Source organism: Alicyclobacillus contaminans DSM 17975 (assembly GCF_000429525.1).
Lineage (GTDB): Bacteria > Bacillota > Bacilli > Alicyclobacillales > Alicyclobacillaceae > Alicyclobacillus_A > Alicyclobacillus_A contaminans.
Map to the genome: position 1 here is coordinate 57,672 of NZ_AUCA01000004.1, position 56,770 is coordinate 114,441.

The following is a 56,770-nucleotide window of genomic DNA, read 5'->3' on the forward strand; positions in this document are numbered from 1 at the left end:
TGGATTCGTGACGCGCAAGTCATTCGGCGGCTGGATTTCGATATGGCGCAGGCGGCGGCGCGGACGCTGTTTCGCAGAGGCACCACGCATGCGTAGCGCGGGATGCACGACGGTGGACAAACGGGCCTGCAGACCAGCTTGATAATGACATGGGGATCGGATCATACTGATGAGGAATGAAAGAGGCGGCAGGCCTCTGGCTTCATGCGTTGTGCAGAACGGCGCAAAGCGCACATGACGCCCGGCATCGGGCGAGATTGGGGTGCCAGACTTGGGGACATTCATCACGCAAACTGACGGACGCTTTGCCGTCCATCTTCTGTCCACCGACAAATTTCGCACGCGGTACCTCGCATTGAAAGTGGCCCGGCCGCTCCATCGTCAACACGTCACCGCGTTGGCGATGTTGCCTTACCTCTGGATGCAGGGTACAACCACGCTTCCTTCGGCCAGGGAGGTGCTCCGTTACGCCGACTCCCTGTTCGGCGCCTCGGTTCGGACGCTCATCCAGCGGCGGGGGCATCAGCAGGTGCTCGAGGTTCAGGCCACCGCGCCGGAAGTTGGGACGTTCAACGGCGCAGACGCGGTGCTGGAAGAATTGGAGTCATTGGTAATTCAACTGGCGGTGAACCCGGCCCATACGGGGGACGCGTTCCCAAGCGACCATGTGGAGCGCGAAAAAACGCTGCACGAGCGGCGGATTCAGAGCGTGTTCGACAACAAAATTACATACGCGCTGGAACGGTCCTGGGAGGCGGCGTGCGCCGGACAGCCGGTGGGGCTGCCTCGTTTGGGGTATCGGGAAGACCTCCGGGCGCTGACCGCGGCGTCGCTGTGGTCATTGCAGCAGGAGGTGCTCGCCGAATCGGATGTACACTTTTACGTGGTGGGCAAGCTGCACGATGAGCCATCGGTGGCGGCGAAGATTCTGAACCGGCTGCGGCAAGCGTTCGGAGACCACGGGCGAGGCGCTGCGGGAAGTCCCGTTCATGCGTTGGCGGTCCGTCGCGGCGAGGTTCAACAGGTGGTCGAGAAACAGCGCGTCCAACAGGGAAAATTGAATCTCGTTTTTCGAACCGGTGTGTCCTATGGAGACGACGAGTACGTTCCGCTGCTGTTGGCCAATGGCGTGCTCGGCGGTTTCCCCCACTCGAAGTTGTTCATGAATGTGCGCGAAAAGGCGAGTTTGGCGTACTATGCGTCGAGCATGCTCGACGGACTGACCGGACTTGCCGTGGTCCAGACCGGCATCGAAACGGCCAATCGCGACAAGGCGTACGACATCATTCGCGCGCAGGTCGATGCACTGCAAGCGGGGCAGGTCACCGACGATGAACTGGAATTCACCCGACGAGGATTGACCAATCAATACCGGCAGGTTCTAGATCAACCGGCGTCCCTGGCGGAGATTCACTTCAGTGCGACGCTGGCCGGCGTGGAGCGAGACGTCGAGCGGCTGATTCAGCAAATCGGCGAGGTGGACAAAGCAGCGGTGGTGGACGCGGCCTCCCGCTTCTCACTCGACACCGTGTATTTTCTGACCAGCGATGCGGAGGTGACCACAGGTGCGTGAAATCCACTACGATTCGTTGCAGCTGACCCTGTATCGCGATGTGTTGGACAACGGGCTGGTTGTCTATCTGTTGCCGAAAGCGGGGTTCCAGCAAACGTTCGCCTCGTTCACGACGAAGTACGGATCGATTGACAGTCAATTTCGGCTGGCTCATCAACCGCAGGTGATCACGGTTCCGGATGGCATTGCGCATTTTTTGGAACACAAGATGTTTGAAAAAGAGCGCGGCGACGTGTTTCCGGAGTTTGCGAAACTGGGGGCGTCGGCGAACGCTTTCACCACGTTTGACCAGACCACCTACCTGTTCTCGTCCACCGATCACGTGCTGGAAAACACCGAGGTTCTGCTAAATTTCGTCCAAGAACCTTGGTTCTCCGAGCAAAGCGTGGAGAAGGAGAAGGGGATTATCGGCCAGGAGATCCGCATGTACGACGACAATCCGGATTGGCAGGTCTTCTTCAACCTGCTGCGGGCGCTGTACAAGCATCACCCCGTGCATCTGCCGATTGCGGGGACGGTCGAGTCGATTGCGGGGATTACCCCGGACATTCTCTACACGTGCCATGAGACGTTCTACCATCCGTCCAACATGATGTTTTTCGCGGTGGGAGGGTTTCATCCCGAGGCGTTGCTGGCGCACATTCGAAAGAATCAAGCAGCGAAATCGTTCGGCCCGGCGCCCGCGATTGACCGCGTACTGCCGGAGGAACCAGGGCCGGTGAGTGAGCCGAATCGGACGGTCCATCTCGGGGTGAGTCAACCGCGTTGTCTGATGGGCTGGAAAGACGCCAAAACCGGTCTTTCCGGGCCGGCGCAATTGGCGCAGGAAATGCTGACCGGCGTGGTGTTGGAGGCCCTGTTTGGGAAAAGCAGCGACTTCTACCACCGCCTGATGGATGCCGGACTCATTGACCAAAACTTTTCGTGGGAGTACGAATGCGCGCCCACCTACGGGTATTCGGTGCTCGGAGGAAATACGCCCAACCCGCAAGCGCTGGTGGACACGGTGCAGTCGCTGATTGATGAAGCGATGAAGATCGGCGTGTCCGAGGAGGCGTTTGAACGAAGCCGGAGAAAGGCGATTGGCCGCTTCATCGCCACTCTGGACAGTCCTGGCGCGGTGGCGAGAAGCTTCGTCAGCTACGCATTGCGCGGAGCGGACGTGTTCACCACCATCGACGTCCTTGAACGCCTGACGCTGCAGCAGGTCAATGATCGCTTGCGAGAACATTTTGCGGAAAGTCAGCGGGCCGTGTCCGTCGTTCTGCCCGCTTGACGAATGAGAAGCATGTACAGCGGCCGGATTCGGCCGCTGGTTTCACGCTTCCGGATGGACGCCGGTCAGGTCGTGAATCACGACACTGGCGAGAATCAGTCCCGCGACCGAAGGGACGTAGGCGGTGCTTGCCGGCGGCATCTTCGCCTTGCGGACGGGGGATTGGGCCGCTTCCGGGGAGACAATCTGTCGTCGCACATCCTCCCGCGGTTTGCGCGGACGCTCCGTGGAACAGACGGTCTTTACGCCGCGTGTGATCCCGTATTTTTTCAATTCGCGGCGGAGCACTTTTGCGATGGGATCGATTCGCGTATCGGCCAGATCCATCACGCGAAAACGCGTCGGATCGATTTTGTTGGCCGCTCCCATGCTGGACACAATGGGAATATTGCGCTGGACGCACTCTTTGATGAGCAGGATTTTCGCCGTCACAATGTCGATGGCATCCACGACGTAATCCAACGAATGCGCGAACAGCTGCTCCTTGGTGTCTTCCAGGAAGAACGTCTGCAGCGCAATCACCTCACAGTCGGGATTGATCTGTGCGATGCGCTCCTTCATCACCTCCACCTTGGGCCGTCCGACGGTGGTGACCAGCGCGGGAATCTGCCGGTTCACGTTGGTGATGTCCACGACGTCCTTGTCAATCAAGATCAGACGACCGATGCCTGTGCGCGCCAACGCTTCCATGGCGAACGATCCCACGCCGCCTGCGCCAAGCACAGCGACCGTCTTTCGCTTCAGCGTTTCCACGCCTTCCTTTCCAAAAACCAACTCTGTTCGTGAAAATTGCGTGAGAATGGTCAACACATCCCGTTTTGTCGATTTTGGGTCGGCTCGGTTGGGCATTGGCAATGCCACCCACCCTGCACGACTTGGGTCTATCGACATTATACGGAATTGCCGCGCTGTGTCCACGCAACTACCGGCGGTGCCCGTCAATCCGTTCCCTGCCACGCCACCCAATGCCGGGAGGACGTCAAACAGAACCAACGCCCGGCCATTTTCACCACAAGGCGACGACCGGTGTCATCCTCTACATCGGCCAGCCACTGCACCGGCGCGTCGGGCAGATTTCCGGAGATGTCCCGCCAAGTTTGGCCGCCATCGGTCGTTTCGTACACATGTCCCGGGTGATCCGGCGTGGCGGATGCATACCCGGCGAAGCCGACGGCGATGCCTGTGTCGGTCGAACGGTCCGGGAGCGGTGCCACCTGAACAATGGTTCGATTGGGCAAGCCGTAGGAATGGTTCTGCCAGTGGCCGCCCTGTCCGACCAACAGGTTGCCGGTCAACGTTCCGACGTACCAGGTGCTGCCCTGACGCATAAACGCGGTGATGCCGTCGACACCGTAACCTTCCGTTCCAGGAATGCGCGCTTCGGTCAGGTCGGGCGAGAGGGGTGTCCAACGGCGTCCGGTCGGATCCCAGGCGCTGATTTCGTGTACAGCCCGATAGGTGGTGTTTCCGTCGCTCCAGTATACCGGCGGCGGTCCATTCGGCAGCGGGGCGTCCGAGCTTGCCGCCGCACCCCCGGAGGCCGAAGGTGCGGGGCGCTGCCCATGCGTCCAGCTGACGGCGGTGGGGATGGACAAAGCGGCCAACACGACCGGCACATACGCTTTGATGGAGACGCTTCGCCGCAGCATCCGGATCCCTCCTCAATCATCTGTGCATAAGGATACTCCTAGTGGGGTGGCGATCCGTGTCAAAGGGCGTGTGGTGCGTGGCAAAAATCTTTCAACAGCAATCGCCGTTCATCCTGAATTTTCGAGAGGATATTTCCCGGAACTCCGAATTGCGCTACAGTGTACTCTGGAAACCCGCGGCCACCCATGGGGACGTGGGTTGGGAGAGGAAGATGACGGGTGCGGACGATGGCGTTTCAGATTGCGTTGTTGGCGATGCTGTTGTTCGGCGCGATTGACATCTCGCGCGGATTGGCTGCGCCCATGATGCAGTCGGATTGGAATATCACGTACTGGCAGCTCGGCATTGCGTTTTCGGCCAACTCGTTCGGATATGTGGTGTCCAGCTTCGCGAGCGGGATGATTCTGCATCGCGTGGGCCTGCGGAGGGCCATTGTCACCGGGGCTCTCCTCAGTGCTGCGGGGCTCTTGGGATTGGCGTGGCGCCACGAATTCGCGCTTGTCGTGCTTGGATTTCTGGTGTACGGTGTGGGTTCCGGTGTGTTGGAAATCGGGATCAACGGCGTCGTTCCAGCGTTGGCGGGAGATACTCCGTCGACGTCGTTGTTCAACCTCTTGCACGGTTTGTACGGTGCGGGGGCTTTCGGTTTTCCGGTGGTGGCCGTCTGGTTGATGGGGCGGCTCCACGGATGGCGGCCGCTGTACGCCCTGTTGGCCATGGGGCTGTTGTGCGTCTGGCTGCTCGGCACGCTGACAAAGCATCCCGTCCTGCGCCGAACGGCGACGGATGCGGTGGAGCGCGCGCCGGACGGTGCGGCGCCGCGTGCTCGCCGTGCGGGAAGCCTATACCGCAGTCCGCTGCTGTATGTGCTGTTGGTGGCCATCACCGCTTACGTGATGGCGGAGGCGGCTGTGTGCGGTTGGCTGCCCACGTACCTGGTCCATGCGCGAAACGTGTCGCTGGACAGCAGCTCCCTGTGTCTCTCGGGGTTCTACCTGACGTTTACGGCGGGACGGTTGACCGCCCCTCTGTGGGTCCAGCGGGCGGGAAGATATCGCGCCCTCCTGTTCAGCGTCTGTCTGGCGCTGGTCGCCTTTTGCTGCGCGCTGTGGGTCGGGTGGCCCATCCCGCTGTTCATTGCCGCAGGTGCTGGGTTTGCCATCGTGTTTCCGACCATCGCTGCGGTGGCCAGTGACATGTTTCGAGCGGAAGCGGGCGTGGTCATCGGCGTGTTGTATACGGCGGCGGGGTTCGGATCGATGATGCTGAACGCGCTCATCGGCTGGCTGTCCTCCCGGTTCGGCATCGGCGTCGGTTTTTCCACCACGGCACTGTTTCTGTGCGTGGTACTGGCGTGCACCTGGCTGGCGCAGAAAGTGGCGCCACCGCACCGGGAAGCAGCGGCTCCGATGGTCAGTTGACAGGAGCAGGGCGCGTTCGTCCGCGCCGAAGGTTCCATGCACTGGATGTGTATTGTAATATTTAGTCTTCTTTTCAAAGAAAGCGTATTCAATTATGCGCTGTCTTCTGGTATGCTAGACATAGAGGTATCTATATTTCATATTTACAGAACAATCAATCTCCCGTGTCCCGTCCAACGGCGCGAGGGGATTTGGTGAATGCGAGGAGGAGGAGAGAATGACCACGACCGGCAATTTGGATGCATTGTTGCGCGAGACGCGCGTTTTTCCGCCTTCTGACGAATTTCGGGCACAGGCGAATGTGAACGATGAACGCATCTATGAAAGGGCGGCGCAGGATCCAGAGGCTTACTGGGCGGAGCAGGCGCAGCAGCTGACGTGGTTCCGGCCATTTGAGCAAATTCTCGAATGGAATCCCCCCCATGCCAAATGGTTTCTCGGCGGCACGCTGAATGCGGCGTATAACGCGGTGGACCGCCATCGCGAAAGCCATCGCAAGAACAAAGCGGCCATTCTGTGGGAAGGCGAGCCCGGAGACAGCCGGGTGTACACCTACGATATGCTGGGCCGCGAAGTGGACAGAGCGGCACATATGCTGTCCCGGTTAGGTGTGAAAAAGGGCGACCGGGTGGCCATCTATCTGCCGATGATCCCAGAGTTGGTCATCTCCATGCTGGCGTGCGCCAAAATCGGCGCCATCCATTCGGTGGTGTTCGCGGGCTTCTCGGCCAAGGCGCTGAGAGAACGCGTGGTCGATTGCGACGCGAAAGTCGTCATCACCGCAGACGCCGGCCATCGCCGCGGCGGATTCATTCCGCTTAAGCAGAACACGGATGAAGCGCTGGCGGGAACCGACGTACGGCACGTCCTCGTGGTTCAGCGGATTGGGGAAGCGTCCGGCGCGGAGATGACGGAGGGGCGGGACGTGTACTGGCATGAACTCGCGAAGCAGGTGCCAAATACGCCGTATCCTCCCGCCGAGATGGATGCGGAGGATATCCTGTTTCTCCTGTACACTTCCGGCACCACCGGAAAACCGAAGGGGATTGTGCACAGCACCGCTGGGTATCTCGTCGGCGCGAACACATCCGTGCGCACGGTGTTCGACCTGAAGGACAGTGATGTGTTCTTCTGCACCGCGGACATTGGTTGGATCACCGGGCACACCTACGTGGTGTACGGCCCGCTCAGTGCAGGCGCCACCGTTGTGATGTACGAGGGCGCGCCGGATTGGCCGCACCGGGGACGATTGTGGGAACTGGTGGACAAATACGGAGCGACCATCTTTTATACGGCTCCGACGCTGATCCGCACGCTGATGAAATGGGGCCCGCAGTTCCTGGAGCCGTACAGCCTGGATTCCCTGCGTCTCCTCGCCAGCGTGGGAGAACCCATCAATCCGGAGGCGTGGATGTGGTTCCACTCCCACATCGGGAAAGGGCGGCTGCCCATTGTGGACACCTGGTGGCAGACGGAGACGGGTTGCGCGATGATTGCTCCGCTGCCGGGCCTGACCAGCACCAAGCCGGGGTCCGCCACGCGCCCGGTGCCCGGCATTTCCGCGAAAGTGGTGGACGAGGAAGGCAACGAAGTGGAACCGGGACACGGCGGATATCTCGTCATCACCAAGCCGTGGCCTTCCATGCTGAGAACCGTGTGGGGAGACGACGACCGGTTCCGCAACACGTATTTCGGCAAGTTCCCAGGCATCTATCTGCCCGGAGACGGCGCTCATCTCGACGAAGACGGATATGTTTGGATTCTTGGGCGGATTGACGATGTCATCAACGTGTCCGGTCACCGAATCGGCACGATGGAAGTGGAAAGCGCGCTCGTGGATCATCCAGCCGTGGCGGAGGCGGCGGTCATCGGCCGCACCCACGAGGTGAAGGGGCAGGCCATCACCGCGTTTGTCACCCTCAGAGAAGGGGTGGACGCCAGTCCGGAGCTGGTGACCGAGCTCAAGCAGCATGTGGTTGAAAAGATTGGCGCCATGGCCCGTCCGGAGGAGATTCTGTTCACCGCGGAACTTCCGAAGACGCGCAGCGCGAAGATCATGCGCCGCCTGCTGCGGGACATCGCCGAGGGACGGGTGGTCGGCGACACCACCACCCTGGCCGATCCGTCCGTGATTGAACAGCTGAAAGCCGCGTACAAGGACAGCGAATGACCGATTATTGACGAGTTGTCGGAGACTGCCCGCTCCCAGGGAGGGGCAGTCTCTCTGTCTCCGTCCTTGAGGGTACAGGACCCGGTGGATACAGTGGAGGTCCATCCGGAAGACGGCCATACACGAGAGAGATTTGACTAGGAGTGCTGAGGATGAGACACCTTTCAGAAATCCACGTGCGTTTTGGAGACACCGATATGTTGGGGCACGTGAACAATGCATCGTATTTCACATACATGGAGGAAGCGCGCTGCGACTTTCTGCGCGCCCTCGGTGTGGAGCAAATACCGGTGATTCTGGCGTCAGCGAAGGGGGATTTTCGGGCTCAGACGTTTTATCCCGAAGTGCTCGACGTCGAAACCTGGGTGACGCGCATGGGCAACAGCAGTTTTGAAATCGCCAACCGCATGTTGCGGAAGGGCACCGATGAGGTGGTGTTTGAGGGGACCGCCGTCGTGGTTCATTTCGACTTCGACGCGCAGAAGCCGACACGCGTTCCGGACGCGTTGCGAAGTCTGCTGGAGCCGTATGTCGAATCTGCGCTGGTGAACGGCTGAGCGGTTTTTCTGCAGGTTTGTGTCGGGCCGACGTGGGACATACCGTGGATAGGCGGGCATGTTCACATGTACCCGCCCCGCTGGGCGGCAACAGGTCTGCCGAGCCGCTCCGGCGGTGTTGAGCCCTGCGGAGGACAGAGATGAACCTGTGGCTGTTTGTGACAGTCAGCACGTGTTTGACATTTGCCATACTGCTGGTCCTGGTGCGGTGGATTGGCAGCACGCAACTGACGCAATTGACGTTTTTCAACTGGGTGGCCGGTGCGAGCATGGGAAACATCGCGGCCAACATGATTGCGTCCCAATCGGTGCAGGGTTGGCTCGCCGCCTGTTACACGCTGGTCGTCTTCACGGCCTGCACCATCATCGCGGCCTGGATTGCGTTGAAGAGTCGAACCTTTCGCCGGGTGGCCAACGGTGAGCCGTTGGTCCTGATTCACAAAGGGACGATTCTGCGCGAGAATCTCCGACGGAGCAAAGTGAACCTTGACGTGTTTCTGATGATGCTGCGGGAAAAAGGCTATTTTTCATACAGTGAGATTGAATACGCCATCCTCGAACCCACCGGAAATCTGAGCATCCTGCCCGCGCAGGCGTCTCAGTCCGCGTCCAAGTCCGACCTGGCACACGGGCCGGATCTGTCGGACCGAGGACAGGGGCCGTACATCGAACTGATTGTTGACGGTGAGATTGATGAGGACAAGCTGCGGGAAACCGGAAAAAGCCGCGAGTGGCTGCTGGAGACCATCCGGGAACTCGGCGGACTGTCCGTGGCGGATGTAACCTATCTCGGGGTGAATGCCGAGGGTGAGGTGATTGCCGACCTGCACAGAAAGCAGCGGGAACCTTCCCCGCCTTTGTGACCACGCTTCCCTTTGCCAAAATATCGTCCAAATACTGCCCATCCTTATGGTAGAATATTCAGAAAAAAAGGAGGCGGGTGGACGAAGATGGATTTGGAAGCGGCGAAGCACGTACAGCGGGCGCGGCGCAACACGCTCGGGGATTTGTTGACGCGTACCCGGGCTCGGTATCCGCACAAACTGGCGCTCGTGTACGGGACGGCACGCTGGACCTATCAGCAACTGGATGAAGCGGTCAATCGAACCGCCCACGCGTTTTCTGCAAAGGGCATCGGACACGGTACACCCGTGGCGGTTCTGTCCCGAAACAGCCTTGATTTTGCGGTCATCGCCTTGGCGCTGGCCAGATTGGGTGCGATTTTTGTTCCCATCAACTACATGCTCAACGAGGAAGAAGTGGCCTTTATTGCTGGCCATTCGGATGTTGGCGCCGCGGCCGCCTCGGAGGAGTTCGCCCCGTTGATGGACAGCGCCCTGGCGGCCGTGGGGAAATCCGACGTGCCCAGGTACTTGATGGATTCCGATGCGGCGGCTGCGGTGCCGGCGGGTTGGCTGTCGCTGGACCGTGAGCGGCAGAGCGGTTCATCAGCCGAATTTGAAAGCGCTGTCAGCGATGGTGACGTGGCCCAGATTCTGTACACCAGCGGTACCGAATCCAGGCCGAAGGGCGTGCTGCTGACGCACGCCAATCTGCTGGCTCAGTTTGTCAGCTGCATTGTCGACGGTCGGATGGAAGCGCGGGACGTGGCCATTCACGCGCTGCCCATGTACCACAGCGCGCAATTGAACTGCTTTCTGTGGCCTGGAGTGTACATCGGTGCCACCGGAATCATTCTCAGTCATGCGGATCCCGCGGAGATTCTGTCTGTGGTCGAACGGGAGCGGGCCACCCAGCTGTTCTGTCCGCCGACCGTGTGGATTGCTCTGCTTCGGCATCCAGCGTTCCCGGAGAGGGACCTGTCGTCCCTGGAAAAATGCTATTACGGAGCGGCCATCATGCCGATGGAAGTCTTAAAGGAGCTGTCTGAGCGGTTGCCGCAGGCCCGCTTCTGGAATTTCTATGGCCAAACGGAGGTGGCACCGTTGGCCACCGCGCTGCAGCCGGAAGACCAACTTCACAAACTGGGATCCGCAGGCCGTCCCACCCTGAACGTGGAAACCAAGGTTGTGGATGACGAGGGGCGCGAAGTGCCGCCGGGGACTGTGGGGGAAATCGTGCACCGGACCGCCCACGCGATGTTGGGTTATCTGAAGGAGCCGGAGAAAACACTCGAAGCGTTTCGCGACGGTTGGTTTCACAGCGGTGATCTCGGCGTAATGGATGAAGAAGGGTATCTGACCGTTGTGGATCGGAAAAAGGATATGATCAAGTCCGGCGGCGAGAACGTGTCGAGCCGCGAGGTGGAGGAGGTTATCTACACCTTTCCCGGCATTTCCGAGGTCGCCGTGGTGGGGGTGCCAGACCCTTATTGGATGGAGGCTGTGACGGCTGTGGTCGTTCCCAAACCAGGGGTGACCCTGGACGCGGAGGCACTGAAGGCTCACTGTCGTTCGCGGCTCGCGCATTTCAAGGTGCCGAAGCACGTGGTGGTGGTTCATCAACTGCCGAAGAATCCGAGCGGCAAAGTACTGAAACGGGATCTGAGGGAGCAGTATCGCAATCTCGTCTGAGGTTGTCAAATGGTGAACGTCCGACCGAACGGCGCGGGCGTTTGTGTGCTGCACGGACGAAGGCTGTGCTGCCATCGATGAGTTTTGTATGATGGAGAGCAGACAGACAACCGGGAGGTGTGGAAATTGTTCACTCGACATCTGGTCGTCCGATTTGGGGAGTGCGACGGACTCGGACATGTGAACAACGGCACGTATTACACGTATATGGAAGACGCCAGGATGGACTTGTTTCGATTGTTCAATCCGTCCTTGGACCTGCAACGATGGAACCTGATTGTGGCGTCCACCCGCTGTGATTACCTGCAGCAGGTCACCTATGCGGAACAGTTAACCGTATACACCTGGATTCCTCACATTGGAAACTCCAGTTTTGTCGTTGACCACGTGATTGCCAACGAACGAAAGGAATGGGTCGCCCGCGGACAGGCGACCTTGATTGCGTTCGACTATCAGACCGGCAAGAGCATTCCATTGTGGAATGAGGTCCGAGCGGCCCTGGAGGAACATCGTCAAGGGCCGGCGAACGTACCGCCGCTGCGCACCTGATGCGTTGAAGGTCGTCGGACCACGATGATGCGCGTCAGTCGCTGGATTGCGCCGCGTTGGCCGACGGCCTTGCAATGTCTTTGTGAGGCTCAGCATTCGTTGTTCTATAGAAAAAGAGGACAGCGTGCTGTACCCGCCCGTGGCTGAAGGCGGGACAGCACGCTGTGTTGATGCCGGATGACGACGCTGCTTGCTATCCGCAATTCGTGGACCCGATATTGGTGAAGGGGATACCTGCTGGTTACTTGTGCTGAAGAACGGCGGGGGCCAATTCCATGCGCCGTTCCATGAACGCCTGTCGGGCCGCCTGCTCCATCCGGTCGTCCAACGGACGAAGCGTGCCGGAGATCCCGGCGTAGTCCATCGCCAGTTGCAGGATCATATCTGCCAAAGCGGGGTTTTTCGGCAGCAGGGGGCCGTGAATATAGGTGCCGATGACGTTTTTGTACCGCACACCCTCCTGTCCGTCCTCGCCGTTGTTGCCGTGTCCGGAGATGACGGTCCCAAGCGGCGCGTGGCGATGACGGGTGCGGCCGCCGTGGTTTTCAAAACCGAGAATGATGCCCACCTCCGACTGAATCGCAATATTGCCAATCAATCGAGGCGATCCCGCTTCGGTTCTCAGGTCCAACAGTTCGAGGCCCGGAATCTTGGTTCCGTTCGGCAGTTGATAGTACTCCCCGAGCAGTTGGTATCCGCCGCAAACGGCGAGCAGCGGCAGCCCGTCCTCGACCGCCGCCTTCCACTCCGCCACATTGCGGCGGAGCGTGCGTCCGACCAGCTCCTGCTCCCGATCCGACCCGCCGCCGAGCAGCACCAGATCATACTCGCCCGGCTTGGCATCGTCGGTGTGCTGAACACGGATGATTTCCACGGCATAGCCGCGCCACGCCATGCGCTGTTGCAGCGTCAAGATGTTCCCCTTATCTGCATACAGGTTCAGCAGATCAGGATACAGATGGGCGATACGCAGGGGACGGTTCATGGCTGTGGGCCCTCCTTTGCAGTCGGTCGGCGATGGGGTACAGCGCCGTATACGTGGACAACACATAGACGGTCTTCGCCTCGCAGGCGTCGGCTTGCAGCAATGCTTCATCAAGGGCTGTGGCCAGATCTGGAATCGAAACCACAGCGTCCGTCGGACAGCCTGCGTACTTGAGTCGAAGCGCCATGTCCTCCGCACGCAGCCCGGTCGTGACGTACCGGACGGTTTTCGGGTCTTCGGTCAACAGTTCGAAGTCGGCGTCCCACAGCCACGACACATCTTTGCCATCGGCCGCATTGTCGTTGATGGCGATGCACACCACTTTGGTGTCACCATCGGCGCGGATGGTCTGCAGGACGCTGTCGCAACCGGTCGGGTTCTTGATGAGATTGAGCACCGTCGGCGGCGAGGTCTCAAACGCCTGCATGCGTCCGAGCGGTGGTTCGTAGCGGCGGAAGCCCGCCTGCACACTGGCGATGTCCAGACCCACGACGCGTGCCGCCGCCAGGGCCGCCAGCGCGTTGTACCGGTTGAACAATCCTCGCGCCGCCAGGGCAATCGTCACTTCCGGCAAGGATCCCTCGGACACGGTCAGTCCCTGGGGGTGCGGATGCCCCACAAAGTCGGGGTGCGGGCGGAACATGCCGCACTGCGGGCAGTGGTAGTCCCCCAGCTGACCGTAGAAGAAGCCGTGGTAGACCAGTTCGTGGCCGCACTCGAGGCAGAAGGCGCCGTCGCGCATCTGGTCACGGACCTCGTGCTGCAGTTGGTCCTTCGACATCCCGAAGTAAACCACCTGTTTCCCATAGGCGAGGCCGATGTGGCGAGCGAGCGGATCGTCCGCGTTGAGGACCGCCACGGCATCGGTGCGCCGCAGACCGTCCAGCAGTTTCTCGAGCGTGGTGTCCAGTTCTCCGTATCTGTCCAGTTGATCCCGAAACACGTTGGTGACCACCACGACCTTGATGGGCAGGGCGTGGGCGACCAGCGGCAGGGTGGCTTCGTCGATTTCAAACAGCGCCGTCCTGCAGCGCAATCGGCCGGTCCAAGTGCAGTGTTTCAGCAGCGCGGTGGCCAACCCCTGGGGCAGGTTCGCGCCTTCGCGATTGTGCACGATGGCATCCTCTTCGGCCATGGCCGCCGCCAACAGCCTGGCCGTCGTGGTTTTTCCATTGGTTCCGGTGACCACGATGCACCGCTCCAATTTGGCGCCCAGTTTTTCGAGCAGCCGTGGAGAGATGCGCAGTGCCACTTTGCCGGGTAAGCTGGTGGCTCGTTTACCAAGGATGTTCAGGATCCATAGGACCCATTTGCCAACCCAAATCCCGAACAAACCTTTCCACTTCCTTTCTCAATGCCCGTGGCCGCATAGCCGGGGCGATGTTCAGCGGACAGTCTCGGCGCATGGAACAGAGTATCCGTTCGTCCATCACGGCGCGTTCCGTCCAGCATCCTCGCTGGCTTGCGTTCTTTTCCCGGCTTGCCCCAGCGGGGCTATCGTTTGGATTATACTATACTGAGCGGCCGGTGAGCGGCGGCAGGTGCTTGGGAAAGGAGTCGATGGGCATGTTTACGGTAAACGACCTGCGGGCAGAATCCAAGCAGGAATTCTATCGGTCGCTGGTGGAGCAGGTGCGCCACCTGATGGCCGGAGAAACCAATGAATTGGCGAATCTGAGCAACGTTGCCGCGTTGCTGAACATGCATCTGAAAGAGATCAATTGGGTGGGCTTTTATCTCTGGTACGAGGCGGAGCAAACGTTGATTCTGGGCCCGTTTCAGGGCAAGCCCGCCTGCATTCGCATCACCGAGGGGCGCGGTGTCTGCGGCACCGCCGCGAAGTCTCGGCAGACGCAGGTGGTTCCCGACGTCTTGATGTTTCCGGGACACATTGCGTGCGATCCCGATTCGCGCTCGGAAATCGTGATACCGATGGTCAAGGCCGGTCGGCTGGTGGGCGTCCTCGACATCGACAGTCCGCGCACGCAACGCTTTGACGCGGACGACGCGGCGGGACTGCAGCAGGTGGTGGACGTGCTGTTGGAAGGCACGGAGTTTCTGGACCGCTGACGAGGGTCAAACTGCGGACGGGAGGCATATCAATGGAGTTTTATGGATATCGGAAGTGTTCAACCTGCCGCAATGCGCATAAATACCTGGCGGATCACGGCGTGGATGTCGCGTTTCAGGACTTCGTGGTTCAGCCGCCCTCGCGGGAACAGCTCCAGTCGTGGGTGGACAAGTTGGGACAGGGTATCGGGCCCTTTGTCAACACCAAAGGTACGCGCTACAGGGAGCTGGGACTGAAAGACAAACAGCTCAGCGACGCGGAGTGGATGGAGCTATTGACCATGGACGGCAAGTTGTTGAAGCGGCCTGTGTTGGTGTTGGATGACAGGGTCATTGTCGGGTTTGACAAAGAGCAGTATGACAAGTTGTTCCAGAAAGGTTGAGGGGGATGCCGAGACTGTTCTTTGGCTTGACCCTCACGGACGCATGCCGGGCGGCCGTTGGACGCATCCAAGACCAATTGCGGCAGCGGGGCGTTGAAGCGGGAAATTGGTCGCGCCCCGATCAATTCCATGTGACCGTTTCCTTTCTCGGGGAGTTGCCCGACGCGGAGATTCCCCGATTGGCAGCCGCCGGGAAAGCCGCAGCAAGCCAGGTGTCGACGTTCGAGATCCATCTCTGTACGGTGGGGACGTTCCCGAAGAACCGGGTGCTGTGGCTGGGGGCAAACCGAGACAGGGGTTACGAGCGACTGTTGGCTCTGCACCAGGCGCTGAACCGCCAGTTGTCCGCAGCCGCCATTCCCGGTTTGTCGTTGGAAGCGCGCCCGTACCAGCCGCACCTCACGCTGGCGCGAAAACTGAACCTCGAGCGCTGGCGACAGGCGGCGGCTGCGTGGAACGAACGCTTTGATGTACATCTGCCGGTGGGGGCGCTGTGTCTGTTCGCCTCCACCAGGCAGGCGGAGCGGTTGGTGTATCCGGTGTTGGAGAGGTATCCGCTCCTCGGGAAAGCCGACGAGTGACCTGACGGTGGCCGGTCAGCCGTTTTCGGCGGCGCGCTTCCGCCGCGTGGACTCGTAGTGCATCAACCCGAGCGCATCCACAAACATATCCACCTGCAGGGGGGACAAATCGGCCCCGGGCTGAATCCCGATTCGGCGCACGTGGTCGACCACCCAGTCCTGCAGGGCCCCCATCACCTCCTGGACGGAAACGCCTTCATGGTATACCCGTTCAATCAACGCGGCCATTTCATCGGCGCCGCGCCGCGTCGCGCGAATGGCCTCTTCCTTCGGAGACCGACCGTGGTGCGCGTGGTACACAGTCGAAAACGGAATGGCCTCGAGCATGTCGAGGGTGCGGTGGACCGCCGCTGGATCGAAATCGACCGGAGAGGTGGAAGGGATGACCCACTCCTCATCCCAGCCTGTGAACTCGCGACGGTAGCGGATGCCCACGGCGTCACCGGCGAATAGAGCGTCCGAAACCGGGTCCAGTATGGTGAAGTGGTGTTTCGCGTGACCCGGTGAATCGAAGAAAGTCAGCGTCCGGGAACCAATGGACAGCGTATCCTCGTGATTCCGAACCAAAATCTGCTCCGGACGCACCGGCACCACCGGGCCAAACAGCGCTTCCAACCGCTCCCCGTAGACTTGTCCAGCGCCTTGCCACAATCGCGACGGGTCGGCCATGTGCCGGGCGCCGCGCGGGTGCACCACCAACTGCGCGTTGTCGGCGAGGGCCATCATCTGCCCCGCGCCCCCGGCGTGATCCAGGTGCACGTGGGTCACCACCACGTACGCGAGGTCGCGCGGATGCAGTCCCAATTTTTGCAGACCTGCCACGAGGGTATCGTGGGAGTTTGCGGCTCCGGTCTCAATGAGGGTCGGTTGGTCATCGCGGATCAGGTACGCTGCGGTGCGGTACGGCATCCCCTGCTCGAGCAGGTCAATCAGATACACGTCATGGCCCATGTCTTCAATGAGCGGCTGTACGTTGGTCACCACACTCAGTCCTTTCGAAATTTTGGTTTACGCCGCGGTTTGCCGCGATCCAGTCCACCGCCGGGAGGCAGAGATTGGTTTGTTTCCCGCCAACTTTTCGCGGGCGCTATGGACGTGCGCTGCGGCTGCACCGGATGTTTCTGGCTTCGCCACGACGAGGGCGCGGAATTCGTCCGGCCGCGCCGCGGCAACGGGCGCACCTCGGCCGAACGGGCGTACGCAGTCTGAGACCGCCCAAAGGCGGGTACGGGAGCGCGGGCCGCTGCGGGAGGCCGCTGTTGTCGCCGCTGCTTCGCGTCTTCCACGGGAATCACATCCGCCAGCTGATCTTCCTCAGGCTCCTCTAACAGCGTGGTTCGGGAAATGGACAACAATATCCCCATCGCCGACAGATTCATCAGCAGCGAAGTTCCTCCGTAGCTGATGAACGGGAGCGGAATGCCTGTGACGGGAAGAAGTCCGGTCACGGCGCCGAGGTTGATGATGGTTTTGAACGTGATCATGCCAGTCAACCCCAGTGCCAGCAGGGAACTGAACCGATCCGGGGCTCTGCGCGCGGTGTGAAAGCCGCGCCAGATCAACACGGCAAATGTGGCAATCAGCGCGATGGCGCCGAGAAACCCCCATTCCTCCACGAACACAGGAAAGATGAAGTCAATCTGCGGGACGGGCAGGTATCCCATCTTTTGAATGCTCATGTCAAAACCGCGGCCGAACCAGCCTCCGGCGGCCATCGCCGTGAACCCCTGCAACAATTGGTACGCGTTTGCACTGTGAAATGGGTCGAGCCAAGCCTGAATCCGGGCGGAACGGTACGACTCGAGAAAGCCGAACCCGACAATGATGGGGGCCAGCGCGCCCATCAACAGCAGCAGCGGCTTCATCCGCGCGCCGGACGCGAACAGGAGCACCATGCAGGAGGCGAGCAAGGTCATCGCGGTGCCCATGTCCGGTTCGAAGATGATGAGCAGGAAGGCCAGCCCGGTTACGATGACGGCCGGAAGCATTCCCTTCTTAAAGCTATGTAAGAGTGTCACCTTTTTGGTGAAAAAGAAGGACAGGTACAGGAGCACCGCAATGATGGCCATTTCGGAAGGCTGCAGACGCAGAGAACCCGCACCGAGCCACCGACGGCCGCCTGCGAGAGACTGTCCAACGTGAGGGATGAGCACCAGCACCAGGAGGATGAGGCTGATCCCCGCCAGCAGCGGTGCCATACGATACCACGTCTGCGCGGGAACGAAGCTGAGACCAATCATGAACCCCGTGCCGACGATGCCAAAGAGCAATTGCCGATTGGCGTAATAGGCGGGCGGCATACCATGTTGGATAGCAATCACCGTACTTGCCGAAAAAATGGTGAGCACGCCCACCGCTGTGAGGATAATAACGGTGAAAAACAATACGTAATCGACCTGGTGTCGTTGTCGTTGCAAGCGCGTCACCTCCCCGCCAAAGTGCAACAGGATGTTCTTCGACATCCGAGATCCAATCCCCTGCTTGGCAGGACGTAGGAAGGACGCGCATGCGCTCACCACCAGTGCATGCCGATGGCGGTAATCCCAAGAATGGCAGCCAGTGGAATCGCCAAACCCCAACCGCCTCCCCAGTTTCCGCCGGGGCCTGTGCCGGGCGGATAGCCGGGACCGGCTGGGCCGGGGGGACCGCCGAACCAGGGGCGATGGGGCTCGGGGATGGCATCGGCAGTCCATGGCGAGACCGGATCATCCCGATGGGCCACGCCCAGGATGATGTAGCGTTTCGAACAATGCACAATCACCCCGCGAAAGGTACCAAAGTGGGTGTGACACGCCACGTGCTGTCCCAAGAACCTATGCAGCAGACGGTGTGTGACTGGCATATCTGCCCCTCCTTTACGGCACCAGTCTATGGGGCAATCGCCCGCCCGGAGACGGCGGGTGCCCAAATTCGAGCCATCCCCGCCGAACGCGGCCATTTTGTATTACACTCAGGACGAAACCACCGAGTGGAGGGCGGATATGGTGCAGAGGGTTCACCCCTATTTAGCGGATAGTGCGCCGGTGGTGCTGGCCCATCGAGGGAACAGTGCACAGTGTCCAGCCAACACGCTGTGCGCCTTTGAAGCCGCTTTGGCAGCGGGAGCAGAGATCATCGAAACGGACATGCACTGGACCAAGGACGGGGTGATGGTGCTGTGCCACGACGAAGTCGTGGATCACGTGAGCGACGGCTGCGGCGCCATCCGCACGCTCACCCTCGCCGAACTGAAGTCGCTCGATTTCGGGTACCGGTTTTCACCGGATGGCGGAGTGACCCATCCGTTTCGCGGTCAGGGAATCACCATACCGACGCTGGAGGAGGCGTTGGCGGCCTTTCCAACCGCTCGGTTCAACATCGACGTCAAGCCGAAACAGCCGGGAAGCCTGCGTCAACTGTTGAAAACCATTCATGCACTTGGCGCCGAATCCAGGGTCTTGCTGGCGTCGTTTCACGACAGCATCCTGCGCCAGATTCGGGCCATGAACCGAGGCATTGCGACCAGCGCCTCGGTGCGTGAAACCTTTGCGTTCTGCCGGAGGGTGTGGATGCGGCGCTCCATCCCGGACGGCCTGCCGTACCTCGCGCTGCAGGTTCCGCAGTCGATGCGCGGCGTGCCGGTGGTCACGGCGCGGTTTGTGGATGCGGCGCATCGCGCGGGCGTCAAGGTGCACGTGTGGACCGTGGATGAGCCGGATCGGATGCGTAAATTGTTGGACATGGGCGCGGATGGCCTGGTGACCAATCGCCCAGAGACGGCGGTGGCGGTGCGCGCCGAATGGCTTCGGACAACCATTGCTTGAAAAGACACGCTTCCCCCTGTTCCCATCCGGGCATGGATGGGATGTTCCCCTCACGTTTGCCTTTCCGGCCGTTGGATGGCCAACACATGCTCGCGGTGGAGAAGGAGCGCCAACCAGTCGGGAGGACCACATGCGTGTGGAAGCCGAACTCCGTTTGCTCATTTATGATTGATGTTCATCGAAATTGCGCGCAAAAGGATGCACGAACGTGATGGTCAACGAATCTGCGAAAATACCTTGATTTATTGATCAAGAATTCGCTTACATAACATTGTTGACGCGGAAGAACTCGCATCCTATAATGAGCGTAAGAAATCATAGTCAGTCACATATGATCATTATTTGATTGAAAATGGCGGAAGTCGACGGGGGATGGAAGGGGGTGAAACCATGCTGGCAGATGAGCGCAGGCGGCGAATCTTGGATTGGTTGGAGCGAGCACAGAGCGCGACGGTTTCCGAATTGGCGGTGATGTTTGGAGCCTCGGAATCCACCATTCGTCGGGATCTGCAGGAACTCGACGAACAGGGCCTCCTGAAGCGAACCCACGGCGGGGCCGTGCCGTTGGAAATGGCCGGGTTTGAAGCTACCATTCAGGAGAAACACGCCCAACGTTTGGCGGAGAAAGTGCAGATTGCAAAGCGGGCGCTCGACATGATTCGGCCCGGGGATACGGTGCTGTTGGATTCGGGATCGACCACGCTGCAAATCGCTCGCCTGTTGCCGGACATGGACGTGACGGTGGTGACCAACAGCCTCGCCATCGCACAGGAACTGTCCACCTATCAACGCGTCCAGTTGGTGGTGCTCGGTGGTGAACTGCGCACCACGACGGGGGCCATGGTCGGGCCGTTCACGGAGATGCTGCTCGCTCAACTGCACGTGGATCGGCTGTTTCTGGGCGCGAATGGCGTGGATTTCGTGCACGGTATCACCACGCCGAACGCGGTCGAGGCGGCGACCAAGCGGGCCATGATGCGCGCGGCCCGAGAAGTGGTACTGGTTGCCGACCACAGCAAACTGCGTCAGCGAAGTTTGGTGAAGATCTGCGATATGGGCGATGTGGACACGTTCATTACGGATGCACCGCTTTCAGCCACGGATCTGGAGCGCTTGGCGCACGAAACGGTATGCGTGCAATTCGCGGGAGAAGCTCAACAAGGGGATTGACAGCATGAACAATGTGGAGCAGTTGGGACAGAATCGACGCGTGGTGACGGTGACGCTGACGCCGGCCGTGGACCTGTTCCTGCAGGTGGATACGCTGCAGCCGGGAACTCTGCACCGGGTGCCGGGGCCGCAACAGTTCGTGGGGGGCAAAGGCATCAACGTGGCGAAGGCGCTTCACGCCTTCGGGACCCCTGTGGTGGCGACCGGGTTTGTGGGCGGCGAACGCGGGCGCTGGATTGAATCCCAACTGACAGAGGCCGGTATGGCGGTGCAATTTACACACACCGCTGCGGAAACTCGGTTGAACGTGAAGATTGTGGAGCAGGGTGGCCGCTTGACCGAGTTGAACAGCGCTTCGGCGCCGCCCGCCGACGAGGAGTGGAGCTCGTTTTCGAAGCATCTGCGCGAATTGTCGAAGTCGGCTGCGTGGGTGGCCTTCTGCGGCAAGCTGCCGGATGGCTGCCGGGAGGACTGGTACCAGACGGCGATTGTGGAGGCGCGGAGCCTCGGTGTGAAGACGCTGTTGGATTCCAGTGGCCGCGCATTGCACCAGGGCATACTGGCGGGCCCGGACATCATCAAGCCGAACCATCACGAGCTGGAGGAACTGGTGGGTCGCCCGCTTGCAACGGATGCGGATGTGGTGGACGCGGCGCGCGCAGTGGTCCATGCCGGGGTGCACTTGGTCGTTGTGTCTTTAGGAGCCCGCGGAATGCTCGCTGTGGCTGCTGAACGCGCGTGGCGAATCGAGGTGCCCGCCGTGGAAGTGGTTTCGGCTGTGGGCGCCGGCGACACCGCGGTGGCAGGTTTGTTGCACGCGCTGGTGAGCGGACGGGACGTGGAACAGGCGCTTCGCTTCGCGGCGGCCGCTGCGACGGCGGCCGTGCAAACATCCGGCACCATGCGGCCCGACAACGCGGCGGTGATGCAAATGATGGAGCGGATTCGGATTTCGGAATGGAGGGGAGTATTGTGACGACGAAACTGGTTGCTGTCACCGCCTGTCCAACGGGCATTGCGCACACCTACATGGCGCAGGAGTCGCTGTTGCGAGCGGCGGAAAAGATGGGCGTGGAGATAAAGGTGGAGACGCAGGGAGCATCCGGCGTGGAGCAGGCGCTGACGGAAGAGGACATCCGCGCCGCCGATGCCGTCATCATCGCCGCGGACAAAGCGGTCGATTTGGATCGATTTCATGGAAAGCGCTTGCTGCAAACGTCGGTCACCAGCGCCATTAAAGCGCCGCAGCAACTCATAGAGGACGCTTTGAAGCAGCCGGTGTGCGGCGCCGAGCGCGGGAGCGACTACCTGAGTCAGGTCGCGGAAGGCAAGGCGCAAAAGAAAGCGAGTATGCCGGCGGGGTATCGTCATCTGATGAACGGCGTGTCGCACATGCTGCCGTTGGTGGTGGCGGGCGGCATTTTTATCGCGCTGTCGTTCGCGGTGGACATCGACAATCAATCACCGCTGGCGCAGGCATTCATGAATATTGGTAGTAAATCAGCGTTCGCATTGTTCGTGCCGATTCTCGCCGCGTTCATCGCGCAGTCCATCGGTGACCGGCCCGCGTTCGCGGCTGGGTTGATTGGCGGCTGGATTGGCACGCAGGGGTGGATGTTCGGCGACGACAATGCCAGCGCGGGTTATCTCGGCGGCATTTTGGCTGGATTCTTGGCAGGCTACGTCACGAAGTGGTTGAAGCAGTGGATCCGGCTGCCGCGGGCGCTCGAAGGGCTGATGCCGGTGCTGATCTTGCCTGTGCTGTCGGTCGGAATTGTCGGATTGCTGATGATTTTCGTGCTCGGTTCGCCCATTGCCGCAGTCATGCAGTGGATGAAGAACGGCCTGGACAGCATCGGCGCCACAGGCTCCGTGGGGATTGGCCTGTTGCTCGGTGCCATGATGGCGTTCGACATGGGCGGTCCCGTGAACAAGGTGGCGTATCTCTTCGCGGTGGGACTGCTCGGCAGTCATACGCACGAGTCCGAGGTGATTATGGCGGCTGTGATGGGCGCTGGAATGGTACCGCCGTTGGCGGTGTCGTTTGCAACCTTCATCAACAAGCGCAAATTCCTGCCGGAGGAACGGGAGGCGGGGAAAGTGGCTCTGGTGCTCGGCGCCTGCTTCATCACCGAGGGGGCCATTCCCTTCGCCACCAACGATCCGTTCCGCGTGATTCCATCCATCATGGTGGGTTCGGCGGTCACAGGGGCTCTGAGCATGCTGTTCCAGGTCACTCTGCCCGCGCCGCACGGAGGAATTTTCGTCTTCCCGCTGATCGGGAACGTGGTTCAGTACATCCTCGCCATCTTGATTGGCGCGGTCGTCAGCGCCGGATTGATTCTTGTGCTGAAGAAACCCGTGATGCAACAGGACACGAGCGTGGCCGCGTAAAGGTGCCGGTGGTTCCGCATCGGCCGCGGATTCCAGGTGATGCTCAGATCGGACTTAGATCTCTGTCCCTTGACGTGTATCTGTTGGCGAAAGCAGGAATGCTGCTGACCGCCGCTGGCTGCGCGGAGCCGAATCCGTCCAGCCGGCGGCTTCTTTGTGCCCCTCGCTGGCACGTTCGCGTTGGACGATCTCGTTGCGCGCACAGCACTTCCCGTGCGACAATGGGACAAGAGTGAAGCGAAGAGGTGAACGGACATGCGGTATCCAACATCCCAACGAATGCAACAGTTGCCCAAACAGTTTTTTGCCGGTCTTGTGGCGCAGGTGAACGCACGCATGCAGGCGGGTCACGACGTCATCAACCTCGGACAGGGAAATCCGGATCAACCAACGCCTTCCCACATCGTGGAGGCCCTGCGAGAGGCCGCGCTCGATCCATCGACGCACCGCTATCCTCCGTTCACCGGACTGCCGGAGTTGAAAGCGGCGGTTGCAGCATTTTACGCCCGGGAATACGGGGTTTCTCTCAATCCGGACACAGAAGTGGCGGTCTTGTTTGGCGGCAAAACCGGACTGGTGGAGTTGAGTGAGATCTATCTGAATCCGGGGGATGTCGCGCTGGTGCCGAGCCCAGGGTATCCAGATTACTGGAGCGGCATTGCGCTCGCCGGGGGGCGTATGGAAAAGATGCCGCTGTTGCCGGACAACGCATACTTGCCGGATTTGTCGGCTATTCCAGCGTCCGTGCGCGGCGCCGCCAAGCTGATGTTTCTCAATTATCCGAATAATCCCACCGGCGCCACCGCAACCTCGACGTTTTTCGAGGACGTGGTGCGGTTTGCGGATCAACACGGCGTACTGGTGATTCACGACTTTGCGTACGGGGCCATTGGCTTTGATGGCGTGAAACCGCCGTCGTTCCTGCAGACGCCGGGCGCCAAAGCCATTGGCGTCGAAATTTACACCATGAGCAAGACCTTCAACATGGCGGGCTGGCGGATTGCATTCCTGGTTGGGAATGAAGAGGTGGTAAGGGCTGTGAACCAGTTTCAGGACCACTACTACGTGTCTCTGTTCGCCGCGGTCCAACGCGCGGCCATCGCTGCGCTGACCGGGCCTCAACAGTGCGTGACAGATTTGGTTCGGATGTACGAACGCCGTCGCGACGCGTTCGTCGGCGCGCTGCGCGAACACGGGGTGGTGTGTCCGAGCCCTGGCGGATCGTTTTTCGTCTGGATGCCGGTGCCGCAGGGCTTTTCCGCCACCACCTTCGCGGAGTTTCTGCTCACGGAGGCGAATGTGGCGGTGGCACCGGGCGTCGGATTTGGCGAACACGGCGAGGGATACGTTCGCGTGGGACTGCTCACCACCGAAGATAGACTTCGCGAGGCGGCGCTGCGGATTGCCGGGGCGGTGCGCGTTCATTCGTAACGGTCCCCTCTGCGAGCGGGGGAAGCGAACAAAAAACGTGGCGAGGACACGCGTCCTCACCACGTCCATCAGGGGCGTTCCGGTCCTTCGCCGGGCTGGGTTTTGCTGCGAAACTTGTCCGCCAACTGAATCAGCCACAGGCGGTGGTAAGGGACCTGGTACAACACCGGCTCGACGCGGCTGTCCCCAGGTCCCAGGCGGTACATCCAGATGGTCGTTTCGTTGCGGATGCCCTCGTGCATTCGAATACCGAGGTGGATGGAATCCCGATAACCATTTTTGTACGCGATGGCACCGAGTTGGCCGTGCAGCTCGGCCACCATCGGCCGAAACCTCGGATCGCGCAGAACGGGGGCGTCCGCCCAGGGCGTGAGCCCGTCCGCCCCTGTGTGCAGCCGCTGTTCGGTCTCCAGAATCACCACCTCCGCTCCCTGGATGGGCTGCTGGCTCCGCCCATCGATGACGCGGATCCGCAGCTGAGATCTGGGAATCGGCACATACGGGGAGAATTTGTTGGTGGGCTCGGTCGGATTGGCCGGTCTCGGCGTCGGCTGCGGTGCTGGTGACGCATTCTGACCCGGCTGCGGTCTCGCATCGTTCGCAGGCGAGGTTTGTCCCGCCCGAGGTTGTGCGGGATGCTGCAGCTGCGTTCGCTGCGGATGCGCTGGCGTTGGTGCGGTTGTCTGCGTCCCTTCCGCAGGTGCCGCGACGGTGGGGACGGCGGTCCCGCCGCACGTCCCTGGAACGTTGGGCAGTGACCACAGCCCCAGGCCTGCGGCCACCAGGCACAGGCCAACGGTCTTACCAGTTGGAAACCTCTTGAACACTGTTCACACCTCCTGCACACCGCCGTCAGGGAACGCGGCGCAGCGCTCTGTCCATGTAGTAAAACTGCAGAATCTGTACGTAGTTGCGGCCGCGTTCGGCCCAATACTGACTGCCCCATTGAGCCATTTTCTGGGCATTGCGATACTGCCAGTTCGGGTCGTTCTCATACCCGGCGCGGTAGTTTAATTCGATGATTTCACCGTTCGGCTTGACATACACATACCGCCGCAGCGATTCGACGGCGCGGTTTGTATCCTCCTGTCTCGACCAAGCCCGATAGGTCTGGAAATTGACGGTATTGTCCACGTCGAACGTGAAACCGTCAATCGTCACCGGATGCAAGTGGTGGTACCAGGCGAACATCTTGACCGCCATCGCACCCGCCCGCAGCGAGTCCGGATGCCACGACGGCATCCACTCATTGGGCAGGACGTCTTCCACATATTGTTCAAAGGGCACCGTTTGCACCCAGGCGATGCGCCCGCGCGGATCCGATTCTCCGCTGACATTCTGTTGACGAATGGCGACGCGAATCACGCTCGGCGGCGCGGTGTTGTAGATGGTATTCACCTGTGCGCTGGCTTGCGGTGGAACCAGCGCGCCGACGAAGTAAACCAAGGCACAGGCAAACCCGGACATCCATCGTTTCTTCATAGGCCTCCCCCTGCTGTGCGAGATTCAGAGATACCGTTACCTTTCCCAGGCCCTGCGGGAGCTATGCACGGACGGCGCCTGAGAAGCGCCTGCGCATGACATTGCGGTCGGGAATCGGTACAATAAGTGCGTCTCCCAAGGCTTCGGCTGCTGGCGGGCGGCGGAACCACCGCGACGAAGGAGGATGGCCATGGAGAAGCTCGGCTTGACGGGAAAGAGCAATCACAGCGCGGATGACACGTTGAAGGGATTGTCCGCACTATTTGTCGATGGCGATAAGGTGTTTGTGGACAACGGCGCGATTCATGCAAAGAGTCAATTGGAGCGCTCATTGACCTTTGTGAAATCGGCTGACGAATTGACAGATCCTCGCACGGTGTACGTGTTTTGGATTACGCTGAAGCGCAGAGACGGGCAGATGGGATTTCACGGTGCGATGCCGTTTGTATTGCTGGTTGACGAAACCAACCGTCTGGGGTACAAATCACTTGCGGAACAGGTCAATAAAATGGACAAGGCTGTCAAGGGGCAGGTGGATGTGACGGGGGTGCCGGAGGCTGTTGTCGCAGCTGCGCGGGACTATCTCGTGCGCGTGCGGCCGGACCTGTGGGAACACGCCGCCCCCGAATTTCGCGCCGCATTCGCCGGCTCTGCCGAATAGAGAGAGGGGTAGCTCGTTGAATCAATCGGAAACACCGCTGTTCACAGGCTTATTGAACCACGTGAAACGGCAGCCGCTGCAGTTTCACATTCCCGGGCACAAGCGCGGCCGCGGCATGGACGACGACTTCCAATCGTTCATCGGGGAGAATGCGCTGGCTCTGGATCTCATTAACATTGCTCCCCTGGACGATCTGCACAATCCAACCGGCATGATCAAGCGGGCGCAGGAATTGGCGGCGGAAGCGTTCGGCGCTGACTATACCTTTTTTTCTGTGCAGGGCACCAGTACGGCCATCATGACCATGGTGCTGGCCACGGTGGGACCTGGCGACAAAATTCTCGTGCCGCGCAATGTGCACAAGTCCGTGCTCACAGCGGTCATGCTGGCGGACGCCATGCCGGTCTTCCTGCATCCGGAGGTGGACCACGAACTCGGGATTATGCACGGATTGTCCGTTGAAACGGTGGAGAAGGCCTTCGAAGACCATCCGGATGCCAAGGCCATTGTCGTCATCAACCCGACCTATTTCGGCGTGGCGGCGGATTTGCAGCGCATTGTGGAGCTGGCTCACGCGCGCGGCGTGGCGGTGCTCGTGGATGAGGCGCATGGGAGTCTCACGCCGTTTCACGAACGGCTGCCCATGTCGGCCATGCAGGCAGGGGCGGACATGGCGGCCACCAGCGTGCACAAACTGGGCGGATCGATGACGCAATCGAGCGTGCTCAACGTGCGGGAAGGTTTGGTCGATCCGCGGCACGTCCAAGTCGTGCTCAGCATGCTGACAACCACATCCACCTCCTATCTGCTGTTGGCTTCGCTCGACGTCGCCCGCAAACAGCTCGCGCTGCACGGGCGGGAGCGGGTGGAAAAAGCGATTCGCCTGGCCGACGACGCAAGGCGCCGCATCAATGCCATCCCCGGCCTGTACTGTCCCGGCGAGGAAATCCTGCACAGCAGTGCAACCTATGCGTTGGATCCGACCAAGCTGACGGTGTGCGTGAAGGATCTGGGCATCCGCGGCTTCGACGTGGAACAGATGCTGCGCGAGGAGTACAACATCGAGGTCGAGTTGAGCGACTTGTACAACGTGCTGTGCATCATTTCCTGGGGGGACGACGAGGCGGACGTGAACGCGTTGGTGCATGCGCTGGAACAGATTTCGCAGCTGTACAAAGACAACATCGACCGCCGCAGCGCGGTGGTGAAGACACCGTCCATGCCGGTGCTGAGCATGTCGCCCCGCAGGGCGTTTTATGCGGAGACGGAAATCGTTCCACTCCACGCGTCCGTCGGACGAACGATTGCAGAAATGATTATGGTCTATCCGCCGGGAATACCGATTTTGCTTCCCGGGGAAATTGTGACGCAGGACAACATCGATTATATTGAGGAAAACCTTCGGGCTGGGCTTCCTGTACAAGGCCCGGATGATCCGGAGATTCGCTACGTCAAAGTGGTGAAGTCAGCCGGTTGAAATCTTCCGTTCCAAGGGATGAAAGCGGGAGGGGATGACGTTGGCACAGTTGCAAGAGGGCCAGATGGCGCCCGCGTTCACACTGCCGGCGACGTCGGGCGGAGAGGTGTCGCTTGCGTCGCTCGCGGGCAAGGTGGTGGTGCTGTACTTTTATCCGAAAGACGACACGCCGGGCTGCACGTTGGAGGCCAAGACGTTCTGCAATCTTTCGCCGGAGTTTGAGGCGGAGGGCGCTGCCATTCTCGGGGTATCCCGGGACAGCATCCCTTCTCACGAAAAGTTCATGGCCAAACATGCTCTGTCGGGATTGACCCTGCTGGCGGACACGGACGGCAGCGTCTGCGAGGCGTACGGAGTCATCAAGGAAAAGAACATGTACGGCAAAAAGGTCATGGGGATTGAACGCACCACGTTTGTGTTGGACGGTGACGGCCGGATTGCGAAGATTTACCCCCGGGTCAAGGTGGATGGACACGCTGAGGCGGTTCTGACCTTCGTTCGCTCGCTGAAGGGTTGACGCGAGGCGGCGACGCCGTTCACAGACCGGTCCAATGGCGGTATACTAATGGAAGAAGGGAGTGTTGCGCTTTGATTACACTGACCGAGAGTGCGGCGGACAAGTTGCGTGAAATGATCGCCGGTCGCGGTGAGGACGAGAGCGCGCTTCGCATCTACGTCAAGCCGGGCGGATGCACCGGGTTCAGCTACGGCATGGCGCTCGATGGCCCGAAAGATACAGATTTGAAGTATGAAATTCAAGGCGTCACTGTGGTGGTTGACAAGGAAAGCCTGTCGCTCATCGACGGTTCCGAGGTCGACTACGTGGACAATTTCGATGGTTCCGGATTTCGGATTATGAATCCCAACGCCACGTCCACCTGCGGATGCGGCTCCAGCTTTCGGACTGCGGATCAGGCGGGGCAGCCTGGGGCCTGCGACGTCTGAGAACAAGCCTGTTCACCGTGGGTGAGCGGGCTTTTTTCGACATGGGTCAACCGAATGGGACAAGCCGAGAGGTGAAGCGGATTGGCATGGTTCGAAAAAGTGCTGAAAGACCCGGTGCACGACGAGATCCTGGTGGATGATCCTTGGATCTGGCGCCTGGTGAACACAGCGGCCGTGCAGCGGCTGCGCCGCATTCGTCAATTGGGGACTTCCTATTTAACATTTCACGGCGCGGAGCACAGTCGCTTCACCCATTCGCTCGGCGCCTACGAAACCATGCGCCGCGTTCTGCACTACTTGCAGCGAGAGTACGGATGGCCCGCCGATTTGCGCGAGCGCCGGTTGGCGTTGTCCGCGGCGCTGCTTCACGATGTCGGACATGGACCCTTTTCGCATACCTTCGAGCGAATTTATCCGGTTCATCACGAGCAGTGGACGCAGCGGATTCTCATGGAAGATGATGAACTTGCATCGGTGCTCGCGGAAATCGACGATACCTTTGCGTCTGAGTTGGCCGGCGTACTCCGAAAGGATGGTCGGCACCCGTACATTCAGCAGTTGATCACCAGTCAACTGGATGTCGACCGGATGGACTACCTGCTGCGCGATGCGCTGCACACGGGCGTATCCTACGGCCGCTTTGAGCTGGCTCGGCTAATCCGTTCGCTGGCACTGCACGAGGGCACGGTGGTGCTCAAGCAAAGTGGGCTGCATACCGCCGAGCAGTACATTCTGGCGCGCTACTTCATGTATACCCAGGTGTACCTGCATCCGGTAACCATGGGCAGTGATCTGCTCGTCGCGCAGATCTTGCGCAGGGCGGACGAGCTTTGGAAGTCCGGCCAGTCGGTGGATATGCCTCACGAGTTGGTGGCGCTGTTTGAGGGGCAGGATGCGGTCACGGTGCGGGAATACCTGGCGGTGGACGAATCGACGCTGCAGTATGCGTTTCACAGTTGGGCGAGATCTTCCGATCCGGTGCTCCGCGATTTGGCGCAACGCTTTTTGGAGCGCAAGCTGTTCGCGCCCATCATCCGCTCGGAACCCAGTTCGGAGGAATGGGCGGTGCTCCGAACTGCGGCCAGGGCGATGGGGTTTCATCCGGATTACTACGTGTGCGGGCGCGGATCGGAAGTTTCGGCGTACGTGTATCAGGGCCAGGGCATCTTCGTGCTTTCCGGCGGAGGGAGCGTGCAGGAACTCAGCCGCGTCTCCAAGGTCGTTCGGTCTCTGAACCCGGACGCGGAGTACTGCTTGGTCTTGCCAAAAGAAATGCTGGAGACGGAAGGTCCGTTCCAGCATCGCGTACGGTCGGTGGTGTCCGGCGGGGCACCTGTCTCTGGTTAAGGCTGCCGCCCTGCGCTGGCGCGGCGCTTGCCGAACCAAAACCACACGATAGCCACAACCAGCACCAACACACCGAAATATGTAAGGGGTTTGAGTAAGGAATCTAGTTTTTCCCAATGTTTGCCCAGTTGAAATCCGGCAAACACCATGGCGAAATTCCACGGAAGCGACCCGAGCGCCGAAAAGACGAAGAATTTGCCTAGGCGCATTTTGGCCACACCGGCGGGGTACGAAATGACGGTTCGTACGCCGGGCAACAGCCTGCCGAAGAACACGGTCCACTCGCCGTATTTGGCGAACCAACGCTCGGCGCGCTGCAGATGGGATTGCGAAAGCAGGACATATCGTCCATAACGGTGGATGAAGGGGCGTCCGCCGTAGAGGCCGATGGCGTAGGCGATGGTGCCTCCAATCACATTGGCGATGGTGCCAACCACCACCGCGCCAAAGAAGGACAGCTCGTGGGTATACGCCAAGTAGCCGGCGTAGCCCATGACCGGTTCACCGACGGGCAAGAAAATGCTTTCCAGTGTCATGAGCACAAAGATGGCCAGACTACCATAGTGCGAGATGAATGTGCTGAGGTGGGCCGCCACAACGAAATCCTCCTCGGTGAAGTCTTCAATCTTGTACATCGTACACGATGTGGCGCCGTTTGTGAATGCTTCGGCGGGGGATTGGGGTTGACAGACCCAGCGGATCTCCGCACAATGGATGGGGTGGTTGACAGCGTGGATGGGCGTGAGACTGGGACGGCCCGAGCGGTTGCCGGTCGCCCATCGACAGGCTGAAAAACTCAGGGAGTCAGTGACCCTGTAGAAAGCTGAGGGAACGTGCATGCCCTTGCTTCACGCGATGTTGAATGTGGTTTATCTCGCGATGCAGCTGTTCACGGGTGCGATTGGCGTATACCAGATTGTGATGTCCCTGTTTGGGATCTGGCACAAGCGGGAGCCGATTCGCCACGACCCGGCAAAGCGGTTTGCGGTCATCATCGCGGCACACAACGAGGAGCGCGTGATTGGACCGCTCATTGACAGCCTTACTGCTCAAGAGTATCCAAAAGCGCTGTTCGATATACACGTCATTGCCGACAACTGCACAGACCATACCGCGGATGTCGCACGTCGTCACGGCGCCGTGGTACATATTCGCACGGATCACGAAAAGCGCGGCAAGGGATTTGCCATTGAGTGGATGTTGGAGCGACTTTGGTCGTCGAATGTCCAGTACGACGCGATTGTGATGTTCGACGCCGACAATCTGGTGGCGCCCGACTTTCTGCGCATCATGAATGATAAGTTGATTGAAGGGAACAAGGTCATTCAGGGATACCTGGGCGTCAAAAATCCATTCGACACCTGGGTCAGCGTGTCCATGGCCATCTCCTATTGGTACAGCAATCGCATGTGGCAAAATGCCCGTCAAAATTTGCACTTGTCGTCCTCCCTCGGAGGTACGGGATTGTGCATCGACATGGCATTACTCAAAGAGATGGGATGGGGAGCAACCGGCCTCACGGAAGATCTCGAGTTCGGTGTCCGCTGTGTGGAACGTGGCATCATTCCCATTTGGGCGCACGATGCGGTGGTCTATGACGAAAAACCGACCACGCTGCTGGCGTCGATGCGGCAGCGCCTGCGTTGGATGCAGGGGCATTTCCACTGCGCGAAGCACCACATGGTGCCCCTGCTGATGGCCGGGATTCGGGAGCGCAATTTTGTCAAGTTTGACGCCGGGGTCTACCTGTTCCAGCCCGCGCGTTTTCTGATTCTCTTCCTGACGTCGCTGATGCTGTTGCTGCAGATCTCAACGCCGCATACCTCGCTGATGTCTCACGTCGCGTCGTTCCTGCCGACGGACTTCTGGGTTGCGGTGAATGTCTTTTTGTATTTGCAAATGCCGTTGGCGCTGTTCTTGGAACGGGTCAACTGGAAAGCGTACGTCGGGTTGATTCTGCTGCCGTTTTTCCTGTGGACATGGGGACCGGTGGTGTTTCAGGCATACTTCACCAAGACGAACCGCCGTTGGGCCCACACGGTGCACAAACGCGCGATTCGGCTGGACGAACTGCGCAGTCGCTGATTGGAGCGCCCTTGGGATGAGGCTTGCCGAGCTTTGTTCGCCGGCGAGCCTCGCTCTGTGTCATTGGACGATGGTCGGGGCCTTTTCAATCATCGTGACCACCGCGTCGCGAATCGGCATGCCGGGATAAATCCCAATTTCCTCTGCGGTCTGCGTGCAGGATTCCACCGTGGCGTTCAACAACTCGTCCATGGTTTTCACGCCGACGGCGCGTGCCGCGACAACACGGCGATCAGCCAGCTTCTCCCGAAGCAGCTGTACGTCCAGGGCGCCGCACATGACGTATCCGGCTTCTGTCTGCAGAATCAACAGGTTGGTTTTCGGCAAATGGATTTCGATGGACACGACGGAATAGTCCCCAATCCAGAGCGGCTCAACTTTCACCATACCTGTATCCCCCTTCGGATGGCTCCCATTCAGCTTATGGTGAAATCCACAAAGTGTGCCACCGGTACGGCATGCTTCGATCGAGCGTGCGCAATATGATACGATGAGAAAGTGTACGGCATGTTTGACAGGAGGTTGCATGCGGTGACGACAAGCAGGGAACTGATTCAGCGTCTGGCGGACGCACACGGTATTTCTGGATTTGAACGGAATGTACGAAAGTTGTATGAGTCCTACCTGGCGCCGGTCTCGGAGGAACTGATTCGCGACAGGTTCGGCGGCGTGGTGGGCAAGAAAACGGGGGACGCAAGTGGGCCGAAGGTGTTGATTGCCGGTCACCTGGACGAGATCGGCATGGTGGTGACACACATCACCGACGATGGGTTCCTGTATTTTCAGACCGTCGGCGGCTGGTGGTCTCAGGTGATGTTGGCGCAGCGGGTTGTGGTTCATACGCGAAAGGGCGAATTGATGGGGGTCATCGGGTCTAAACCGCCCCACCTGCTCACGGCGGAAGAACGCAACAAGGTCGTCAAAATTCAGGACATGTATATTGATATCGGCGTGAAGGACAAGGAGGAAGCTGAATCGTTCGGTGTGCGCCCGGGTGATCCGATTTCTCCTTGGGGTCCCTTCACGCCGCTCGCGAATGGCAAGTACTTCATGGCCAAAGCATTGGACAACCGCCTGGGGAGCGCGGCTGCCGTCGAGGTGCTCCGCGCTTTGCAGGGGCAGAGCCATCCGAACGTCCTGTTCGCCGGTGCCACGGCCCAGGAAGAAGTGGGGCTGCGTGGCGCACAAACGCTGGTGCACACGGTGGACCCGGATGTGGCCATTGCACTGGACGTCGGGATTGCCGGTGACACGCCGGGCATGAAGAAGACGGAAGCGCTGAGCCGGTGTGGGGAAGGGCCCATTCTCTTGATTTACGATGGCTCCATGATTCCGAATACCCGATTCCGTGATTTCGTTCTCGACACGGCGGCTGACGCGGGGCTGCCGGTACAGGTGGAGTACGTCTCGGGTGGTGGCACGGACGCTGGTAAATTCCACACGCACGCCTCCGGGGTTCCATCTGTGTCCATTGGATTTCCGACGCGGTATATTCACAGTCATTCGGCGGTGTACCATCAGGACGATTTTGACAATGCGGTTCGCCTGGTCGCTGAATTGGTTCGTCGTTTGGATGCGAGCACAGTGGAAGACATTCAACAATATTGACGTGATGGAAGTGCAAGCCCAGGGCGCTTCGAATGAGTGGCGCGTGCGCGGGGATGCCGCTTGACGGCTCCCCGCAGCGGGCCTGCAGCATCGCGTGCGGTCTGTGACAAGGCATGGAGCGGAGGACGGCATGATTCACGACCTGATTCGATTCATCGAAGGCATTTGGCATAATACGGCGCTTGTGGCAGCCTTCTCTGCCATTCTGATCACGCAGGTGCTCAAAGTTCCGATTCATTTCCTACAGTATCGGGTGTGGGATTTTCACAAAGTCATTGATGCAGGCGGTATGCCAAGCTCCCACGCGGCTGGCGCAGGGGCATTGGTCACCGCCTTGGCCTACGTGGTGGGACCGCAGTCTCCAGTCTTCGCGACGGCAGTGGTGTTTGCCGCTGTCGTCATGTATGATGCGGGCGGTATTCGGCGCCATGCCGGAGAACACGCCGCACTCTTGAATCGCATTGCCTTGGAACTGCAGAAGTCCGGCTTGACCCCTCGTCCCCCCTCGAACCCAAACGTCGAGGGGGAGCGGCTGAAGGAAATCTTGGGGCATGAGCCGCCGGAGGTGGTGGCGGGAGCCGTGCTGGGGGTGCTGATTGGCGCCATGTTCGGGAAGTGGTGGTGAACGTTATGCGTCGCCGTCCGGGAGTTCTGTGCCGTCCGATGGTGCCGCAACGCTCGAAGGGATGTCTGAAGGACGCTGCGGCATACCGTCGCGTTGAATTTTGTCCACCAACTGCTGGAGAGCCTGTTCGGCAGACGGCAGCACGGAGCTGCCGTAGATTACCACCCGTTGGCTGCCCCGCGGCAGTCCCACCGCGTAGAACGTGCCATCCGCCTGTTCATACAGCTCCACATCATAGATGTACTCCGGCGTTACATATTCGTACAATTCCTTCCGGCGCATGACACATCCATCCGGCAGCCGAAGGGCTGACAAACGGCGTGTCTCCGACATGGTACATCACCTCGTTGCGTCGTCGAATGGCCACCGTACGAGCGCAGCCATACTCACAAACAGCGCGGCCGCAGCCAGTACTGCCAGCAGCTCCAGGCCCATGGAGATGCCGTGCCAAGTGTAAAACTGATGGGCGAGCGCGGGAGTCGCTTTGCTGATGGACCCCATTTTGGCTTCCAGTCGCTGCACGTTCGGCAACATGTAGAATTGGTTGACTGCGTTGAGCACCATGCCCAACAGCCCCACCCAGAGAAATCCCCGATATGTACGTGTCACGCGGCGCATGCGGCGCAGCAGCGCATAGAAAGCAAGCACGGCCACCAGCGACAGGATGGTGCACAGCGAGAAGAAGGTCGGAAACAGTGCGCCCACGGCCTGTCCCGCCGTATCCACCGGTAACGCGGAAAACAGCTCACTCGCGGCAAACAGGGTGAAGTAACACGCGGCGCCCAGCCATAGCGCAGCCGCCGTGAAGCCGACGGCGGTAAGAATTCGGTTCAACACACGTCGCTCCTCTTTCGGGGAATGGTACACGCTTCGGTCAACAGGTGCATCGCACCACGGTTCGTTGGAAATGCGGATGGACAACAGCCCATCCGCATTGATTTCCATCATACGCGCCTGTAGTGCGTTACGCAAATTCTTTCAGAGCATTCGCGAACAGTTCTGGCGCGAGGTGAAGGTCCATGGAGGCAATCGGCTGTTCGGAGTACCCCGGAATCTGGTCCTGATACGAAACTCGCTCGTCGTCCCGGTAAATGAGTCCGGTGCAGAGACCGCGGGTTTCCAACACCGTCTGCATGGCCAACGCGCGATCAGTCGGATCGTAATCTTCAACGGTTTCGAGATTGGTGATGTTTTCGCGATAGAAATCGTACGTGTTCACCTTGTTGTAGGTCACGCACGGGCTGAACACATTAATGAGTGCAAATCCCCGATATTCGATGGCCTGTTGGATGAGTGAGACCAGTTGATTGACGTCGCTGGAGAACCCCTGCGCGAGGAACCCAATGCCGGCGCCGAGGGCAATCTGAGACGGCACCAGCGCGTTTTCAATGTTGCCGGCGGGTGTGGTCTTGGCCACGAATCCGTGGGCGCTGGTGGGAGAATGTTGGCCTTTCGTCAGTCCGTAAATCTGGTTGTCCATCGTGATGTACGTGATATCCACATTCCGCCGAACAGCGTGCATGAAGTGGTTCAGGCCGATGCCAAAGCCGTCGCCGTCACCGCCGGCCGCAATCACCGTGAGATTGCGGTTGGCCAGCTTCACGCCCTGCGCGGTCGGCAGCGCCCGGCCGTGCACTCCGTGAAATCCGTAGCTGTTGATGTACCCGGAAATTCGCCCGGAGCAGCCGATGCCGGAAATGACCGCCACCTCGTGCGGCTCCTTGCCCATGGCCGCCAGCGCCCGTTGGATGGACGCCTGTACGGAGAAGTCTCCGCAGCCCGGGCACCAGTTGGGGCGGATATCGTTGCGAAAATCCTTGACCGTTGCCATCTCACACCATTCCCTTCACGTGTTCATAGATTTCGGTAGCCAGGAACGGCTGGCCGTTGAATTTATTCAAACCGTCGATGTGGTCGTGCTCTACGCCGAAGTGAGCCATCAGATGGCGGATTTGTCCGGTCGCATTGTTTTCCACCACCAGCACGCGTTTCGCATCCGCAATGGCGGATTGCAGCGCCTGCACCGGAAACGGCAGCAGGGCGTGCAGATGAACGTGGCTGACCCGCAAACCGTCCGCGCGCAGCCGTTCCGCCGCTTCGCCTATAGCACCGATGTTCGATCCGACCCCGACCAGAGCGACTTCCGGAGACGCGTCGCCCGTCTTGACCACACTGCCCGGCAGTTCCACGCCGACCAGTTTGCGCAGCCGTTTGCTCATCATCTTTGCGCGGTTCTCCGCGGATTCGTTTGGCTGACCGCTCTCCGCGTGCTCCACGCCGGTGACGTGGTGCAGGCCGCCCTTCGTGCCCGGCAGAACCCGCGGTGAAATGCCGCTGTCGGTCAGGGCGTAGCGTTGAAAATGGGCCTTGGCGTCCGTGGCGGCAATTTCCGCTTCGGTCACTAACTGCCCGCGATCAATCTGGATTTGGTCCAGAGACAGCAAATCCGTTGTCTGTTTGCTCAGAGAAAGCTGCAGATCCGTCAGGACAATCACGGGACACTGGTACTGTTCCGCGTAGTTGAAAGCCTGTCCCATCACGGTGAAACACTCCTCCGGGGTGGCCGGCGTCAACACAATTTTCGGGATTTCGCCGTGTGTGCCAAACAGAGCGGCCAGGTAATCCGATTGCTCCTGTTTGGTCGGCAGACCGGTGGATGGGCCGCCGCGCTGGGTGTCGATAATCACCACGGGCGTTTCGGTCATGCCGGACAGGCCAATCGCTTCCATCATCAACGACAGGCCCGGGCCGGAGGTGCAGGTGAGCGCGCGGGCTCCGCCGTACGCCGCGCCGATGGCCATGGTCATGGCCGCAATTTCGTCCTCCGTCTGAACGACAACCCCGCCCACTTTCGGGAACTTCTTAATCAGGTATTCCATCACGTCGGACGCAGGTGTGATGGGATATGCGGGCATGATGCGGGCCCCTGCGGCCAACGCGCCCAGTCCCAGCGCTTCATTGCCCATCATGAACAGCCGCCGCGTTCCATCCGCCGGTTTCAGGGCGAATGCCGGATCCGCGCCGCCCAGCTCCTTCACGTACTCAAAGCCGCGGCGGACTGCTTCCATGTTCTGTTCAACCACCTTCTGTCCTTTACGCGCAAACCGTTCTTCAATCACCTCCGCGAAAATATCCACGGGTAAACCGAGGACGCACGCCGAGGCGCCGAGCGAGACCATGTTTTTCATGATGGCCGATCCGCACGCTTCCGCCAGCTTGGTGATGGGCACCACGAACAGCCGGACGTGATCTGGAGCCGTCGGATGGAATTTCTCGTCCGCAATCACGATGCCGCCGGGTTTCACTTCACCGACGTTGAGATCAATCGACTCCTGGTCGAACGCCAACAGCACATCCGTGTGGTCGGAGCTGGCGCGGTACCGGCGCAGGCTCACGCGAACCTTGTCGTTGGAGTGTCCGCCTTTGATGCGCGATGAAAAATGGCGAAAAGAATAGACATAATAGCCTTGGCGGTTGAGCGCAACCGCAAACGTTTCACCGGTGCTCTCCACACCTTCCCCCTGTTGGCCGCCGACTTTCCAGGAAAGCTGCTCTAGCATGTGTTTGTCCACTCCTCTGTATGCTCTGCCATTGCGCCTCGTGTCGTTCGAGCTCCGACGCGGCATTCTTATTCATCTGAAAATTTCGTTGGTAGAATCTTTTGCGCGTGATGTCCCGCCGATTCGGAGCGCCGTGTTCAGGGCAGCGCAGCGTTCGGGCAACTTGCATACCCATTGAGGTCAATTATACTGTACTGTGGTATGCATGAAAACGTTATTGCACCGAATGTGCAAAAGTTCCACAGGGTCGACAGGGGGCGCTTGTGCGTGTTCATCACAGATGCGTTGAAGGAGAAGGTCAATCAGTCACTGTGCGCCATTGAGGTGCGGTCCGCGTGGTTCGAACGGCTGAAGGAAACGCCCGAGTGGTGGGCGGACACCACCACCTGCTGGGCGACGGAGCGGGCGCTGCACGTGGCGATTGAATGCGTTGTGGACGCTGCCAACGCGTTGATTGACGCGTTGGTCATGCGCGATCCCGGGGGGTATTTGGACATCCTGCGCGTCATCGCCGAGGAGCAAGTCGTGTCGTTCGCGTGGTTTGAGGCGTTCAGTGGCGTGATGGAGGTGCGCGAACAACTGTTGCGCAACTATGTCAGCGTTTCGCCCGAGGTGGTGCGCGACGCCGTTGTCAGCTACGCGCCACTGCTGCCACCGTTTGTGGCGGCTGTCCGCGACTATCTCGGGATTTCCGGTTAATGCCGATGCCGCGGCTGCGGCGGTACAATGTACACTCGGACGTGGCGCCGAACGCCAAACCGAATGGCGTCTTCGTCGGAAGGCAGCAGGACATCGATGTGGTGGCCTTTGATGAGACCTCCGGTATCCTCCGCGACGCGCCAGCCGATGCCTTCGATGTACAGTTTTGCACCGATTGGTATCACTTTCGGATCCACCGCCACGGTCCGATGCACATCGGCGCGGGTTCCGCTGTAGGTGATGCCAAAGTCCGGATCGGACGGACGTTTGCCCGTGGACCTGGGGCTCACCGCGTACGCGGTAAGCATGAAGTCACCCACCGAACTGGCGACGATGGGGGTGCTGTCCACGGATGCCATGGCCGCCTTGGCTGCACCCCCGTGCTTCGACGCAGTGATCTGTGTGCGGGCGTAGGCTGGGGAGACCATTGCTGCCAAGCATCCGAAGAACAGAGCGACGCATGAAAGTTTGGCCAATGTATCCATATCCGGTAGTATCGCGCGTCTCTCGTGAATTATGCGTGTGTGCGCGCCCTTCGCCCCAAGGCCCTGGTGGCCGCCGGGGTGGAGGATATCGATTTGGAGGAATTTGGAGCGAAAAAAGGTTTGCAACATTGGCCTGAGTGTGCTATATTCAATGGCGTCGCTTCGAACGCGAGCCATTAGCTCAGTTGGTAGAGCACCTGACTTTTAATCAGGGTGTCGCTGGTTCGAGTCCAGCATGGCTCACCAAATACATTTCACGAAATCCCTTGTGGCACAAGGGGTTTTTATTTTGTCTTTTTCTCCCTGATGGGCAGTGTTATTGCGATTGGGGACGGATTGGGGACGGATTACGTTGTTCGAGGCGATCCAGATATTCAGATACTGCTCAGTACAGGTCTGTACATTGATCCTAGCCCTTACCCACTCCAAATTGGGCTCCTGCAATTTTGCAGGGGCCGGGTTTTTTTCAAGAAATCGTCGTGAGACGGATAGAGAGTCGCTTTTTGGCCGAGAACGTTAACAAATCCTCGAAAACCATGCCACATTACATGGATTTCGTATCATACATATAAATATCTTCAGATCCGATCCACCGATGCGGGTCAACGTATTGTCACACATTTGACAAAAGAAAGAGATTCTTGCCATTTGCACTCGAATTCTTCTCCACGTGAGCGCGATGGACAAAATGAGTGCGAAATAGACAAAACTCGCGTATGGGGCAAACTGTAATGTAGCGACACCGATAATGGCACTGGCTTGAAGGCCAACGAGATTCCAAGGGATTACCGATGAAATCAGCTCTGACGAATCCGCAATGATTTGCAACACTTCTCTCCTACCAATTCCCCGGGCCTCAAACTGCGGAAGAAGTGTATTTCCGCTCATGAGAACAGACAACATTTGGCTACCTGCGAGCATCGAAAATGACACGTTCAATACGTATGCTACTCCCACCAAACTGGCGGGTTTATTGATGTGGACAAAAAGGCGCTGGGTCAGAGACTCGATGGCACCACCGATGGCTGTGACTCCCTGAAATGCGCCTGCCGTTACAATTAGTAAACTGGCGGGTATCATGGGCTGGATTCCACCGATGTGTAGATAGCGCGTCTGAAGGTGCAGCGGGTATCCGTACCACACCTCCAGCAGGAGACCCATGAGACCCCTTTTGTGGGCCACAAATGCGCAAATGAGTGCAACGACAGACGCAACCGCCAGGTTGTATAGTAACGGCACTCGTAGGATGGAGAGAAGAATCACAGACAACGGAGGAACCATAAGCAGCAGCGCCTTCAAACTGAGCTGCACGTGGTGGACTGCTGTGGGGTGTTCGCCCATCCCTATCGTGACGTTGAACAGGAAAAAACGATGGCAGACAGCAGAAATGGCATGATGGCCGTTCGCAACAACTGGTGCAACGTTTGCGTCGGAGACATGTCCGCCGCTTTGCTCATGACCATGACACTGGTGGACATCGGAGATGACCGATCCCCAACCATTCCCCCCGAAACCAACGCTCCGGCCACAATCGCACTCCAATGAGGTGGGGTCAACGCCAACAACGGGGGGCCGAGAATGCCCCATGTAGCGATGGAGCTTCCAATCAGCATGGAAAGCCCGATTGACAGCAAAAATGTAATCCAGATGATATTGCTGCTCCGAATGAGCGTCGACCCTACATCGGTCAGAAAAGGAATCGTGCCAGACACCATCCAAAGGGCGACAATGAGTCCGACAAGCAGGAGGACCACACAGACCTTCCACATGTTTAGGATACCGGACCAAGTGCCCCGGAATACTTTGCCCCATGAATGATTCGCTTTTGTGTATGCAGTCGACCATAGATAACCAATGAGTATACCGAGATAAATCGGCCACTTCATCGACAACGCTAGAACAATCCCCGCTAACAAGGAGAGAGGTACGGTCCACGCGTACTTCTGGTTGTGGAATGCTGACGGTTCCACGTGGGTTTGAGCCAATGTTCTGTGCCTCCTAGCGTGGATGTTGTCGGTACCCCGAAGGGGCCTGGAGAATCACCGACTCACCCTCAGTCTGCGCGTCCCTCAACCGCTCCGCCAACAACTTTTACCGACTGGTTTCATGCAAGGGCATCTCGCCGCGAACACATAACGGTTCCATTCTAGCAATCGTGGAGAAAACCATCAATTCCCATATGTGCCGCATCAACAGCATGCAAGGAGATCCCATTTTCTTGTGGAAATTCGTTTCAGACATGAAATCACAAAGGGGATCACATATGCCTGAGAGACAAAACGTTCGACACGCCGGACGGTTGTTTGACCTCGTCAACCTGATTTCCAAGCACCCCAAGGTGTACACAGCCTCCAAATTGGCAGAGCATTTTCACACTTCTGTCCGCACCATTCGCCGCGACATTCGGCTTCTCGAAGATATCGGCATTCGCGTCGAGTCAGAGCCGATCGGCGGGTACTTCATTATGCAAGACCTAAGCCGGGTTCCCATGCCCTTGACCGAATCGGATCGACTCGCGTTGGAAATCGTGCCGTGGTTGCTCAGGGGATCGTTATTCGACGGAAAGGTCAGTTCGCTCATCCATGCGTACCAGAGCGCGATGGATAAGGTGCTCGGGGGACGCGGTCGGGCGGAGAAGCAGGCGTCAGAGCCAGAAGCGCCAGATCCGGGCGTTGTGGTGGACTTGGCGAACGTTACGGATACAGCGGACGATGGCGTCGTCCTCGAGATTCTCTCCGCCATCCGCAACAGGAGGACCCTTGAAATCGAATATCAGAAAGTCGGCAGCGCGGCTTCGGAAACCAGGCAGATCAACCCGTACTACCTCGTACCGTGGCAGAATTCTTTGTACGTCATTGGGTACTGCCATCTGCGACACGCGTTTCGCACGTTCAAAGTGGCCCGGATGCAGTCCGTCCACTCCCTCGCGGATACGTTTGTTCGCGACACTCGTTTTTCGCTCACCGATTTTCTCAAGTCTGCCTGGGGCATTGATCAATCCGGCCCAGAGGTGAAAGTGAAGCTCGCGTTTGACGCGGACGTGGCGGGCTACGCGCGCGAAGACATCCGCGCACACCGAGTGCTCGGCGAGAACACAGACCCGGATGGCCGCTACATCGTGGAGGTGCGCGTCCATCTGAATGCAGAGTTTCTCCGATTTGTGACGCAGTACGGAGGCGCCGTCGAGGTGATGGAACCAAGCGAGCTCCGACAGAGGATAAAAGAGGAAGCGGAAAAAATGCTGGCCAGGTACCAGAAACGCGCAGCTGCACCCGAACGCACGTTCCGGTGACATCCTTTGTCACTAGAGGACGGTACAATAGGGATGAGTTGGGATGATCATTGATTCTGGGAGGAATGAAACTTGGAAGCAACTTCAAGGTTTTCCCCTGTCCGTGAAAAGGCCCCTTCGGGCGCTTGGTTGTTATAATGATGCTTGCTATCAACAAGGTACATAGAAAGGACTTGGTTGCGATTGAATGAGTCGTTGTGGAAAGCGGCGCTCGAAACCGTTCCGGACGCGGAAATTGTTCGACTCATCAACTCCTTTCACATTCCGGTCAACGGTTTTGGGACCAAAGTATCACTCAACAGCGTGCGAAGCGCGCGAAAAATGATTGAAGCCCAGTTGAAGACGCCGAAGAAGCTGCTTAAGATGCGACAGATCTTCCGAGATATGAAGGACAAGAAAGAGCGATTGCAAACATACCCGGACAAATCGGTGGACGAACTGTGGGAATTGATAGAGGATCACAAGCGCGAATGTTTGCCGATTTGGATCCTGTTGGCCCATGAGACCAATGAGGCAGAGGAAAAAGCGTGGCAGTTGATAGAAAGGCTCAAGAGCGCCACGGAAAGCGCGCTGCAAGAGCAGACCCAACAAGGGCCGACGGACCAGACTTCCAATGGTTCCATGGAAGACGCAACGCAGGAACTCGAGAGGAAAGTGGCCGAGTTACAGGAAGAGCTGAACAGTGTCAGGCAACAGTTGCGCAGGGCCAAGCGTGATCTGGAAACACAGGCGAACCGCACGGAAAACAACTTGCGTACCGTACGAGAACAGCGGGACCAATATAAGGCACAGGTACAAAAGTTGGAGAAGGAAAACAAGGAATTGCAGGAGGCGCTCAGTCAAAGCGAGCAAGCGGCCCTTCAATTGGGGCAGGATCTCAAAAAAGCCAAAGCCCAGCTTGCCGAACGGCAGGACGAGCTCAACCGAGCCCTCGAGGAAAACGCTCGCCTAAAAGCGGAACTGGAATCGTTGTCAGGCGCCATGGCGCATGTTCCGCAGGTGGCAGCGGGTACCGAGGAGATGGAGCCGACCGTGCGGAACGTCGCTGTGATTGGAGACATCCCGTCCATGTCCATCCAGAATCCACCGGGATGCCGCGTCATTCCCTTTGCAACTTCAAACGTGAGTACATTCTTTGAACAATACGATATGGAAACCTGGGACGAAGTATGGATGATTGATTTTGCCGTGACAAATCGCGTGAAAAGTCGGTTGCGTAAGGAAATTCCGGGACACAAGCTGAAGGTTTTTGAGAACGTGCAAGACTTGCAACAGTATGTGTTGAGCAACTAGGAGGATACAGGATGGCATACACGAGCAACGTAGATATACTCGGTGTCTTTGACGAACTCAGTTACGCATTAAGCCCGCGCGGGTCCGTGTTTGTCAACCAGGTGGATGAACTGCAGTTCACCATTCGAGCCATTTCGGATACCCCGGAAACCTATAATACCAAGCAGTTTACCGTGTTCGCGGATCGGATTAACAAGTACTTTATTGACGACAAGTCGTTGCCTCCTGCGGATCGATGCAAGCGTATTGAAGAGTTCATCCGCGACAAAGTCTTGATATTCAATGTTGAGATTCAGCGCAGCCGGGGTCAGACGTATCACGTCGCGACCAACGTTCGCCTCCAGTCGAAGTCCGAGGGATTTCGGCCCAACAGCACCTTTATTCCCGTACCCGTATTCAGCACCGAAAAGCACGGGCATAGCTACGAGACGTTTCAGCGCTTACTGCTGGAGCGCAAGCCCATCGGCCGAATCGACAACATTGCCACCGGGAAAGACGACACACCGCAGTTGATTTTCTGGTCACACGACGACAGGACACTCGAAGTATTCGGCGAGTTCGCGGGGCACCTGTACGTCTACGGCGGCTACCAACTGGAAGCGGAAAACGATACATTGAAACACTACCGGCTCACGAACCCAGATTGGCTGGATGATGCTTATGATGCCGGTGGTACGGTCCTGTTTGTGCCACGGGAAGCGTATCTGCAACTGGTGCACACTTTCAAGAGCGAAATGGCCGTCAAGGTGACGTTGGACGAGTCCACATCGTCAGTTGAGCCGCCGAGGCAAACCCAGGTTGAACCGGAAATGGAGACCAGTGAGCCGACCCGAACCTCGGACGGAAAAGAAGTGGAGTTCCTCCATCACTTTGAGGAAGTGACTCGCTCCATGGGGTTACAGTACTCCCCCGAGGACCTGTGCAATTTTCACGTGTCGATGAAGTCTTCCACACTGACCATCCTCGCAGGCTTGTCCGGCACCGGCAAGTCGAAGTTGGTCCAGGCGTACGCGAAGACACTCGGGCGCCGGCATGAACTCGTGTTCATCCCGGTTCGTCCTTCCTGGAATGACGATTCAGACCTGTTGGGGTATGCAGATCTGATGCACATGATTTACCGCCCCTCCGATTCTGGGTTGATCAACGCGCTTGTCCAAGCGGCTCGACCGGAAAACCAGGAGAAAATCTACATCATCTGTTTTGACGAAATGAACCTGGCCCGCGTCGAGCATTACTTCTCGCAGTTGCTGTCGGTTTTGGAGAAAGAGCCTGGCGAGCGGCGGCTGCAGTTGTACAACCGAGACCTGGAAAACCGTCTGTACAATGCGGCACAGTACCCGCCGGAGATTGAGATTGGCGACAACGTGTTGTTTGTGGGCACGGTCAACCTCGACGAGAGCACGTACCATTTCTCAGACAAGGTACTTGACCGCGCCAACGTGATTCAGTTGGACGTTTTGCCGTTCCCCCAGATGTGCAATCTGGATCCGAAACCCGTTCCAGAACTCGACTGGCCGGGTGAACTGTACGGAGGATTTCGCCGATTCGACGAAAAGGTCAGCCTGACGAACGACGAGCTCGAATTCCTCTGGGCCTTGCATGATGCCATGCAGAAAGCGACGAAGCGCATTGGCGTCGGGCCGCGCACGGTCCGCCAGATTGACCTGTACATGAAGAACATCCCTGCCGGGTCGTCGTTCACCCGATCCGATGCCCTGGACCGGCTCGTGTGTCAGCGCGTGCTCACGAAGTTACGGGGGCCGGAAGAGCTTCTGTCCGATTTGATTCGCCATGACCAGCTGCCGGAAAAGCAAGGCGGATTGTTGCACGTCGTGGATAGATACGCCCACTTGTCTCGTTTTCCCCGCACCCGAAAAGTGCTTGAGGCCAAGTGGAGAGAGGTAAAGGCGAATGGTTATACCATTTGATGAAGTTCCATTCCAGGTTCGATTTATTGCAGTCAAGGATAAGCATCGTGAGGAGGCAAAAGTCTCGTTCTTCACGGATTCAGAGGAAGAGCTCCTCGCGATGGAACGGCGGAGTGTCGTGCTCACGGAAAACACGGAGTACGAAGTCGTTTTTGAGAGCGAGCGGCCGGAAGCGCAACTCTTTCTCGATATTCTCGACGCGCTGCCGCTGCAAAGTCCAATTGTGCAGATCTCTTCGGATGACACGCCGTACGTGATCCCTGGAGCGGGTCCTGTACGACTGTTCGCCGATGGGTATATTCCCTGGATCCCAGGCATCTACCACCTGTGCGTGCGGCTGCGGGACAAGGCCTACTACGCGAGTGTGCAGGTTCAACCCAAGTTAATGAATGCTGCCGAACTCGAAGTGATGCGCACGGAACTCAGCGAGGAAGTGCGCGGACTGGCATACCAACTGGCCCGCCGCCAGCTCACTCCCGGACACCCAATAGCAGCGGACGTGTCAGGACTGAACATTCTTCAGTTCCACGTGATTCTACGCTACGCGGATTCGTTGACAGCAGCGGCTCTGGACTTGATGGATAGGGCCAATCACGGGATTATCAAGACGTATGAGAATGTCCCCGCCAACGGCGCCGCGGAGACAGACGAGTGGGCGATTGGACAGATGTTGAAAAGGCCGCCCGCCCGGGGCACCGTGTTGACCCCGCGCCGCGGCATCGGGTACGACCGCATTGAAAACCGTTGGATTGTGTTTGTGACCGACAAAGTGCTGCGTTCACTCGCGCACATGAACGAAATGCTGCAGCGGTACGCGGAGCAGTTGCGCAGAGATATCGACGTTCAGGCCAAGTTCGCCGGTTATCAAAAGAGTGCGGAGAACGAGCAAAAGAGAAAGCAAATCCTGTTGCGAAACGTCGAGGAGTACATGCAGACCACAAACCGGGTGACACGGGTGCTGCGCATGCTGCAAACCGCACCCTGGTATCAATCCATCCGATCCGACGTGGTCCGCAGCGGCCGCCCTGCCTTCACGCACGTTCTGGTCAGCGACTCCCGGTACCGCGTGTTTTACCAGGTGTACCGGGAGTTGAACAACGAAGAACTGCAGATTGACGTCAGCACGCGCTACGCACTGCAGTGGAGGCCGACCAGCCAACTGTACGAGATGTGGGGCTTTCTCAAAGTGCTGAAGGCCGTGACGAAACTGGGATTCGTCCCCGTGACGAGTTGGTTTTACGAAGGGCACCGAGGGGAACAACGGGTGTTTGTGGACGAAATGCAATCCGGCGTATCCGTCTCCTTGGAACGCGGATCCGTTCGTCTGCGGCTCATCTACGACGGCGAGATTCCAACGCGTGTTCATCAGACCAGTCCGGAGCAGCCCCTGTACACCACGCAGTCGCACAACCGCCCAGACGGACGACTGGATGTGTACCACGATGGCGCCTATTTTGGGAGCCTCATGTTTGACTTCAAGTATCGGCCGATAGCGAATTTCTGGAGTATGTCATGGGACATCGGGAAACGCCCGCGTGAAATGAACCAGATCAGCGCGTATCAAGGCGGCTGTAAGTCTCGCTACCTATACGGCACTCACAGCACCCCGGTGGATACCTGGCCCGTGCGAGAAGTTTGGGCCATTCACCCGTCCGGCGGCGAACCGGTTCAAGAGTTCGCGGATTACTACGTGAAACTCGTCCGGTTGACGCCGGGGCAAGACGACCAGCACCTGCAGCTTCAATTGCAAGAGACGATAGACGGTATCCTCGCGGCGGGGAAGCTGGTGCAAGCGTAGGGTGTGAGCAGTGAGTAAGGTTTCGCTTGGCACTGGGACGTAGCGCGTTTACTGTACCTTTCGGAGAATCTACGTTTTCACACCGAGTTTACGTACGAGGCATAACACGTGGGCTACAAGAAACAAGAGGGGAAGCAGTCCTCCCCTCTTTGATGTATTCAGGCGCTTACACTAAAGGTCAAGCAAATGATGACCTTACTGTACCTTACGGCCAACAAAACGCGCCGTCCAAGCCCGCAACCACAGATCAAGACAATGCGGTACGGTCCCAGTGGACAAGAACACGGTGTGGATTCTCAATTCTTCGAATGATGAGGTCAAAATCGTCACCCAAGACAGCACGGGAAATCAATCAAAAGTGGTTACGTACAATGAGTCCTATTCGAAGTAGTGGTTCCCTGAGCGCGCCATTCGTAGACGGTCTGTCGGTAAAATTGCCTCAAATGACACGCGAACGTTCGTTCCGATGACACACTCTGTCACTGCCATGCTTTACGCTCACGTGAGCGGGGGAATGGAGTGTGAAACGTGATCAGTGAGTATGGACCACGGCCTGATTTTTAGCGACGCCGCGAAAGTATTGGTGAGAATTCATGTTTGCGACACATCTGCACTCGTCGGAGCGCATTATTTGGCTACACGAGAACTGAGCTGGGTGAAGTGTGAATGAGCGCATTGGACACCCCGATTACGACATTGTCCGGGTGGCTCTCGGCCTCAAGATACACCGTTGTGCTTACCGTTGCCGGCATGTCTACGGAAGCTGGCGTCCCCGACTTGTGAATCAAATTTGGCTGATGGCACAACATCGGTCCGAGGACGGTCGCCACGGTCGACGCCTTGCACGACAACTGCACATCGTTTTACGGATTCTAGTGTGCCAGAATTCGAGCGCCGGACGGACCCGCGCCGCAGCAGGGACATCAGATTCTGTCAGACTGGGAGAAGCGTGGGCTGGTTCACGTCATTACCACGCAAAACGTGGACGGGTTTCACCGGTTGGTCGATAGTTGAGAGGTGCACGAACTTCACGGTTCGTCCCACTACTACCGCTTTGCTTTGTGTGGTGAGGCGGTTGCTATGGACGCGTTCCTTGCGAACGAACCATGTGCTGCCTGTGGCGGGCGTTTGCGTTCACGTCGTGCTGTTTGATGAGATGTTGCTGGAGGTATGGCGAAAGGCAGTGTCAGCCAGCTCGCGGACGGAACATGTTCTGGCGATTTCACACGAGATGGAACGTGTACCCTGAGAATCAATTGCCGTGGATGACACAGAGCAAGGAATGAGTGGCGAACATGGTGCCGACGGTTTTGGATGGGCAGTTTGACATCGCAATTCAGCGCAAGGCGGGTGAAGCGTTGAGAAGGGGGAGCACCACGTTGCAGGGTAGGATGTACGACGATATGTTGGGAGGAGAATGTAGACATGGGAGACATGAGATTCGGTTACGGAAGTGAGTGGCACCTACTTCGTTTCTTGGGGAGACATCGCAATTACTTGAACCAGCAGATTCTGAAAGTTATGGGAAGCGAGGGATGCTGTCGGATTGAGTGGTTGGATTTCAATTTCAGTCCCACCAGAAAACTTTTGACGCGGAATTACGAGGCATCGATTTAATTGACCACGTTGTTGACGAAGAGAGAGCAAAACACATTATAGCCGAGTGGGATGAGTTTTGGCCTCAGTCCGGGAATTCGATGAACTGGGATGCTGTTGGGGTGTTGTACGGGAAGGATCACGCGAGACAAGTACTTTTGCTCGAGGCAAAGGCAAATGCATTGGAAATGATAAGCACATGTGGGGCGAAAGATGAGCACTCTCGCACTAGGATTGCCGAGGCATTACAGAAAACCAAGTCAATCTTGAAGGTGAACAACAACAACGGCTGGATGGAGAACTATTACCAGTACGCGAATCGTCTCACCGTTCAGGTTTTTCTAGCGGAGAGAAATATTTCTGCGAAGCTTGTCTATCTCTACTTTTATAAAGATGCAGTACCAGGTTCCGCCAGGCATTGCCCGGCGTCCGTGGAGGAATGGCTACCATGCCTCACCGTGAAGAATGACTACCTCGGCGTAGCAGCGGAAGAATTAGAGAAGCGATCCTTTGACGTATTCCTACCCGTCGCAGGGGCTTGAGCAACACGAGTGAAAGCTTGGGACAACAAGAGAGTTTGTCTGCAATCTGGAAGTCCGGATTACCATCCGGGCTTTTTCTATTGCATTATTTTTTCAGCATGAGATACAATGGTAATTGTCAAAAAGGATTAGGTAGAACTCTTAGCACGGAGCAATGTTCACTCAGAAACGTGATTTCAGAAAGGGCGAAATTAAGTGATTGTTCCCATTAGAAGTGGTGAATGGAGCCAATGGGCTGGCAGAAGAGATGAGGAATATTTTGTAAGGCTATTGAATGGATACGGATGGAGAATTGCCGTAAAGAATCAAGACTTTAAACGCATTGTAGGAACTGATGTAGCAGAATTATTTCAAGACGAACCTGAAACAATGTCCGTCGATGCTGTAGCTTCCTACTGGGATCCTTGTAAACAACGATATGAAGCTGTATTTATTGAAGCCAAGAGAAGAACCAACAAACCGACTCTTGATGATATCCATTCATGGATCAACAAATGCCGATCGGCACAGCAATTCGTTGAGGAAAGTTATGATATTCAGCGAATGCTATGTGCAGGAATACCACAGCTAGAAAGTATGCAATGTTCGAAAAGCATCTTGTTTATTGATTGCGATTCGTGGAAAAATACTTGGTCCGATAGGTTAGTTGAATTGCTTCCTCTTCAACAAAGGACATCGGGATCACCTCGCCGAATTCAAATCATTGATCAAACGAGAGCCATCTGGATGCAACATACATTAGATATTCTAGGATTACTTAGGAGTCCTCTAAACACCGCTGTTCGGGAATTCAAAGTATACTACTGGAAAAGGGGCTTAATCCCAATGTTTCGTTTGATCATTTAACATCCGAAATTTTGTTATTTGAAATCACATATTCAGACGAAGAGAAAAGAGACTTGGTGCTAGTTAGTTACGAACATATTAGCCCAGAGGTAGCAAAATACTACGCTGAACACTTGTTGGACATGTTGGAAGCTGGTTCACATGGATATGACAGGTTGATTGTTTATACATCATTTGAACTAGACCCGATTGCTACTCAGGACGCTGAAGGAATCCTTAAAGAAAATATAAATCCTGTTGCACAGGGAATTTCTATTGAAGTTCAAGTTAGAACACTACCAACAGGTTTGAATCGTTGAGGTGATAAAATTGTCGAGTACAAGTAAAGTTGACTGGCAATATGCGTATTTGGAGAAACTGAAGGCTCCTAAAGTGAGATTGCTTTTTGGAGAAAGAGGTGTTGTTATTGACGGACAGATAGCCCCTCAGATTGAACAGATAACCTCGGCAGGGTTTCCTTCCTGGACGTTATTCAATCACACAAGACGTCATCTTTTGGGGGCTGTTTCAACAAGCATCACTTTTGGATTTCTACAATATAATGGCGAATATAGACAACTTCTGGCAGATATTCATACACTTCGAGAGGAACTTTCAAATGATGAACAATCAGGGCCTACAATCTCTAGGGCAGTAATAGACGGCGCTGGACCAAGCACACATATCTTAGTTGACTTTTCATTTAGAGTCGATAAGTTGGGAAGCGACCTCTCGCTTACTCGTAACCAAAAGATATCAAGTTCGTTCAGGTTGAAAAAGATAGGGGACAACAGTTATGTAATGTGGTGTCACCCTAATACGAGATATGATTACCAGCAAATGATGAGGCTGGTTAACGATGCAGCAAAGTATTCTGATCATCAATCTAATCCGTATCCGTACGCGCCTTGCCCGACTGTGAAGAACGAGAGTAAACACTTTAGTACTGGAGATGATATCAACAACTATTTTATCAACCTATTTACAAACGGTTTTTTAAATTTTAATTGCCATGATGTATTTAAAGCTGATACATTCGAATGGAATTCGGGCTTTGAGTTTAATCCACGGACAGGGGATGAAGTAGTTCGAGATAGGGCAGAAATTATTAAGCGTATCCGAATGGAGGGGGCTCAGTTAAACCCTGGTAGTGGAAGGGTCAATGAACTAATTGGACAAGGCTATGCCATACACCACTTTGGTGCTACTTTTTCGGCAACTGTCGGAAACAAAACCTACCAACTACCTCTCGAGTTTAGATTTACATCAAAGCCACTTTCTGCATCCATAACTGGTGGACCGCTATCTATTAAGATAAATGATCATGATTGGACTGATTACCCAGGGAAAGAAGCGGTGGAAAAGTTATTGCTTGGTTCCTTGGAACATTTACTACAAGCTATTCATAACAACGCTGATATTAGATTACCAGGTGCATATAGAAGTATTAACGAAGTGCCGTAAAGTTTTCTAGGAGCATTCCTGTAATGAAGTTTCTTGAGGTTTGAGGCAATAAGAAACTCCTGATATCGTGTGAGTTGTCCAAAACACCACGTATCAGCAGATGAGATTGTCCACATGTGTAGAATACAGGGGATTTCACGTGGCGTAGGCATTCAACGTGCCACATACCTTGTGGATATTGCCAGTGAGTCGATTGGTCTAACTGAAGGACTGCAGATGGCACGACAAGAACTGCGTATCCTGCTCAGTCAATACGACTTGCTGCAGGAACAATTAGGTGGTCTGTTGGAGCAAATCAAGCAGTTGCTGGAGAGGATTCCTGAGGCAGAACAGATGCTGAGCGTACCGGGAATAGGTGTCGTCACAGTGGCTGGATTCCTCGCTGAAGTCGGCGACCTTTCGTCTTCTGCACACTGGCGACAGATTCAAAAACTGGCCAGATTCAATCTGAAAGAGAATAGCTCCGGTAAGCACAAGGGACAGACCAGGATCGCGAAACGTGGGCGGAAAGTCGTCGAGCGTTGCTGTATCGCTGTGTATTGATATTGGTAGCAAAGAACTCGGGATTCCAAGCCTTGCATGGGTACTGCCGGCATCGCAGGCATAACCCACTGAAACCCATACAGTCACTCATTGCGTTATGCTGCAAACTGGTTCGCATTCTCATTACAATTGGTCGCAGACAGATTCGATATGACCCTATGTAGGCGTTGGGACCGGTTCATTCTGTCCAGTTGCTCATCGCGTAAGAAGTTGGCACTCGACTGTTCGCCAAGAAAACGTAAGCATCTGCATTTGCAAACGAGGCACGGCGAAGCTGGAACGATACACACCATACGCGCTAAGACCCTGCATAGGAGCTTAACTGGCCTCCACCCTTCGACAGGCAGAACGGTGGAATGCAAAAGGGCCGGAAGCCGGACCCCGTGAGACATGGGAGGGTACGCCGCGAAGGTCTTTGTGGAGATCTGCTGCGCGACCATATTTTAGAAAAAAGGGGTTAACCTCCCTAGTATGTCAGGCAACCAATTGTCCAGAAAATTGTAATAACAGGAGCCTTATAGCATTCGTCTGCTGAGTCAAATGCAAAAGACTACGCCTGAGTGAGTAAGCGAGAGAGAATTAAAGTTCATTGAGGGAGGTGAGCGGAGTACTGAGGGAAGTGTGAATGGGTGAATTAGACACCTGGATTCCTGCATCGGCCGAGTGGCTCCCGGCCTCACCGCAGTTTGGTCCGCTTCACACACCGTGACTTCCCTATCCTTCTGCCATACTATACCTCTTGCCCGCCTATTCCGTCCCGTACTTCGATAACTAAAGGGCTGCACGGTTTTGTTGTTCCGGGTAGGCAAAGACATGTCCCGATGCTCGTGGGTGAACGAACGTATTTTGGTCAAGGAACGCTACGCCACACTCGAGGTCGATTTGATGAACTCCATCACCACACTGCGAGCGTACATTGCCGTAGCGTGACCATCACCCGCGCTCCGTTACACTCGTGCTGCGTTTTTCATTGCAACACGCTCCTCATTCACGCCAGGGCTCCTTCTCGAACCCTAAGCCGATTCCGGTCGATGGGAACCGCTCAGGTAGAAGAGGGCATTCAGGAGCGTTTTTCACGGTGATAGCTGGCTCACGCTTCGATTTCTGTGTTGACAGTGTGTTTTTCGCGCTCCTACGGTTAATACCTATCCCGCTTTGCACAACGTGTCCGCAGGCCGAAGGTAGTAACCCTCCTGGACTACATCTTACCGATGAACTATAAGTAGCGAAGCGAATTCCAAGACGTTCTGGCACAAAGCTCTCTTGCATCTAGCTGCATTGAATTGTGTTGCTCGTGTCCGAGGGCACCATATTCGTAGAAAAGTGCAATCGAACATGATGTTCGATGAAAGTCAGTGTAAACAGAATGAAGGTCGAAAGGCATGTACGTCGAAAATAAAGTGTGTAGGGAAACTGAAATGCATGCCAAACGGGATTGAATCAGAACGTGCGTTTGGTATAATGTCCCCACGGACAATGTCCGATGTCCCACGTAGACTTGCTAGTAAGGACGGAACGAATGGCTCAGCTAAATGAACTGCCTGTGAGTATCAAGCACAGAAAGACAATTGATAGCTGCATCACCCGCATTTTGAATATGTATTCTACCGTATCAACCTTCTTAGACCAAACGAACGCAACCGCCCTTAACAAGGTACTTGCTAGTCAACGAATCCTTATGATCGCGATCATTGGTATATCTAGGCACCGAGTGACATCTTGGGCAGATGCTCTCGAATACTTTTTCGGCGCTGACTGGCCAACGAAGGCAGAACACTTCGGAATACCGAGTGCATTACCACAGGGATTTTTTGAAAATTTGGCTCTTGGGATTACAGAGCTCGTTAACATTGCGGAATTCGAGTCTTTGTTTCCTTACATTGCTGAAGGGTTTGAGTACGTTTTATCACATGGGGAGGCTGTCATAGGGAAGAAAAGAGCCAAGGGCATATACTATACCCCTCATGATGTGGCGTCATACCTGGTTGATGAAACTCTAGGCGAATACCTCCGGCGATGCATTGCAAAGAAACCCGATACCAGCGACATTCACCGCAAAATGCAGGAACTATCTATCCTAGACCCCGCATGTGGCTCCGGGGTATTTTTACTTGAATGCCTGAATGTTCTGGTTGAATTTAACAGGGAGTTTGTTGGGGCATTGCACTCAGATTCCATTATCGAGGCGCTAAGTCATTTGTACGGTGTAGACAGTAGTTATGTGGCCGTGGATTCATGCCGCTTTATACTGGTTTACAAATCAATTATGTATGAAGGGTTTGACGCAACCCCATATGAAATTTGGCGTGTGGTTTCAACGAGAATACTCCAGGCCGATTCTATGTTAACTCCTATTCAGGATGGTGGCTCATGTACGTTATCCATTGACGAACAAACGTCTCAACTAGGGGAGACCAATGGCAACCAAATTGAGTTACCGTTGTTTGGCGACAGAAGGTCTTTTGAAAATATGTTTCCTCAAGTTTTTGGCACGCGTTCTGGGTTCAAGATCATCGTCGGCAATCCGCCATACGCACCACTAGATATTGAACAAAGAGCATGGCTGCATCAACTCGGATACAAATCCGTAACACATCCTTCACTGTCGTCAAACACGTACATGGTGTTTATTGAGAAGATGTTACAATTGGCAGATCCGAATTCTGCAAAATGTTCTTTGGTCGTCCCTCTTTCAATCGCGTATGACCGGGGAAAGAACACGACTGAACTACGAAAACTGATTGAATCTACGCCAGGTGTATGGAGATTTGCACACTTTGATAGAAGTCCGGATTCGTTGTTCGGTGACCATGTTAAGACTCGAAGTACTATTCTGTTTTTCGAACGCAATGCTGATACCAAGAGAATCTACACTTCCCGACTCCATCGCTGGAATAGCAGACAGAGACAATCTCTCTTTAGAAACATCACATTTGTGAGGTTCCCAGGTTCGATTCGTGACGATGGCCTTCCACGGATAGGCGGAGAACTAGGGTTGGACATTTATTTGCGTTTTGAGAAATTGGCCAAGTTGGATCTTGCAGGACCTATTCGTTGCTTGCACAATAAAGAACTAATCAACCTAACGTCAAGGGAAACCCTAATCTATGCCTATGGGACCGCCTATAACTGGATTCCTGTATTTAGGCGGTTGCCTCGTTCGTTTGACGGTGCACACGAGCCTTATATTCCGTCGACACTATGGGGCATTGAATGTAGCTCGCCTAAAATTGCCGACATGCTATATGCATGTCTATCGAGTCGGTATTCGTATCTACTTTGGACTATGTTTGGGGATGGCTTTCACTTTGCATCTACTTTACTAAGAAAGCTGCCCTTCCATACAAACAACTTCACTGGTCCTCAGATAGAGTCTCTGTCGAGACTAGGGCATAAATTGAATACCGAAGCTCAGGCTTACGTCATGTTTAGCCATAACGCTGGAAAGGTCATCGGTAACTACAACATGGTAAAATGCGATGCTACCCTGAGGGAAATTGACTTGGCTCTAACGAAAGCATTTGGCTTAAGCGACGAACATTTGCGGTACGTTGAAGTGACCTATTATGACCATATCTGTGCCGGACGCACAGCCTTTAAACATGCAGAAGCACTGGCGCGGTATTATACATCGTAAAGGGGAGACTTTAGATGAGCCAACAGCTCAAACTGACATCAGTTTTAGAAGATAAAGAGCAAAACATATTATCAACACGGACTAGTGCAGCGCAGGATGAGATTGACGTTAAGGAGTTGTCAAAACTCTCAAAGGAGGAATGGAGAGAATACACAAAGTCTGTATGGTCGATAGCGAACACGAGTCATCCGAGCCATCCTGCTGTCTTTCCAGTGGAGATCCCAAGAAGGTTAATTAACTCAAGTTTCGCACCCGGTCTGAGTCAATAAATCCTTGGTGCGACTGGGATTTCAGGCGCTGAAAAGGCAAAAACACCCTCATTTTCTGGTAG

At 57.0% G+C, this 56,770-nt stretch carries 54 protein-coding genes and 1 tRNA gene (1 of these 55 running past the window's edge); 37 read left to right on the forward strand and 18 right to left on the reverse strand.

Annotated features, from left to right (window positions below; translation table 11 throughout):
* The 3 genes from G463_RS18390 to yfmH all read left to right on the forward strand — a co-directional run.
* Positions 1-96, forward strand: partial view of a hypothetical protein gene (locus G463_RS18390; protein WP_035485353.1) — the end only. It extends 150 nt beyond the left edge of the window; only the last 96 of its 246 coding nucleotides appear in the window; its start codon lies beyond the left edge, outside the window; its stop codon occupies positions 94-96.
* Between the two features lie 175 nt (positions 97-271).
* Positions 272-1,573: an EF-P 5-aminopentanol modification-associated protein YfmF gene (gene yfmF, locus G463_RS18395; protein ID WP_051321851.1), complete on the forward strand. Its 1,302-nt coding sequence runs from the start codon at positions 272-274 to the stop codon at positions 1,571-1,573.
* Positions 1,566-2,849 carry an EF-P 5-aminopentanol modification-associated protein YfmH gene (yfmH, locus tag G463_RS0102885; protein ID WP_026973989.1) on the forward strand — a complete coding sequence of 428 codons (1,284 nt, stop codon included), beginning with the start codon at positions 1,566-1,568 and terminating at the stop codon, positions 2,847-2,849. Before yfmF ends, yfmH begins: the two co-directional genes overlap by 8 nt.
* A gap of 42 nt (positions 2,850-2,891) precedes the next feature.
* Here the strand turns inward: yfmH and G463_RS0102890 are convergent, their stop codons facing one another.
* Positions 2,892-3,650, reverse strand: a complete 759-nt coding sequence (locus G463_RS0102890) for a tRNA threonylcarbamoyladenosine dehydratase (protein ID WP_026973990.1) — start codon at positions 3,648-3,650, stop codon at positions 2,892-2,894.
* Positions 3,651-3,787: 137 nt separating this feature from the next.
* A complete protein-coding gene (locus G463_RS0102895) occupies positions 3,788-4,498 on the reverse strand; it encodes a beta propeller repeat protein (protein ID WP_026973991.1) in 711 nt (236 codons plus the stop codon).
* A gap of 228 nt (positions 4,499-4,726) precedes the next feature.
* Here G463_RS0102895 and G463_RS21535 point away from each other — a divergent pair, with 228 nt between their 5' ends.
* The 6 genes from G463_RS21535 (at position 4,727) to G463_RS0102925 (ending at position 11,730) form a co-directional block, all read left to right on the forward strand.
* Positions 4,727-5,920, forward strand: coding sequence for an MFS transporter (locus G463_RS21535; RefSeq protein WP_245575673.1), 1,194 nt, complete (start codon positions 4,727-4,729; stop codon positions 5,918-5,920).
* 217 nt (positions 5,921-6,137) lie between these two features.
* On the forward strand, positions 6,138-8,090 hold the full coding sequence (gene acs / locus G463_RS0102905) for an acetate--CoA ligase (RefSeq protein ID WP_026973992.1): 1,953 nt from the start codon (positions 6,138-6,140) through the stop codon (positions 8,088-8,090).
* 152 nt (positions 8,091-8,242) lie between these two features.
* On the forward strand, positions 8,243-8,647 hold the full coding sequence (locus tag G463_RS0102910) for an acyl-CoA thioesterase (RefSeq protein WP_026973993.1): 405 nt from the start codon (positions 8,243-8,245) through the stop codon (positions 8,645-8,647).
* Positions 8,648-8,787: 140 nt separating this feature from the next.
* Positions 8,788-9,510: a DUF421 domain-containing protein gene (locus G463_RS18405; RefSeq protein WP_051321853.1), complete on the forward strand. Its 723-nt coding sequence runs from the start codon at positions 8,788-8,790 to the stop codon at positions 9,508-9,510.
* An 87-nt stretch (positions 9,511-9,597) separates the two neighbouring features.
* Positions 9,598-11,181, forward strand: a complete 1,584-nt coding sequence (locus G463_RS0102920) for a fatty acyl-CoA synthetase (protein WP_026973994.1) — start codon at positions 9,598-9,600, stop codon at positions 11,179-11,181.
* Between the two features lie 126 nt (positions 11,182-11,307).
* Positions 11,308-11,730 carry an acyl-CoA thioesterase gene (locus tag G463_RS0102925; RefSeq protein ID WP_026973995.1) on the forward strand — a complete coding sequence of 141 codons (423 nt, stop codon included), beginning with the start codon at positions 11,308-11,310 and terminating at the stop codon, positions 11,728-11,730.
* A 241-nt stretch (positions 11,731-11,971) separates the two neighbouring features.
* Here the strand turns inward: G463_RS0102925 and G463_RS0102930 are convergent, their stop codons facing one another.
* Entirely contained in the window at positions 11,972-12,715 is a 744-nt protein-coding gene (locus G463_RS0102930; RefSeq protein ID WP_035485355.1) for a type 1 glutamine amidotransferase, read from the reverse strand.
* Entirely contained in the window at positions 12,678-14,048 is a 1,371-nt protein-coding gene (locus tag G463_RS0102935) for a Mur ligase family protein (RefSeq protein ID WP_026973997.1), read from the reverse strand. The genes G463_RS0102930 and G463_RS0102935 overlap by 38 nt, the downstream gene beginning before the upstream one ends.
* Before the next feature lie 233 nt (positions 14,049-14,281).
* Here G463_RS0102935 and G463_RS0102940 point away from each other — a divergent pair, with 233 nt between their 5' ends.
* Genes G463_RS0102940 through thpR form a run of 3 tightly spaced genes read left to right on the forward strand, consistent with a single transcriptional unit; the run spans position 14,282 to position 15,749 of the window.
* Positions 14,282-14,785 (forward strand): GAF domain-containing protein, encoded by a 504-nt coding sequence (locus tag G463_RS0102940; protein ID WP_026973998.1) that lies wholly within the window; start codon positions 14,282-14,284, stop codon positions 14,783-14,785.
* A 32-nt stretch (positions 14,786-14,817) separates the two neighbouring features.
* Complete coding sequence (locus G463_RS0102945; RefSeq protein WP_035485358.1) at positions 14,818-15,168, forward strand: arsenate reductase family protein; 351 nt, start codon at positions 14,818-14,820, stop codon at positions 15,166-15,168.
* Between the two features lie 5 nt (positions 15,169-15,173).
* Positions 15,174-15,749, forward strand: coding sequence for an RNA 2',3'-cyclic phosphodiesterase (gene thpR, locus G463_RS18410; RefSeq protein ID WP_051321854.1), 576 nt, complete (start codon positions 15,174-15,176; stop codon positions 15,747-15,749).
* 15 nt (positions 15,750-15,764) lie between these two features.
* Here the strand turns inward: thpR and G463_RS0102955 are convergent, their stop codons facing one another.
* The 3 genes from G463_RS0102955 to G463_RS0102965 all read right to left on the reverse strand — a co-directional run bounded on the left by G463_RS0102955 (position 15,765) and on the right by G463_RS0102965 (position 18,591).
* Positions 15,765-16,730, reverse strand: coding sequence for an MBL fold metallo-hydrolase (locus G463_RS0102955; RefSeq protein ID WP_035485422.1), 966 nt, complete (start codon positions 16,728-16,730; stop codon positions 15,765-15,767).
* 5 nt (positions 16,731-16,735) lie between these two features.
* Positions 16,736-18,166, reverse strand: coding sequence for an FtsW/RodA/SpoVE family cell cycle protein (locus G463_RS18415; protein ID WP_169725411.1), 1,431 nt, complete (start codon positions 18,164-18,166; stop codon positions 16,736-16,738).
* 95 nt (positions 18,167-18,261) lie between these two features.
* Positions 18,262-18,591, reverse strand: a complete 330-nt coding sequence (locus G463_RS0102965) for a hypothetical protein (RefSeq protein ID WP_026974001.1) — start codon at positions 18,589-18,591, stop codon at positions 18,262-18,264.
* Between the two features lie 58 nt (positions 18,592-18,649).
* Here G463_RS0102965 and G463_RS18420 point away from each other — a divergent pair, with 58 nt between their 5' ends.
* From G463_RS18420 to G463_RS0102990, 5 genes are all read left to right on the forward strand, one after another.
* Positions 18,650-19,552, forward strand: a complete 903-nt coding sequence (locus tag G463_RS18420; RefSeq protein WP_051321856.1) for a glycerophosphodiester phosphodiesterase family protein — start codon at positions 18,650-18,652, stop codon at positions 19,550-19,552.
* 390 nt (positions 19,553-19,942) lie between these two features.
* Positions 19,943-20,722 carry a DeoR/GlpR family DNA-binding transcription regulator gene (locus G463_RS18425; protein ID WP_035485360.1) on the forward strand — a complete coding sequence of 260 codons (780 nt, stop codon included), beginning with the start codon at positions 19,943-19,945 and terminating at the stop codon, positions 20,720-20,722.
* 4 nt (positions 20,723-20,726) lie between these two features.
* Positions 20,727-21,698, forward strand: coding sequence for a 1-phosphofructokinase (pfkB, locus tag G463_RS18430; RefSeq protein WP_051321857.1), 972 nt, complete (start codon positions 20,727-20,729; stop codon positions 21,696-21,698).
* On the forward strand, positions 21,695-23,116 hold the full coding sequence (locus G463_RS0102985; RefSeq protein ID WP_245575669.1) for a PTS fructose transporter subunit IIC: 1,422 nt from the start codon (positions 21,695-21,697) through the stop codon (positions 23,114-23,116). Before pfkB ends, G463_RS0102985 begins: the two co-directional genes overlap by 4 nt.
* A 255-nt stretch (positions 23,117-23,371) precedes the next feature.
* The gene (locus G463_RS0102990) at positions 23,372-24,547 is read left to right on the forward strand and encodes a pyridoxal phosphate-dependent aminotransferase (protein WP_026974003.1); all 1,176 of its coding nucleotides are present in this window, start codon (positions 23,372-23,374) and stop codon (positions 24,545-24,547) included.
* 68 nt (positions 24,548-24,615) lie between these two features.
* Here G463_RS0102990 and G463_RS23405 read toward each other — a convergent pair whose 3' ends face one another.
* The gene (locus G463_RS23405) at positions 24,616-25,374 is read right to left on the reverse strand and encodes a hypothetical protein (protein WP_084171162.1); all 759 of its coding nucleotides are present in this window, start codon (positions 25,372-25,374) and stop codon (positions 24,616-24,618) included.
* A gap of 25 nt (positions 25,375-25,399) precedes the next feature.
* Positions 25,400-26,029, reverse strand: coding sequence for a SpoIID/LytB domain-containing protein (locus G463_RS18440; RefSeq protein WP_245575670.1), 630 nt, complete (start codon positions 26,027-26,029; stop codon positions 25,400-25,402).
* A 190-nt stretch (positions 26,030-26,219) separates the two neighbouring features.
* On the opposite strand from G463_RS18440, the gene G463_RS0103005 reads away from it, so the two are divergent.
* The 5 genes from G463_RS0103005 to G463_RS0103025 all read left to right on the forward strand — a co-directional run bounded on the left by G463_RS0103005 (position 26,220) and on the right by G463_RS0103025 (position 30,459).
* Positions 26,220-26,690 carry a YwhD family protein gene (locus G463_RS0103005; protein ID WP_026974004.1) on the forward strand — a complete coding sequence of 157 codons (471 nt, stop codon included), beginning with the start codon at positions 26,220-26,222 and terminating at the stop codon, positions 26,688-26,690.
* A gap of 16 nt (positions 26,691-26,706) precedes the next feature.
* Entirely contained in the window at positions 26,707-28,167 is a 1,461-nt protein-coding gene (locus G463_RS0103010; RefSeq protein WP_026974005.1) for an aminotransferase class I/II-fold pyridoxal phosphate-dependent enzyme, read from the forward strand.
* A 34-nt stretch (positions 28,168-28,201) separates the two neighbouring features.
* A complete protein-coding gene (locus tag G463_RS0103015; RefSeq protein ID WP_211227378.1) occupies positions 28,202-28,684 on the forward strand; it encodes a peroxiredoxin in 483 nt (160 codons plus the stop codon).
* A gap of 71 nt (positions 28,685-28,755) precedes the next feature.
* Positions 28,756-29,112 (forward strand): HesB/IscA family protein, encoded by a 357-nt coding sequence (locus G463_RS0103020; protein ID WP_026974007.1) that lies wholly within the window; start codon positions 28,756-28,758, stop codon positions 29,110-29,112.
* 81 nt (positions 29,113-29,193) lie between these two features.
* Positions 29,194-30,459 carry an HD domain-containing protein gene (locus G463_RS0103025; protein ID WP_026974008.1) on the forward strand — a complete coding sequence of 422 codons (1,266 nt, stop codon included), beginning with the start codon at positions 29,194-29,196 and terminating at the stop codon, positions 30,457-30,459.
* Here G463_RS0103025 and G463_RS0103030 read toward each other — a convergent pair.
* The gene (locus G463_RS0103030) at positions 30,456-31,055 is read right to left on the reverse strand and encodes a DedA family protein (protein WP_026974009.1); all 600 of its coding nucleotides are present in this window, start codon (positions 31,053-31,055) and stop codon (positions 30,456-30,458) included. The two genes, G463_RS0103025 and G463_RS0103030, sit on opposite strands and share 4 nt — an antisense overlap.
* Before the next feature lie 241 nt (positions 31,056-31,296).
* On the opposite strand from G463_RS0103030, the gene G463_RS0103035 reads away from it, so the two are divergent.
* Positions 31,297-32,544, forward strand: coding sequence for a glycosyltransferase family 2 protein (locus G463_RS0103035; protein WP_026974010.1), 1,248 nt, complete (start codon positions 31,297-31,299; stop codon positions 32,542-32,544).
* 60 nt (positions 32,545-32,604) lie between these two features.
* On the opposite strand, the gene G463_RS0103040 is transcribed toward G463_RS0103035, so the two are convergent.
* The gene (locus G463_RS0103040; protein WP_026974011.1) at positions 32,605-32,931 is read right to left on the reverse strand and encodes a YunC family protein; all 327 of its coding nucleotides are present in this window, start codon (positions 32,929-32,931) and stop codon (positions 32,605-32,607) included.
* Positions 32,932-33,051: 120 nt separating this feature from the next.
* Here G463_RS0103040 and G463_RS0103045 point away from each other — a divergent pair, with 120 nt between their 5' ends.
* Complete coding sequence (locus tag G463_RS0103045) at positions 33,052-34,152, forward strand: M42 family metallopeptidase (protein WP_051321859.1); 1,101 nt, start codon at positions 33,052-33,054, stop codon at positions 34,150-34,152.
* A gap of 130 nt (positions 34,153-34,282) precedes the next feature.
* Positions 34,283-34,777: a divergent PAP2 family protein gene (locus G463_RS0103050; RefSeq protein ID WP_035485364.1), complete on the forward strand. Its 495-nt coding sequence runs from the start codon at positions 34,283-34,285 to the stop codon at positions 34,775-34,777.
* 3 nt (positions 34,778-34,780) lie between these two features.
* On the opposite strand, the gene G463_RS0103055 is transcribed toward G463_RS0103050, so the two are convergent.
* From G463_RS0103055 to G463_RS0103070, 4 genes are all read right to left on the reverse strand, one after another.
* Complete coding sequence (locus G463_RS0103055) at positions 34,781-35,110, reverse strand: hypothetical protein (protein WP_026974014.1); 330 nt, start codon at positions 35,108-35,110, stop codon at positions 34,781-34,783.
* Between the two features lie 6 nt (positions 35,111-35,116).
* Positions 35,117-35,614 (reverse strand): DUF4149 domain-containing protein, encoded by a 498-nt coding sequence (locus G463_RS0103060; RefSeq protein ID WP_169725412.1) that lies wholly within the window; start codon positions 35,612-35,614, stop codon positions 35,117-35,119.
* Positions 35,615-35,741: 127 nt separating this feature from the next.
* A complete protein-coding gene (locus G463_RS0103065) occupies positions 35,742-36,608 on the reverse strand; it encodes a 2-oxoacid:ferredoxin oxidoreductase subunit beta (RefSeq protein WP_026974016.1) in 867 nt (288 codons plus the stop codon).
* Between the two features lies 1 nt (position 36,609).
* A complete protein-coding gene (locus G463_RS0103070; protein WP_026974017.1) occupies positions 36,610-38,337 on the reverse strand; it encodes a 2-oxoacid:acceptor oxidoreductase subunit alpha in 1,728 nt (575 codons plus the stop codon).
* 267 nt (positions 38,338-38,604) lie between these two features.
* On the opposite strand from G463_RS0103070, the gene G463_RS0103080 reads away from it, so the two are divergent.
* Positions 38,605-39,036: a DUF86 domain-containing protein gene (locus G463_RS0103080; RefSeq protein ID WP_026974019.1), complete on the forward strand. Its 432-nt coding sequence runs from the start codon at positions 38,605-38,607 to the stop codon at positions 39,034-39,036.
* Here G463_RS0103080 and G463_RS22125 read toward each other — a convergent pair.
* Positions 39,033-39,512, reverse strand: coding sequence for a 3D domain-containing protein (locus G463_RS22125; RefSeq protein ID WP_245575671.1), 480 nt, complete (start codon positions 39,510-39,512; stop codon positions 39,033-39,035). The two genes, G463_RS0103080 and G463_RS22125, sit on opposite strands and share 4 nt — an antisense overlap.
* A 179-nt stretch (positions 39,513-39,691) precedes the next feature.
* On the opposite strand from G463_RS22125, the gene G463_RS0103090 reads away from it, so the two are divergent.
* Positions 39,692-39,767, forward strand: a tRNA-Lys gene (locus G463_RS0103090).
* A gap of 270 nt (positions 39,768-40,037) precedes the next feature.
* Here the strand turns inward: G463_RS0103090 and G463_RS22705 are convergent.
* Entirely contained in the window at positions 40,038-40,832 is a 795-nt protein-coding gene (locus G463_RS22705) for a Na+/H+ antiporter NhaC family protein (RefSeq protein ID WP_026974020.1), read from the reverse strand.
* 32 nt (positions 40,833-40,864) lie between these two features.
* Positions 40,865-41,407, reverse strand: a complete 543-nt coding sequence (locus G463_RS23960; protein WP_425387045.1) for a Na+/H+ antiporter NhaC family protein — start codon at positions 41,405-41,407, stop codon at positions 40,865-40,867.
* 377 nt (positions 41,408-41,784) lie between these two features.
* On the opposite strand from G463_RS23960, the gene G463_RS0103105 reads away from it, so the two are divergent.
* The 10 genes from G463_RS0103105 (at position 41,785) to G463_RS0103155 (ending at position 56,439) form a co-directional block, all read left to right on the forward strand.
* A complete protein-coding gene (locus G463_RS0103105) occupies positions 41,785-42,813 on the forward strand; it encodes a helix-turn-helix transcriptional regulator (protein WP_026974022.1) in 1,029 nt (342 codons plus the stop codon).
* Positions 42,814-42,996: 183 nt separating this feature from the next.
* Positions 42,997-44,106 (forward strand): hypothetical protein, encoded by a 1,110-nt coding sequence (locus G463_RS0103110; protein ID WP_035485372.1) that lies wholly within the window; start codon positions 42,997-42,999, stop codon positions 44,104-44,106.
* 11 nt (positions 44,107-44,117) lie between these two features.
* The gene (locus tag G463_RS0103115) at positions 44,118-46,034 is read left to right on the forward strand and encodes an McrB family protein (RefSeq protein WP_026974024.1); all 1,917 of its coding nucleotides are present in this window, start codon (positions 44,118-44,120) and stop codon (positions 46,032-46,034) included.
* Positions 46,018-47,832, forward strand: coding sequence for a DUF2357 domain-containing protein (locus tag G463_RS0103120; RefSeq protein WP_026974025.1), 1,815 nt, complete (start codon positions 46,018-46,020; stop codon positions 47,830-47,832). Before G463_RS0103115 ends, G463_RS0103120 begins: the two co-directional genes overlap by 17 nt.
* A 1,550-nt stretch (positions 47,833-49,382) precedes the next feature.
* Positions 49,383-49,970, forward strand: a complete 588-nt coding sequence (locus tag G463_RS0103135; RefSeq protein ID WP_026974026.1) for a hypothetical protein — start codon at positions 49,383-49,385, stop codon at positions 49,968-49,970.
* Positions 49,971-50,165: 195 nt separating this feature from the next.
* Positions 50,166-50,816, forward strand: a complete 651-nt coding sequence (locus tag G463_RS22720; protein ID WP_156900070.1) for a PD-(D/E)XK nuclease domain-containing protein — start codon at positions 50,166-50,168, stop codon at positions 50,814-50,816.
* A gap of 53 nt (positions 50,817-50,869) precedes the next feature.
* The gene (locus tag G463_RS22725) at positions 50,870-51,115 is read left to right on the forward strand and encodes a hypothetical protein (RefSeq protein ID WP_156900071.1); all 246 of its coding nucleotides are present in this window, start codon (positions 50,870-50,872) and stop codon (positions 51,113-51,115) included.
* 10 nt (positions 51,116-51,125) lie between these two features.
* Positions 51,126-52,259 (forward strand): hypothetical protein, encoded by a 1,134-nt coding sequence (locus G463_RS22730; RefSeq protein ID WP_156900072.1) that lies wholly within the window; start codon positions 51,126-51,128, stop codon positions 52,257-52,259.
* A gap of 216 nt (positions 52,260-52,475) precedes the next feature.
* Entirely contained in the window at positions 52,476-52,802 is a 327-nt protein-coding gene (locus G463_RS18450; protein ID WP_169725413.1) for a transposase, read from the forward strand.
* A gap of 1,519 nt (positions 52,803-54,321) precedes the next feature.
* Complete coding sequence (locus G463_RS0103155) at positions 54,322-56,439, forward strand: Eco57I restriction-modification methylase domain-containing protein (RefSeq protein ID WP_026974028.1); 2,118 nt, start codon at positions 54,322-54,324, stop codon at positions 56,437-56,439.
* Positions 56,440-56,770 lie beyond the last annotated feature (331 nt).

Excerpts from the sequence above, each read along its gene's own strand:
- G463_RS0102895 (WP_026973991.1), bottom strand. The coding sequence starts at position 4,498 with ATGCTGCGGCGAAGCGTCTCCATCAAAGCGTATGTGCCGGTCGTGTTG.
- G463_RS21535 (WP_245575673.1), top strand. The coding sequence starts at position 4,727 with ATGGCGTTTCAGATTGCGTTGTTGGCGATGCTGTTGTTCGGCGCGATT.
- acs (WP_026973992.1), top strand. The coding sequence starts at position 6,138 with ATGACCACGACCGGCAATTTGGATGCATTGTTGCGCGAGACGCGCGTT.
- G463_RS0102910 (WP_026973993.1), top strand. The coding sequence starts at position 8,243 with ATGAGACACCTTTCAGAAATCCACGTGCGTTTTGGAGACACCGATATG.
- G463_RS18405 (WP_051321853.1), top strand. The coding sequence starts at position 8,788 with ATGAACCTGTGGCTGTTTGTGACAGTCAGCACGTGTTTGACATTTGCC.
- G463_RS0102920 (WP_026973994.1), top strand. The coding sequence starts at position 9,598 with ATGGATTTGGAAGCGGCGAAGCACGTACAGCGGGCGCGGCGCAACACG.
- G463_RS0102930 (WP_035485355.1), bottom strand. The coding sequence starts at position 12,715 with ATGAACCGTCCCCTGCGTATCGCCCATCTGTATCCTGATCTGCTGAAC.
- G463_RS0102940 (WP_026973998.1), top strand. The coding sequence starts at position 14,282 with ATGTTTACGGTAAACGACCTGCGGGCAGAATCCAAGCAGGAATTCTAT.
- G463_RS0102945 (WP_035485358.1), top strand. The coding sequence starts at position 14,818 with ATGGAGTTTTATGGATATCGGAAGTGTTCAACCTGCCGCAATGCGCAT.
- thpR (WP_051321854.1), top strand. The coding sequence starts at position 15,174 with ATGCCGAGACTGTTCTTTGGCTTGACCCTCACGGACGCATGCCGGGCG.
- G463_RS0102965 (WP_026974001.1), bottom strand. The coding sequence starts at position 18,591 with ATGCCAGTCACACACCGTCTGCTGCATAGGTTCTTGGGACAGCACGTG.
- G463_RS18425 (WP_035485360.1), top strand. The coding sequence starts at position 19,943 with ATGCTGGCAGATGAGCGCAGGCGGCGAATCTTGGATTGGTTGGAGCGA.
- pfkB (WP_051321857.1), top strand. The coding sequence starts at position 20,727 with ATGAACAATGTGGAGCAGTTGGGACAGAATCGACGCGTGGTGACGGTG.
- G463_RS0102990 (WP_026974003.1), top strand. The coding sequence starts at position 23,372 with ATGCGGTATCCAACATCCCAACGAATGCAACAGTTGCCCAAACAGTTT.
- G463_RS18440 (WP_245575670.1), bottom strand. The coding sequence starts at position 26,029 with ATGAAGAAACGATGGATGTCCGGGTTTGCCTGTGCCTTGGTTTACTTC.
- G463_RS0103005 (WP_026974004.1), top strand. The coding sequence starts at position 26,220 with ATGGAGAAGCTCGGCTTGACGGGAAAGAGCAATCACAGCGCGGATGAC.
- G463_RS0103015 (WP_211227378.1), top strand. The coding sequence starts at position 28,202 with ATGACGTTGGCACAGTTGCAAGAGGGCCAGATGGCGCCCGCGTTCACA.
- G463_RS0103035 (WP_026974010.1), top strand. The coding sequence starts at position 31,297 with ATGCCCTTGCTTCACGCGATGTTGAATGTGGTTTATCTCGCGATGCAG.
- G463_RS0103040 (WP_026974011.1), bottom strand. The coding sequence starts at position 32,931 with ATGGTGAAAGTTGAGCCGCTCTGGATTGGGGACTATTCCGTCGTGTCC.
- G463_RS0103045 (WP_051321859.1), top strand. The coding sequence starts at position 33,052 with ATGTTTGACAGGAGGTTGCATGCGGTGACGACAAGCAGGGAACTGATT.
- G463_RS0103050 (WP_035485364.1), top strand. The coding sequence starts at position 34,283 with ATGATTCACGACCTGATTCGATTCATCGAAGGCATTTGGCATAATACG.
- G463_RS0103055 (WP_026974014.1), bottom strand. The coding sequence starts at position 35,110 with ATGTCGGAGACACGCCGTTTGTCAGCCCTTCGGCTGCCGGATGGATGT.
- G463_RS0103065 (WP_026974016.1), bottom strand. The coding sequence starts at position 36,608 with ATGGCAACGGTCAAGGATTTTCGCAACGATATCCGCCCCAACTGGTGC.
- G463_RS0103070 (WP_026974017.1), bottom strand. The coding sequence starts at position 38,337 with ATGCTAGAGCAGCTTTCCTGGAAAGTCGGCGGCCAACAGGGGGAAGGT.
- G463_RS23960 (WP_425387045.1), bottom strand. The coding sequence starts at position 41,407 with ATGAAGTGGCCGATTTATCTCGGTATACTCATTGGTTATCTATGGTCG.
- G463_RS0103105 (WP_026974022.1), top strand. The coding sequence starts at position 41,785 with ATGCCTGAGAGACAAAACGTTCGACACGCCGGACGGTTGTTTGACCTC.
- G463_RS0103115 (WP_026974024.1), top strand. The coding sequence starts at position 44,118 with ATGGCATACACGAGCAACGTAGATATACTCGGTGTCTTTGACGAACTC.
- G463_RS0103120 (WP_026974025.1), top strand. The coding sequence starts at position 46,018 with ATGGTTATACCATTTGATGAAGTTCCATTCCAGGTTCGATTTATTGCA.
- G463_RS18450 (WP_169725413.1), top strand. The coding sequence starts at position 52,476 with ATGGCACGACAAGAACTGCGTATCCTGCTCAGTCAATACGACTTGCTG.
- G463_RS0103155 (WP_026974028.1), top strand. The coding sequence starts at position 54,322 with ATGGCTCAGCTAAATGAACTGCCTGTGAGTATCAAGCACAGAAAGACA.